Here is a 56,405-nt window from a genome sequence, read left to right as displayed (position 1 = left end):
CAGCCTTCTTGGCCGACGCCTTCTTGGCCGGCTTCTCGGAACCTTCGTCCTCGTCCTCGGCGAGCAGCTCGTCCTTGGTCACCTTCTTGTCGGTGACGGAGATCTGCGACAGCAGGTGATCGACGACCTTCTCCTCGAACAGCGGCGCGCGCAGGTTGACGAGCGCCGACGGGTTGTTGCGGTAGAAGTCGAACACTTCCTGCTGCTGGCTGGCCGGATAGCGGCGAACCGTGTCGAACAGGCCGCGCTGCAGTTCCTCGTCGGAAACCGTCACGCCGGACTTCTCGCCGATCTCGGCGAGAACCAGACCCAGGCGCACGCGGCGCTCGGCCAGACGCTGGTATTCGGCGCGAGCCTCTTCTTCCGTCGTCTCTTCGTCGGCGAAGGTGCGGCCGGCAGCCTCGAGGTCACGGCTGACCTGGTTCCAGATGTTGTTGAACTCGGCTTCGATCAGCTTCGAGGGAGCCTCGAACTTGTAGGTGCCGTCGAGCTGGTCGAGCAGCTGGCGCTTGACCTTCTGACGCGTCATTGCGCCGAACTGGTTCTCGAGCTGACCGCGGACGATCTCGCGCAGCTTATCGAGCGACTCGAGGCCGAGGTTCTTGGCCGTCTCGTCGTTGATCTCGAGCGCGCCGGGAGCTGCCACTTCCTTGACGGTGACGTCGAAGGTGGCTTCCTTGCCGGCGAGATGAGCTGCCTGATAATTCTCAGGGAAGGTCACGGTGACAAGCTTCTCGTCGCCAGCCTTGGCGCCGACCAGCTGGTCTTCGAAGCCCGGGATGAATTCCTTCGAGCCGAGCACCAGCGGCTGGTCACCGCCCGTGCCGCCGTCGAAGGCAACGCCGTCGATCTTGCCGACGTAGTCGATGGTGACGCGGTCACCGTCAGCGGCTTTGCCTGCCTTGGTCTCGAAGCTGCGTGCCGACTCGGCAATGCGCTTGACCTGCTCTTCGATCTCGTCCTCCGGCACGTCGTACACCGGACGCGACACCTTGATGTCGGTGAAGTCCTTGATCTCGATGGCGGGGATGACTTCGTAGCTCAGCGAGAATTCGAAGTCGGCGCCGCCGGCGAGGATCTTCTCGGCTTCCTTCTCGTCCTCGGTCATCGTCACGTCAGGCTGCATTGCAGCCTTCTCGCCACGATCGGAAATGATCGTGCGGGCCGAGTCGGTCAGGATCTCGTTGACGACTTCGGCCATGAAGGACTTGCCGTACATCTTGCGCATGTGCTGCATCGGCACCTTGCCGGGACGGAAGCCGTTGATGCGGACCTTGTCCTTGGCATCCGAAAGCCGCTTCGCAAGGCGGGCTTCCATGTCGCCAGCGGGGACCGTGACCTTGATCTCGCGCTTGAGGCCGGAATTGAGCGTTTCGGTGACCTGCATCATCAAACCTTTGTTTTCACGTAAGGCGCGGCTCACGGCGTCCTGCCGTTCTGCCTGCCGGAATTCGTTTGCCGGGGATGGCTTCAAGTTCGCAAATCGGCCCCGGTTTCCGCCACTTGCGGCCCGGTTGTGCCGACACTCTCCGAAGGCCCCGATAAGCTTTTGTTTTTACTACTTCTTATCGCGTCTTTCGAGAGCGGGTTTTCGCGTCCCGTCATATTCGACAGGCCTTTTGTCACAGGCGGGGTGATTTTTCAACCATCTTCGCCGTTTCTCCCGGTTCCGCTCATTTCGATGCCGAGATTGACAGAATGATGGCGACATGGGATTGGCGGGCAGATGCGGATGTGGCGGAACTGGTAGACGCCCTGGATTTAGGTTCCAGTGCCGAGAGGCGTGTAGGTTCGACTCCTATCATCCGCACCATGTCGCCCTGCCCGGCGGACTGAAAATCTCTTGTAGAGAGTTGCCAGCCGTGCACGAAGTGACACCAATGACCGCCAACGCTACCGCCGACCGCCCCTTTGACAGCGGATCGCGCAGCATCGTCATCACCGCCGACCCTGCCTGGCCGCCGATCTCGGGCGGCGACCTGCGCAACTGGCAAAATGCCCGCGCACTGGCGAGCCGTGGGGACGTGCTACTCGCTTCCATCTACGAACACGTGTCGCCGTCATCGCCTGAGATCCCGCGCATCAGGGCAATTGGGCTCGCCAGCACAACGGAAAATAAAGCCGGACCACGTATTGCCAAGCGCCGGACACCGCTAGACAGCCGGATTTCCAAGATTGCGCTGGAGCGGCTGCTCAAGGAAATCCGTGCCTTGAGACCAGAAACCATCGTGGTCGAGGGCATTTCGCTCTTCGCTCTGCTCAAACATCTTCGGCCGCTTCCGGCAAAGCTGGTGCTGGACATGCACAACATCGAATCCGATGTTTCTCGCCAGGTAACCGGCAAGACCGGTTGGCTCATGGCATTGCTGTCCAAAAAGGGGCGCAATCCGCGCCGGCTACGGGAGATGGAGCTCGACGCCCTCCCACTCGTGGACAAGGTCTGGGTCTGCTCCGATCAAGATCGCGAGCGACTGCGGGCACTGTCGAATGGCAGGACGACGGCCGACGTCGTGCCGAACGGCATTCCTCGCTTCGAGGACATTCCGGACAAGTTGCCTGAGCAGCCGCCGCGGATCGACGGCAAGCCGACGGTCCTGTTCGTAGGGCATCTCAACTATCGGCCGAATATCGATGCTGCCCAGAGGCTGGCCACCAGGATTCTCCCTGGCCTACGTGAAGCATTGGGCGGCGCGCACCTCGTCATTGCCGGCCGGGCGCCGCATCAAAGCCTCACCGACCTTGCCAAGCTGCCCGACGTCGAACTTGTCGCCAGCCCCGAAAGCCTGAACGAGTTCTACCGCAATTCCCATATGACTATTGTGCCTTTGACCAGTGGTGGCGGCACCAGGCTCAAGATCTTGGAAGCGATGGCGTGGGGACTACCGGTGGTCGCCACGCGCCTTGCTGCGGAAGGTCTCGACCTGATCGACGGCCTCGACATCGACTTTGGCGAAACAGACGACGAGCTGGTTGCCCGTGCCGTCTCCTTATGCATCGATAATGATGAGCGCCAGCGCCGCCGACTTCGGGCAAGGAAAACCGTCGAGCAGCGGTTCAGCCCCAAGGCGATCGAAATGGCCATTCGGGCGAGCCTCGGATAGCCATTCAATCCATGTCACTTGATTAGCTCTCGCTTTCGATGCCAAGTAAGCGCGAACCGTAGAGCATTGAAATTGATTGGCATTGCATGGCGATCCCCAAACTTCTTCACCAAACGTGGAAGACAGGTGCGATCCCCGATAGATTTGCAAAATGGTCGAAAAGCTGGGGCAAACATAATCCCGGATGGCAGCAAATTCTCTGGAGCGACCGGATGCTCCTGGATTTCGTGGCCCAACACTATCCGCATCTTCTTTCGACCTATTGCTCATATCCGAGCGGCGTTCAGCGGGCGGACGCCGCCCGCTACATGCTGCTGCACCACTTCGGCGGCGTGTATGCCGACCTCGATTGTGAATGCATTCGCCCTTTCGACGATCTGCTCGGCGAGGACCGCATCGTCCTCTGCAAGGAGCCCGATGTTCACGCGCAGGACCAAATCGGGTTTCGCAACCTGCCTTACCTGCTGTTCAACGGGACGATGGCCAGCCCGCCCAGGCATCCATTCTGGGCACACCTGGTCGAGCAACTGCCAGCCAATCGAGACGCGCAGGAGGTGCTTGATTCCACCGGCCCTTGCCTGCTCACCGCAGCGCAGCTCAGTTTTCCCGACCAGAGCGCTTTCGCGATCCACCCAAGCTCGCTGTTTTCGCCGCTTGATCGCGACGGCGCAGGCACGGTCGAAAGCGGAGCCATTTCACCGACGCTTTCCGTGCATCACTGGGCGGGCACCTGGTGGACTCGAGACAAGAAACCTTCGATCTGGTCGCTTGTTCGACGTAGTTTCTACAAAGGCCGGCACCTCCTGACCAAAGGAGGCCAGTTGGACGCGGCCCTGGCGCAAGCCTCCGTCGACAAGGCAGCGCTGCAGGCTACTCCGCCCACCGGCGCCAATATCGCGATCCTCGTGCCCCTGCGTGATGCCGCCGATCACATCGAACCCTTCATCGCTGCGCTGCAACGGCTCGAGCACGGCAAGGACCGGATCAAGCTCGTGTTCTGCGAAGGAGACAGCCTGGACGGAAGTTGGGAGAGGCTGGTGGCCGCCACCCTTCCCCTGAAACAGCAGTATCGGGACGTAGTTCTGTTGCGCAAATCCGTGGGAATCAAGCTCGATCGCAGCCTGCGCTGGAAGCCGAAGTTCCAACGTGCCCGCCGCGCCGGCATTGCCGCCGTTCGCAACCACCTTATCCAGCACGGCCTCGACGCCAGCGACGACTGGGCGCTGTGGATGGACATCGACGTGTGGCGCTATTCGGCGGATATCATCGAAACGCTGACAACGGCCGGCGGTCGCATCGTCGCCCCCAACTGTACAACTTCGCTCGGCAGGGGGAGCTTCGATCTCAACAGCTTCGTGTCCGTGAGAGAGCAGCATGACCATCGCTACTACCGCTCGATGCGGAATGGTCTCTATCAGCCCCGCGTCAGCGACAGCCGTCGCCTCTATCTCAGCGACCTGCGCAATGTCGACAGCGTGAAGCTCGACGGCGTCGGCGGCGCCATGCTGCTGGTCGACGCCGCGCTCCACCGCGGCGGCCTCATTTTTCCGGAGGTTCCCTACAAATTCCTCATCGAGACAGAGGGGTTTGCTGCGCTCGCCAAGGACCTTGGTATCGTCCCAATCGGCCTGCCCAAGGTCGAAGTGCTGCACGTGCCGTGGTGACCGCTAGCACAGCGCCTCGCACAGTGCCTTGTCGCCGTGCCTTAAAGTCTTGATCTGCGTACTGCCGTCGTTTGACGGCGCCGCCGTGATATCAAAGCTGTGGGTGCGCCTGTCCTGATCGATGGGGTGTCCCTCGCCTTGGGGCACGTAAAAGCGCTCGGTGCCGAGCCGGACATGGTCACCGCGCAAGAGGTAGCGGAATAGATCCGCTCGATCCATTCACAATGGGGCAGCGCCGCCTTCGCTTCGCAACGCTGAAGCATAGACGTCCAGCACGGCGTCCACCTTGCGTTCCCAATCGAACTCGGCGCGCACGCGAAGCTGTGCCGCCTGCCCCATTGAAACCCTGAGTTCGGGCGAACTGGCGAGTTTCCGCAACGCCTCCGACAGGCCGTCGATCAACGCATCGGGGGAAAGCGGCGGCACAAGTATGCCGCACTCCGCGTTGAGATAGTCCAGCGGCCCTCCCCAGGCAGTCGCGATCACCGGCTTGGAAAGCGCCATCGCTTCCAGGACCACGGCTCCTCCGCATTCATAGAGACTGGGAAGCACCAGAGCGTCTCGAGCGGCCAGAGCGTCGGCGCATTCCTTCTGGCTGAGCCATCCGGCGAAACGCACCTTGCCCACCCCCTCCTCCGAGGAAAGCAGGTCAAGCTCGCCAGCAAGCTTTTCCAGCCGCTCGCGAGCGTCCCCATCGCCCATGACCAGCAAGCTCATGGGCGCAAGCTCTTTGGCCCGCGCAAACGCCTGCAACAGGAGATCAACGGCCTTCCAGTCGACAAGACGCCCGGTGAAAACGAACCGTGTATGCGTAGGCCCCGACTGGTGATTTTGCCCAGTGGCCCCGCCCCATAGGGAAAAGTCCACGCCATTCTCGCAGATCTCGATGACCTTGCCACCGAGGCCTGCCGGCAACGCCATGCGACTACGCTTGTTGGCGACCATGACCACGCTCGCCTGGCGCTTGCCGGGGATAAGCCGGTTCATCACATTGGTCATCGCCCGCGCCGCGGCTACGGCATAGTCCTCAAGCACGGAACTGCGATCACGGAACCCCGACGGAAACTCCATGCCGCCATTCAGGGGCCCAACGACGACCGGCGCTCCCAGGCGAAAGAGCATCGACGGCTCGCGCGGAGAAACAGGAATCGGCTGGTGCACGATCTGCACGCCTTCTTCCCGAACCAGACGGCGCGCTTCCTTGACCTGACGTCGCTGCGTCAGCAACCGCATCAGGTAGCCCGTCGAAAAATTGGCCACGCGCTGCGGAAGAAAGGCCCCAAGACGCCAGAGAAGACGGATTAGCGGCGTGTCCGGTGTGAATATCACCCGCGGATCATTGCCGAAGAGACCTTCAAGCTCTTCGCGCGTCCGCTCATGAACAACAAGCCAGACGTCGTAATTTCTGTCACGCAGGATGCGGAAATACTGCAACGGCAGAATGGCCTCACCGCCGAAACGGGCCGAAGCGTGCTCTGCAACAATAGCAATCTTCATTCTATGCAGACTTCTTTGGCAAAGCTGACAGAGGCCGATTTCATCCCGTTATTTCACACATCCCCGATATCAGGAAGGGAACAAGTCAATAAAGCGGTTCCTCGAAGAGCATCTTGTCTCCGTCCATCAAGGCTTTGATCTGCGCGCTGCCGTCCTTTGACAGCGCCACCTTGATGCCGAAGCTGCGGGTGCGGATGTCCTGCTCGATGGGGCGCCCCTCGCCCTCGGGCACGTAGAAGCGCTCGATGCCGTAGTCGACGCCTATGGTCGAGCCGGGCTCGGTGCTCCAGCCGCCTGAAACCTGGCCGACTATGTCGGCTTCATCCGGGCCAACAATCGTCGAGTCGGTGCCGAACCAGGCAGATTTTACACGCCAAAAGCCGTCAGCGTCCTTTTTCAGACGCACGACGATCGGCCCTTCCGCTGTCGTCGTTTCGCCCTGCTGCAGGTTTTCGATCATTTCCACGGGGATGCGGGAAATCTCGTAGCCGAGGCGTACATAGTCTCCGCGCAGAAGGTCGCGCGGGTCGACCGGCTCTACCTTGAGTAGCACTTCCTTGCCGTCGCGCAGGATGGCGGCTCGTCCGGCTATCATCCAGGACAGGAACCCGATCTGCGCAAGCGCCAGCACCACGGCAGCGATCAAAAGTCTCGAGCGCGACATCATGCGGTCCTCCCGTCAGTGGCCGGCTTCATGCGCCTCTCGATGCGAATGATCGCATAGGCGAGCACGGCAAGCGTGATCGCCGCGGCAAAGAAAAACCCTGCGGTGCCGAGCATGGTGCCAACGGTGGCGAGGTAGACGACCGCGAGCTCGAAGGCGAAGCCGAGATAGGCGACCCAACGCAAGGCGCGGCTCTCGCGCCCCAGGAAGATGATCGTTGCCGCGATGACAGCCAATGCCACGGCGGCGGCAATGACGAAGCCGTCGCCCTCGATCAGATCGATCTGCAAGATGCCCAGACCCGTCAGGAAACCGATCAGCCCATGCAGCGGCAAGCGCCCACCAAGCTGCACCACCCGCTCGACTGGTTCAGGCGCCAGTGCCGACGCGGCCAGCACCGCGGCAGATACCAGCGCCAGAACGAGGGAAACCTCGGTGGTGTTGAAATGCATGGCCAGCATCACGGCATAGAAGATGAGCGACAGCAGGATCAGGTGTCGCGCGGCCCGGCTTTGGGTCCATAGCGACAGCACCCAAAACGCCGCCATAAACGCCGGGAAGAGGTGCGGAAACTGTTCCTTGCGGAAAAACTCGAAGCCCTTGAGGGCCAGCCAGCTGTCGGCAATGCCCACAGCCGCCACTGTCAGGGCATTCGAGCGCAACACCGCTGCGGCAATTGCCGTGCCTATGCACCAGGTGACGACTGCCGAGGCCTCGTCGCCGGAGAAGTGATACATCTGGCCGATCAGGGCGATGGACCCGCCGAATGCGGCAGCGGCCACGAGCCACAGAGCCTCGCCAATGCCGCTATGCCCCTGGCCCTTGACCCATGCACCGCCGACATAGCCGGCGAAGATGACGGCGAACAGACCTGCAACCCTGGCAATGCGCGGGATCGTCTCCCAGTTGGCAGCGACAAGAATGAGAATGGCTGCGGCGAACAGAAGTGCCGCCATGATCGCCAGGATGGAGCCGAAATTGAGCCCGTTGCGCTCGTTGGTCTCGACATCGCGGACAAGTACGTCACCTGTCGTGCGGTCGAGCAACCCGTTTTCGACCCAGCGATCGATGTCTTTCTTCACCTTGGTGGCGTAGCTCGCCATTTGGCCCCCTCTTCATTGCGCACTGCACGCTCGGCCCAAGCCGTTGTTCATCATGGCGAAATCTCGGCCACGCCACAATCATGACCAATCCGTAAATGCCCATTAATGCTGCATTGCACAAAACGCATTGCTGCCATGCGAGCATAGCGCTTCAATTTTAAGCAAGGGCATCCTATCTACGCCTCGTACACAGAAGAGCGAAAAAAGACGAACGGAAAACGAAGATGAACCTGATCCGCAATTACCGCAACTGGCGCCGCTACCGTGAGACTGTCTCCGAGCTGAGCCGCCTGTCGAACCGCGAACTGACCGACCTCGGCATCACCCGCAGCGACATCCACTTCGTCGCGCGTAAAGCCATCTAACTGAAACCGGGTCCGTGGGACCCAACTGTCCGAACCGAAAAGAGAACTAAAATGAACTTGCTCCGCACTTACCGCAACTGGCGTGCTTATCGCGAGACGGTGAACGAGCTTGGCCGTCTGTCGAACCGCCAGCTTGCCGATCTCGGCATCAATCGTGGCGAGATCCAGTCGATCGCCCGCCGCGCAATCTAATTCAGGCTTTCCGTCAGCGTCGACCTCCTCCCCGACCATGACGGATCCGGTCAGCTTCTTCCTCCCAATGAGCTGACCACCCTAACGCACCCACCGGATCCTCCTCCCCCGGTGGGTGCCGTTAACTCCAGAGAGTTTCGTCCTCTCCAATTGACGAAAAGAATTTCGCCCGAGCCGACCTCCTCCCCGGCATAGGCGAATAGGTCAGCCTCCCTCCTCCTCCCAGAGGCTGACCAACCTTAACGCGCCCGCCGGTTTTCTCCTCCCTCCGGCGGGCGTCGTTTCCCCAGAGCTTCACCCTCTGCAATTGGTGAAGAGAATTTCGCCTGAACCGTCCTCCCCGGCGATGGCGAATAGGTCAGCCCCCTCCTCCTCCCTGAGGCTGGCCACTTAAACGACGCCCGCCGGTCCTCCCCCGGCGGGCGTTGTCGTTTCTGCTCTCCGACAAATGCCTAATTCAGCGCGCCGCTTTCAAGCACGCCACGCTGTTTCCACTGGCTGAGCGGAAAGACGTCAGGCGCGCCGCCCATCGGCGCATACCAGGAATCGACCACCCATCTCGTACCATCGGCAGCGCGAATAACCGCAGTCCAGTGCGGATAGCGGCCGTCGAGCAGGAAGCCGCGCGAGGCGCGGGCATCGACCTTGTGATGCCTGAGCAGGCCTTTGCCCTGGAGGTAGCGCAGCAGCGCATCCGTATTCGTCGATTCGTCGACGCAATCCATCTGGCCACGGATCCTGGAGGCCCCGAACTCGGACCTCGGCTGATCGCGAACGCCGGTGACCTGCTGGGCACGCTTTTCGAAATAGCTGACCGCTCGCGAGACCGCTGCCCGTTCTGCCTGCGGCGAAGCTTTTCCCGTAGCCATGATGGCCGCGAACTTCCTGGCGTCGGCCGGACCGAGGTCGAGGCGCGAACGGAACGCGCAGCCATAGCCATGACAGATGTCGATGCGCGACGACGTTTGCGCTGCCGCCGGACCGACCTTCATGGGCGTGAGAAGAATGCTCACGAGAAGCAGATGAAAGATTGTGTGCCTCGTCATCGACCCATCATAGAAGTTGTCCTTTGCCGCTCGCAACCCCTATGAAATGACGGCAATCGTTGCATTCGCACAGCCAAGCGACTATTCCGGCGACCATGAGCACAAAACCCATTCACATCGTCGGCGGCGGTCTCGCCGGATCGGAAGCAGCTTGGCAGGTGGCGGAGGCCGGGGTGCCGGTCATCCTGCACGAAATGCGCGGGGTGCGCGGCACCGACGCACACAAGACCGACGGCCTGGCCGAACTGGTCTGCTCCAATTCGTTCCGTTCAGACGACGCCCAGACCAACGCCGTCGGGTTGCTGCATGCCGAAATGCGGCTTGCCAATTCGCTGATCATGTCATCAGGCGACGCCAATCAGGTTCCCGCCGGCGGCGCGCTTGCCGTCGATCGCGACGGCTTTTCCGATGCGGTCACGGCGCGCCTCGGAGCGCATCCGCTGATCACGATCGTACGCGAAGAAATCACCGGGCTGCCGCCTGAAGACTGGGACCAGGCGATCATCGCCACCGGTCCGCTGACCGCGCCTTCCCTCGCCGAAGCAATCGCAGCCGGCACGTCGTCCGATGCGCTCGCCTTCTTCGACGCGATTGCACCGATCGTGCATTTCGATTCGATCGACATGAACACCTGCTGGTTCCAGTCGCGCTACGACAAGGTCGGCCCCGGCGGCACCGGCAAGGACTACATCAACTGCCCGATGGACAAGGAGCAGTACGACGCCTTCATTCAGGCCCTGATGGACGGCCAGAAGACCGAGTTCAAGGAATGGGAAGGCACACCCTATTTCGACGGCTGCCTGCCGATCGAAGTGATGGCCGAGCGCGGGCCGGAAACGCTGCGCCATGGCCCGATGAAGCCGATGGGCCTGACCAACGCACACAACCCCGAGGTCAAAGCCTATGCTGTGGTGCAGTTGCGCCAGGACAATGCGCTGGGCACGCTCTACAACATGGTCGGCTTCCAGACGAAGCTGAAGCATGCCGAACAGGTGCGCATCTTCCGCACGATCCCAGGCATGGAAAACGCCGAATTCGCTCGCCTCGGCGGCCTGCACCGCAATACCTATCTCAATTCGCCGACGCTGCTCGACCCAACGCTGCAGCTGCGTTCGCGCCCCGGCCTGCGTTTTGCCGGCCAGATCACCGGCTGCGAAGGTTATGTCGAAAGTGCCGCCATCGGCCTGCTGGCCGGCCGCTTCGCCGCGGCCGAACGCCTTGGCCATCAGATGACGCCGCCGCCTGTGACCACGGCCTTCGGAGCGCTGCTCAACCACATCACCGGTGGCCACCTCGTCTCCCACGACGAGCCCGGCAAGCGCTCGTTCCAGCCGATGAATGTCAATTTCGGCCTCTTCCCCGAGATCGAGGCGCCGAAGGTCGACGGCAAGCGCCTGCGCGGCAAGGAAAAGACCGTTGCCAAGAAAAAGGCGATGACCGGCCGCGCTTTGGCCGATTGCCGTGCATGGCTTGGCCTCGCACCGGCTGCCCAGGCTGCCGAGTGAGCGTCGGGCCATGGCGCTCCCTGAAACGCCACGGCTGATCCTGAGAGAAATGGATCGCGGCGATGCTGCCGCGATCCTGTCGGTCTTCGCCGACGATTATGCTCGTCGCTTCTATCCTGAGATGATCAGCGAGGCGGCCGCCGTCGAATGGATCGAGCGCAACCGCGACCGCTACGAACGCGACGGCTTCGGCCTGTGGGCGATCGTCGAGCGCGCGAGCGGAGCCTTGGTCGGCGATTGCGGCCCGACCTGGCAGGATGCTGGCGGCACGCGCGTGCTCGAAATCGGCTATCACATCGCGCCGCTATGGCGCGGGCGCGGCTTTGCGCTGGAGGCGGCACGCGCCGCCATGGCCTTTGGCTTTGCCGAAACCGACGAACCGCTGATCGGTTCGATCGTCGCCACCGACAACACCTCGTCGGCAAGCGTAGCGCGGCGCCTGCATCGCGACGTCCGCAACTATGTCAATTCGCGCGGGCTGGATCGTTTTTTGTTCTTCACCACGCGTGACCAGTTCTCGGCAAACGCCTGAGCGACAGCCGAAGACCGACTGTTACACCGCGCGCTCGTGCACAGGCCGTTCGTCGCGGCGCAGGGTGAGAACCTCGACGCCGGTCGCCGTGACGGCCACCGTATGCTCGAACTGGGCAGAAAGCTTGCGGTCCTTGGTGACGACAGTCCATCCGTCGTCCTCGGTCGAGACCCTGCGAGTGCCCTGGTTGACCATCGGCTCGACCGTAAAGACCATACCCTCGCGCAGCTTCATGCCCGCACCCGGCCGCCCAAAGTTGAGTACCTGCGGCTCCTCATGCATCTCGCGGCCAATGCCATGGCCGCAATATTCTCGCACGACGGAATAGCCGTTCTTCTTGGCATGTCGTTCGATGGCCGCACCGATGTCGCCCAGATGCGCTCCGGGCCGAACCTGCCTTATGCCTTTCCACATCGCTTCCTGGGCTACCCGCACAAGCCGCTTCGCGGCGGTCGAGGCATTGCCGACCAGGTAGGTCTTGCTCGAATCGGCGATGAAGCCATCCTTTTCGAGCGTGATGTCGAAATTGATGATGTCGCCGTCACGGATGATCTCACCGGGATCGGGCACGCCATGGCAGACGACGTGATTGATCGAGCAGTGCAGGACATATTTGAAGCCATATTGGCCCTTGCTCGCAGGGCGGGCGGCGAGGTCCACTGAAATGAAGCGGTCGACCAGGTCGTTGACCTGCAATGTCGACATGCCTGCGAGTTCCTGCTCGTCCAGCATCTCGAAGACTGACGCCAACATCCTGCCCGATGTACGCATGAGCGCCAGCTCGTCCGGGGTCTTGACCATGTCAGGCGACCGCCAGATCCGGAACCTGCACTTTGGCCGCCGTGAACTGCATCTTGACGATGTCGTTGAAGGACGAAGTCGGATTGGCCTCAGCCAACATGCCGACCTTCATCCAGAACTCGGCCTGCGCATTGATGGAGCGGCACATCACCGCGCTGGCGCGGCGGGCCTCCTCATGCAGGTCGTCGTCGATTTTCACGATGCCCATGAACGCCTCTCAAAAATGAATATACGAACCATATATGCTTCGTATATTTCCGAGTCAATCGAAGGCTAGGCTGTCAGCTTTGCGACCAGATCGGCATAGTCGTCAAAAACCAGATCCGGCCCCAGGGCGCGCAAGGCGGCACCCGTGTTATAGCCGAAGGTCACCGCGCCGGCAGCGATGCCGGCGGCTCGGGCTGCTTCGACGTCGCGAACTTCGTCCCCGATAGCGATCGTGCGTCGCTGGTCGACACCCAGAGACTTGATGACGGCCTTGAACTTGGCGCTCTTGCCCCAGAGGGAAGCACCGCAGCGGAAATGGCTCACGTGAGCCGCAGCGGGGCCAAGCGTGTGGCGAATGGTGTCTTCGCCATTGGAGCTGACGATGGCGATCTTGATGTCGCTAGCGACCAGACTGGCAAGCATCGGTTCAACACCGGGAAAAAGCGCCACGGCATCGCAGCTTTCCGCGCTCAGCTTGCGCATATGCATGGCAATTGCCGGCATCCTCCACATGGGAACGCCAAGACGGGCTACGATCTCGCGCGTGCCTGCCGCACGAAGGTCGTCGATCTCGTCCTCGACAACCTCGCGGAAACCGAACTGCCGCGCAGTTTGATTGAGGACCGAACAGAACCACGGAAAGCTGTCGGCCAGCGTTCCATCATAGTCGAAGATTGCGAGAGAGAAGGACGGCATCGGGCCACAGCTGTAAATACCTGCCGTCAGTGCCTCAGTGTCGTTCTTGCGTCAATCTGCGGCCAATACCCCTATCTTGGCAGACCCGGTTTGCCCGCCTCGCCGGGATTACGCCTGACATAGGCGGCCTTCAGGCTTTCCGAGGTCTCGCGCGAACCGTCATGGCTCCAGCCTGGCGGCATGAAAAGATAGCCAAGGCGCTGGCGCAGGCTGAGCCCGGGTGCAAACGCGTCCCTGAACATGCCGATCCACTCGTGGAACGCTACCTTAACCGGATTGAAGGTGCCGATGTTGTGGACGATGCCGTAGCGCGGCAGATCCTCAGCTCGCTCCTCCACGAACGTGCCGAACATGCGGTCCCAGATGATCAGCGTGCCGGCGAAATTGGCGTCCAGATAGCGCGGGTTGGTGGCGTGATGCACCCGGTGGTGCGAGGGTGTGTTGAAGATGAATTCGAACCAGCCCCACATCCGGCCGATGGTCTCGGTGTGGATCCAGAACTGCCAGACGAGGTTGAAGCCGAAGACGAAGGCGATCACAGCCGGATGAAGCCCCAGCAGTACCAACGGCACCTGAAGCACGAACATGCCGGTGAAGAGCCCGGTCCAGCTCTGCCGCAGCGCCGTCGACAGATTGTAGTGCTGGCTCGAGTGGTGGTTGATGTGTTCGGCCCATACCCAGCGCACGCGGTGAGCAATGCGGTGGTACCAGTAGTAGCGCAGGTCATCGAGCAGGAAGGCTGCGACAAAGACCCAGATCGACAGACCGAGGTCGAAAAACCTGAATTGCCAGACCCAGAGCAGCGCCGTGTAGGAGACGACACCGAGCAGCAGGCCGGCCACGACATTGCCTGTGCCCATCATCAGGCTTGTCAGCGTATCACGCGTCTCGAAGGCGCCCTTGGCGCGGCCGGTGCGGACCAGCCACAGCTCGATCAGGATCGCGGCCACGAAGAACGGAATCGCCAGTTCCGTGACCTTGGGAAAGTCGTAGCTCTGCATCAGGCTTTCTCCCTGGCGACTGTCGCGCCTCCTGAAAGTGCGGCCATGACCGCGTCCGCTGCCTCGCTGCCGGCGAAGCGGAAATCTCCACCCTTCCAGGTGAAATCGTGCAACTGAAGCGACACCGTCCGGTCATCGGGCGCGCCCAGCGCCGCAATATCCGCCCTGGTCACAACGCGCGTGAGATATTTGTCGCCGATACTGCTGACGATGCCGACAGTGCCGTCGTCGAGCAGCAAAAGAGCCGAGGATGCGTCTTCGGTCAGGAACACCGCCTTCGCTGTCACCTCCGGATAATCGGTGGCGAAGCACTGCACCGCCTGGCTCGCTCCCGACAACGAGGCCCGGGCGCTTCCGCCGCTGAGATGCACGGCAGCGACCACGGCGGCTATGCCGACGACGACAATCACCACCAGAATTGGCAGGCTCATGATACCAAACTTCCTCCCGAAACCGCCCAAACGAGCGATTTCGCAGGCAGACTAGCATTGTTGACGTTTACGTCAACGACAGTCTAACGCCATCCGCGAGAGGCAACCGAAAACATCTGGATTTGCTTTCGGATGGACGACATGCCGTCCTTGGCGCGCTCGGCCCGCGCGAGATAGGTCGGCGTCAGGGCAAGAGGCAGGAAGGCCGGCCGCAAAGACTGCGGCAGCGCGCTGGCTTTTTGCTCGAAAGCGCCGAGATGCTCACGCGCCAGGGCAACCATCGCCTGAACCGCCACAGCCGACCTTGGGTCGTTGGCGCCAGCGATGAACTCTTCGGGTGTCATCCCGGCAGCTCCAAGAATATCGCGCGGCACATAGCACTGGCCGCGCGACCGATGGATCGGCAGCAGACGCAAGAGGCCTAAAATCGCCTGGGCGCAGCCGGCATGTCCGGCAAGTTTGGCATGTCCAGGTGCGGCCTCGCCGTCCAGAACCATCGCGGCCAGCTGGATCACGGCGGAGGCGGTTTCGCCGCAATAACCCTCGAGATCGGTGCGCGACGGCATAGGATCGTCATAGAGATCGAAGATGCGCGCTTCGAGATAGTTGTCGAAAGCACTCAGAGGCAGGCGATGCCTGACGATTGCGGCGACGAGCGCCTGGGCGACGGGATGGCCGGAACCTGCCCTCGGATCGCCTGCGGCAATCGCGTCGCGCCACCATTGCAGCCTGATCTCGCCGGGCATCGGATCGCTGATGCGATCGCGGATCGAAGCGATCTCGGCATTGAAAGCATAGAGCGCAAAAAGCGCGTCGCGCTTGTCTTCGGGCGCGTAGAGCACGGAGAGATAGCGGTCGCGGTCGGTGCCACGAACCATCTCGGCCAGTGTCTGCGTCCCCTCGCCCACCTCAGTCGACAGCGATGAAGGCGGCGGCCACGGCACGGTCTTCCGCCAGAAGCACGTTGTAGGTGCGCACCGCAGCGCCCGTGGACATCGGGTCGGCGGAGATGCGGACATCCTTGAGGGCCGTGCGCAGCTCGGCCGGAAGCGGCCTCAGGTCCTTGCCAGTGCCGACCAGCAGGATTTCCACCTGACCGGCCTCTGATATCACCCTGGCGAAGTCCGCCGGCTTCAGCGCCAGCGGATCGGCTGGTTCCCATCCATAGATGCCAGACGGCAGGCACAAGATCGAGCCGCGATGCGACATGTCCGCGAAGCGGAAGCCGCCGTCGCCATAAGCGTCGACGGGGGCTCGCCCCGGAAAATGGGCCTCGCGCATGATCAGCCCTGCCATGGCCGGTTACGACTTGGTCGGCTGGGCGCCAGCCGGCACCGCCGGCTTGCCCTTGTCATCGGCATCGGCGCCTTCGGGCCGCAGCTTGAACAGGATCAACAGCGGGCCGGCAACGAAGACCGACGAGTAGGTGCCCACGACGATACCGAAGATCATCGCCAGCGTGAACGAGCGGATAACCTCGCCACCGAACAGATACAGCGCGATCAGAGCCAGCAGCGTCGTCACGCCGGTCAAGATGGTGCGCGACAGCGTCTGGTTCATCGACAGGTTCAGAAGCTGCTCGATCGGCATCTTCTTGTACTTGCGCAGGTTTTCGCGGACACGGTCATAGACGACGACGGTATCGTTGATCGAGTAACCGACGATTGTCAGGATCGCCGCGATACTGGTCAGGTTGAACTCGATGCCTGTGACGACATAGAGGCCCACCATCATGGTCACGTCGTGCACGGTTGCGATGATCGCGCCCAAGCCGAACTGCCACTCGAAGCGGAACCAGATGTAGATCAGCATGGCGCCCATGGCGGCGAGCACGCCGAGCGTGCCGTACCAGGCAAGTTCGCTCGATACCGTCGGGCCAACCGATTCCACGCGACGGAATTCGTAGTCGTTGGCGAGTTCGCCACGCACCTTCTCGACGACGCTCTGCTCGGCATTGTCGCCGGCCTTCTGGCCTTCGACGCGGATCAGCAGGTTGCTGTCACTGCCGAACTCCTGGACCTGGACGTCGCCGATGTTGAGTTCGTTGAGCCGGCCTCGAACGTCGGCGGAACTCGCAGCACCACTCTTGGCCTGAACCTCGATGCTGGTGCCGCCGCGGAAGTCGATGCCGTAGTTCATCTCGACCGAGAAGAACAGGACGGCAGCAGCGATAGAAGCGGCCGCCGACAGGGCGAAAGCATAACGTCGCCAGCCCATAAACGGATAGTTGGTGTTGTCGGGCACGAAGCGCACGAAACCCTTGGGCAGTTCCTTGGGCTTCATGCGGCGCAGCCAGACAGCGACCAGCCAGCGCGTCAGAGTGAAGGCCGTGAAGACGGTCGTCACGATGCCGATGGCCAGTGTGACGGCAAAGCCGCGCACCGGACCGGAGCCGAGATAGAACAGGATGATCGCGGCGATGAAGGTCGTGAAGTTGGCGTCGACGATGGTTGCCAGGGCTCGCGCGAAGCCCTGGTCGAGGGACTGGACAAGCGACCGTCCCAGTTGCCGCTCTTCGCGAACGCGCTCGTAGATGATGACGTTGGAGTCGACCGCCATGCCGACGGTCAGCACGATACCGGCGATGCCAGGCATGGTCAGCGTCGCCCCGAGTAGCGACAGAATGGCGATGATCAGCGCCACGTTGGCGGCGAGTGCGATGTTGGCGATGACACCGAGCGTTCCATAGGCGATCAGCATGAAGCCGACGACGAGGATACCGGCGATCGTGGCGGCGAACTTGCCCGCGGCGATCGAGTCGGCGCCCAGGCTCGGACCGACGGTGCGTTCTTCGACGATGGTCAGGTCGGCAGGCAGTGCGCCGGCGCGGAGCAGCACGGCGAGGTCGTTGGCGCTCTGCGCCGTGAAGCTGCCCGAAATCTGGCCCGAGCCACCGAGGATCGGCTCATTGATGCGCGGCGCCGAGATCACCTGGTTGTCGAGGATGATGGCGAAGAGGCGGCCGACGCTCTGCTGGGTCGCCTGGCCGAAGCGTGAGGCGCCCTTGCCGTCGAAGCGGAAGGACACGACCGGTTCGTTGGTGCGCTGGTCGAAGGTCGCCTGCGCATCGACGAGGTTTTCACCCGAAACGATGACGCGGTTTTCGATCAGGTAGGGAACGGGCGGATCGTCCTGCGAATACATGACAGTCGAACCCGCCGGCGGACGCCCCTGCACGGCTTCCTGGGCCGACATGGTCTGGTCGACCATCTGGAAGGTCAGCTTGGCGGTCTTGCCGAGAATTTCCTTGAGGCGTGTCGGGTCCTGCAGACCCGGGACCTGGACGAGGATGCGGTCGGCGCCGGCGCGCTGGATGATCGGCTCGGTGGTGCCGAGTTCGTTGACGCGGCGGCCGACGACTTCGATCGACTGGGTCACGGCATTGCTGACGCGATAGTCGATGCCTTCGTCGGTCAGCGTGTAGCGCAGCAGGCCGGCCTCCGGCTCATCGAGCGTCAGTTCGTGCACCGCGCCGCCGCCGAACATGCCTGATGAGACCGGCTGCGTCAGTGAGGCAAGTGCGGTCTTGGCGGCTTCAAGCTCGGCTTGATCGCTGATGCGGACCTGGATCGTCTTGCCGGTGCCGGTGAGGCCCGTATAGCCGATCTTGGCATCGCGCAGCATGGTGCGGATGTCGTCGCGGGTCGCCTGCAGGCGTTCGTCGACGAGATCCTGGCGATTGACCGCAAGCAGAATATGCGAGCCGCCCTGAAGGTCGAGGCCAAGCGTCAACGAGCGCTTGGGAAACCACCCTGGAAGCGAATCGAGCTGGGATTGGGTCAGCAGGTTCGGGACAGTGAAGAGTACCCCGAGGAGCACGACGGCCCAGATCGAGAAGGTCTTCCAGCGCGAGAAGTAGAGCATTTGGCCTCGTCCGTTAAGGCGTGAAGGTGTATTCCGCCTTGAGTACGGTTACTTCTTGGCGTTCTGGTTGGCGATCGGCTCGCCCTTGACCCGAACGTCAGAGATGGTAGCGCGCAGCGCCGTCACCTTGACGCCATTGCCCAGATCGACCTCGAGTTCGTTATCGTCGATGACCTTCGTCACCTTGCCGACGAAACCGCCGCCGGTCACGACCGTGTCGCCGCGACGGATCGCAGAGAGCATCTCGCCACGCTTCTTGAGCTGGGTGCGCTGCGGGCGAATGATGAGAAAATACATGATCACGAAGATCAGCACAAATGGCAGAATGCTGACGAGAACGTCGGGCGTGGCCCCCGTGGCCTGTGCGTATGCCGGCGTTACGAACATGAATGTCTCCTGAGAAGTGTCGGGACGCCGCACATCGGCCCCCCGGAAATGTGCGCGGAATATAGTCGCTAAAGCCACCAATGCAACTGCGCTTGGCCCAAGCAGCTGCGCTTTTCCGCGCATTGCGAGCATGTTACAGCGGCGGCGCAATTGAATTACCGCAAGGGAATGACTGAAATGGACAAGACGATCGAAGCTCTGACCCAAAAGCTCGACCTTCTGATCGCAACAGTTGCCCGTCTCGCGCCGCCGACCGTGCAGCCGACGGACCTGACTGTGGCCGACTGTTTCGTCTGGGCTGCCGACCCTGGCTACCTCGAGCCGGTACAGCGCGTGAACCGCGTCGACATCGGCCTGATCAAGGGTGTCGACCGCGTCCGTGACATCCTCGTCGACAACACCGAGCGTTTCGCCGCCGGCCTACCCGCCAACAACGTGCTGCTTTGGGGCGCACGCGGCATGGGCAAGTCGTCGCTGGTGAAGGCCGCGCACGCCACCATAAACGCCTCAGGCAAATACGAGACGCCGCTGAAGCTGATCGAGATCCACCGCGAGGACATCGACACGCTGCCGAAGCTCATGAACCAGCTCAAGGCAGCGCCCTATCGCTTTGTGCTCTTCTGCGACGATCTTTCCTTCGATCACGACGACACGTCCTACAAGTCGTTGAAGGCAGCGCTAGAAGGCGGTGTCGAAGGACGGCCGGCCAACGTCATCTTCTATGCGACATCGAACCGTAGGCATCTGTTGCCCCGCGACATGATCGACAACGAACGCTCTACTGCGATCAATCCGTCCGAGGCGGTCGAAGAAAAGGTGTCCCTGTCCGACCGCTTCGGCCTGTGGCTCGGTTTCCACAAATGCTCGCAGGACGAGTATCTGGAAATGATCAACGGTTATGCCCGCTACCATGGGCTCGACGGCGATACGGACGCCTTGCGCGCCGAAGCGCTCGAATGGGCAACGACGCGCGGCAGCCGCTCGGGTCGTGTCGCCTGGCAGTTCATCCAGGATCTCGCCGGCCGCCTCGGCAAGCCACTCAAGGACTGAGCCCGTCAAAGTCAGCCACAAACGAAAACGCCCGCCCCTGGACGGGACGGGCGAATCTGGCGGGCTGCTGGAGGTCAGTGCGCCCGCATCGGCCCGCAGGCCGATGCGCAATCTGCGACCTGCTATTCGAGGTACGTGCTCGGATCGACCGGCGACGAATTCTTGCGCACTTCGAAGTGAAGCTTCGGCTGGTCGGTTGAACCGCTCATGCCGGACAACGCAATCTCGTCGCCACGCTTTACCTTCTGGCCGCGCTGCACCTTGATGGAACTTGCGTGACCGTAGACGGTGACGAGGCCATTGTCGTGGCGCACCAGAACTGTGTTGCCGAACTCCTTGAGGCCATCACCGGCATAGATGACGACGCCGTTCTCGGCAGCCTTGACCGGCGTGCCTTCCGGCACGGAGATGTCGATGCCGTCGTTCGACTTGCCGCCACCCTTGCCATAGGTCGAGACCACGCGACCGCGAACCGGCCAGCGCATGCGATCGATACCCGTCGAATTCGGCGCTGCTTCGGACGTCGCCTCGGCCTGGGCTGCGAGGCTGTCCTTCTTCGGCGGCGTGTAGGATGCAACTGTCGGCGCGTCGGCGGCAGGCTTGGCCGGAGCCACTGCCGGCTTGGCAGGTGTCGCAGCACTCGTCGTGACCGGATCCACGGCAACCGGAGCAGCCTTGGCGACCGTGGTCGTTGCAGCACTGCCGGCCGGAACCTTCAGCGTCTGGCCGATGCGGATGCGACCGTCCTGCAGGCCATTGGCCTGCTTGAGGGCTGCGGTGCTGACGCCGAGCTTGCCAGCGATGCGGTTCAGCGTGTCGCCTTCTGCCACCTTGTAGGTGCCGGCACCGGCCTTGTCGTTGTTACCGGCGGACGCGTCTAGCTGTGCGGCAGCGCCGCTCTCCTTGGCCTTCGGCGTGTTCGGCAGCACCGCGACCTTGTCCGAGGACAGCGGCAGGTTTGCCGGCTGCGGCTTCTTGCCGTTGGCGCCGGGCACCTTCAGGACGTTCTCGGCCTGGGCGACCTGGGCAGGAGCCGGCTGCACGCTGCGGTCGACGACAGGTGCAAGCGCGGGAGCCTGCGCGGCCTGGACCGGAGCCGGAGCCATGGTGGGAGCAGGCGATGCAGGTGCAGGCAGAGGCTGCGACGAAACCGGCTGCAGGCTGCCGCGGCTTACCGAACCGGAGTTCGAAGCGACGAGCGGAGCAGCGGCCTGGCGATCGCCGGGATAGACCTGCGCCTGCTGCTGATTGATGATCTGCTGCTGATTAGGCGTCGATGCAGTGAAGATGTCATCGATTCCGCCACCGCCGAATCGCGCCACCCCTGAACTGCAACCGGCAGCCATGCCGGCCACCATAAGAACGGCGCCACCACGCGCCAGTGAGCGTCCATTCGCCTTCAAAATACTGAAACGCATCGCAATGACCCGCGCTTTACCCGATACCAACTGACCATGATTAAAGCGCGTTAATGTTACTGGCCGGTTAAGGAGATCAAATAAATCAGCAGCTTCGTTAGGGAGTGCAAAAGCACTGCCGGCCGCAGGCAACGCGGACCGAGCAACGTCGGGAAAAGCTTGCGGAATAGCCTAAAGGACGGCGGCCACGCCGCGTGCCAGCGGCTGCATGCGCACCGCACCGAGATCTTCGCGCTCGAAGCGGCTGCCGACCTTGGTCAGCTTGCACAGCACCTGCTCGCCCTCTTCTGGGCCGATCGCGGCGATCATCGTGCCGCCGCTGGCGAGTTGGTCGACAAAGACGCGAGGATGGCTGTCGAAGGCTGCCCAGACGACGATTCGGTCGAACGGCCCCTCGCCCGGCAGTCCGTTCGACGCATCGGCCTGGCGCACGAAGGCGTTGGCGATGCCGAGCGTCTCGAAGCGCAGGCGCGCCTGCTCGGTCAGAGTCTTGAAACGATCGACGGTGACGACCCGCGCGGCAAGCCGGGCCATAACGGCCGCCGTGTAACCGGACCCGGTCCCCACCTCGAGCACGCGGTTGCCGGAATCGACATTCAGCGCGGCGATCACCGCCGCCTGGAGATCGGCGCCTTCGATCGCCTCGCCGCATTCGATAGGCAACATGCGGTCCGACCAGGCGAGATGCTGGAAATGACCATCGATGAAGTCGCGGCGCGGCGTCGCCTCGAAGGCGGCGATCAGGCTCTTCGGAACGATACCGCGCCCACGCAGGCGAAGAAGAAAGGCGGCGAAGCCTTCACGGTCGTCCGACATCATGTTCATGCGATTGCCTTGGCCAATTGATCGCGCAGCTCATGCGCCGTCATGTCGAGCTTGAGCGGCGTCACCGAAATCTGCTTGTTGCGGACGGCATGGAGGTCCGTGCCCGGCTTGACCTCCGGCTCGTCGCGGCCAAAGCGCAGCCAGTAGTAAGGCAGGCTGCGGCCGTCGCGGCGCTCCTCGACCCAGATGCCATAAGACAACTTGCCCTGGCTGGCGACGACGGGGCCGGTCACCTCTTCGGGTGGGCAGTTCGGGAAATTGACGTTGAGCAGGACGCCGATCGGCAGCTCGGTCGCGATCAGCTTGCGCAGCAGTGCCGGCGCCAGCGCCTCGGCCGTCTCATAGGGCACGATGCGCTCGTCGTCCTGGTAGATGTAAGCTTGGCTGAGCGCGATCGACCGGATGCCGATCAGCGCGCCTTCCATGGCACCGGCGACAGTGCCCGAATAGGTCACGTCGTCGGCAACGTTCAGCCCCGAATTGATGCCGGACAATATCAGGTCCGGCGGCTCGGGCAGAATCTTGCGCGCGCCCATGATCACGCAGTCGGTCGGCGTGCCGTTCACTGCGTAGTGCTTGTCGCTGATCTTGCGCAGCCGCAGCGGTTCCGAAATCGACAGCGAATGCGCGTAACCCGACTGGTCGGTCTCTGGCGCCACCACCCAGACGTCATCAGACAGCTGATTGGCGATGCGCTCCAGGACAGCCAGCCCCTCGGCGTGGATGCCGTCGTCGTTGGTCAGCAGAATGCGCATGTCACTTCGCTTCGATCTTGGCCAAGCCACCCATGTAAGGGCGCAGCACTTCAGGAATGGTTACGCTGCCGTCCTCGTTCTGGTAGTTTTCCATGACGGCAATCAGCGCGCGGCCGACGGCGACGCCGGAACCGTTGAGCGTATGGACGAAGCGCGTGCCCTTCTCTTCCTTGGGGCGATAGCGCGCATCCATGCGGCGGGCCTGGAAATCGCCACAGACCGAGCAGGACGAAATCTCGCGATAGGTGTTCTGGCCTGGCAGCCAAACCTCGATGTCATGGGTCTTGCGGGCGCCAAAACCCATGTCCCCGGTGCACAGCACCACGGTGCGGAACGGCAGGCCGAGGCGCTTCAGCACCTCTTCGGCGCATTCGGTCATACGCTCGTGCTCGGCCAGCGCGCTTTCAGGATCGACGATCGAAACCAGCTCGACCTTGTAGAACTGATGCTGGCGCAGCATGCCACGTGTGTCGCGGCCCGACGATCCGGCCTCAGAACGGAAGCACGGCGTCAACGCCGTCATGCGCAGCGGCAGCTGTTCGTTGCCCAGAATTTCCTCGCGCACCAGATTGGTCAGCGGCACCTCGGCGGTGGGGATCAGACCGAGACGGCTGTCGCCATGCGGCACGAAGAACAGATCTTCCTCGAATTTCGGCAGCTGGTTGGTACCGAACAGCACCTCGTCGCGCACCAGAAGCGGCGGCTGAACCTCGGTGTAACCGTGTTCTGACGTGTGCAGGTCGAGCATGAACTGGCCGAGCGCACGCTCAAGCCGCGCCAACTGGCCCTTGAGCACGGTGAAACGCGAGCCTGACAGTTTTGCCGCACGCTCGAAATCCATCAGGCCAAGGGCCTCGCCGATCTCGAAATGCTCCTTTACCCAATTCGGGCGCTGCTGCACGGTGCCGACCTTGCGCAGCTCGACATTGTCGGTTTCGTCCTTGCCGACCGGCACACCTTCGAGCGGTATGTTGGGGATCACGGCCAGCGCTTCATCAAGAGCCTTGTCGAGGTCGCGTTCTCGCCCCTCGCCATCCTGGATGAAGCCTTTGATCTCGGCAACTTCGGCTTTCAGCTTTTCGGCAAGCGCGGAATCACCATTGCGCATGGCGTTTCCGATCTCTTTCGACGCAGCATTGCGGCGCTCCTGCGCCTCCTGCAGCTTCGACACATGGGCGCGCCGCGCCTCGTCCTTCGCGACCAGGTCCTCGACCGTCGATCGTGCCGCATCCGCCGACTGATTGCGCTTCACCAGCGCTTCGATCAGAGCTTCAGGGTTCTCACGAATCCATTTGATATCAAGCATTTAAAAGGTTCCGGTCGCGGCAGTTTGTCGAAACGACCGCGACGGCGGATCGGGCTGTCAGGTGGCGTTCGTGCCGCTGCCTGTGCCTTCGAGCGAGGTTGATGCTGCTTGCGTCTGCTCGGCGGGGTTGTCGCCCGCGTCTTCAGTTTCGCTCGCCACGCGGTCTTGCTCGCGCTTCTTTTCGATCATCCGGGCGGTCCAGATGGAAATCTCGTAAAGAAGGATCGTGGGAAGGGCAAGGCCGATCTGGCTGACCGGATCGGGCGGCGTCAGCACGGCCGCCACCACGAACGCGATCACGATCGCCCATTTGCGCTTGTCGGCCAGTCCTTGCGACGAGACCATGCCGACGCGCGCCATCAGCGTCGTAACCACCGGCAACTGGAACACCAGACCGAAGGAGAAGATCAGCGTCATGATGAGGCTGAGATATTCCGACACCTTGGGCAGCAACGAAATCTGCACCTGGTCGTCGGTGCCGGCCTGCTGCATGGCCAGGAAGAACCACATCACCATCGGCGTGAAGAAGAAATAGACCAGCGACGCGCCCATCAGGAACAAGATCGGCGAGGCGATCAGGAACGGCAGGAAGGCGGCGCGCTCGTTCTTGTAGAGACCGGGTGCGATGAACTTGTAGATCTGCATCGCGATCAGCGGGAACGCGATGACAAGGCCACCGAACATGGCGAGCTTGATCTGCGTGAAGAAGAATTCCTGCGGCGCGGTGTAGATCAGTTCGACCTTGTGCACATCGAGCCCGGCCCATCTCGTCGCCCATTTGAACGGGATGACGAGCAGGTTGAACAGGTGCTTGGCAAAGAAGAAGCAGACCAGGAAGGCGACGAAGAAGCCGCCGATGGACCAGATCAGGCGCCTCCTGAGCTCGATCAGGTGCTCGATCAGCGGGGCCGATGACTTTTCGATCTCGTCGTCTTCGGCTGTCACGAGGCTCTTCCTGCTTTGGTCGTCTTCTTGGCGGCGGCCTTTGCCGCCGGTGCCTTGGCGACAGTGGCCTTTGCAGCCGCGGCCTTGGCAGCCGCAGCCTTGGGGGCCGGGGCCGACTTGGCGACCGCTGCGACGGTTTTGGTCTTGGCTGCTGGCTTCGCTTCAGCGGCGGGCTTGGCAGCAGACTTCGCCTTGGCCGGGGCCTTTGGCTTGGTCGATTTGGCAGCCTCGGCCGCAGCAGGCGCCGCCGCTGCCGGGACCGGTGTCGAGCGTGTTTCGGGCGCCGGGAACACAGGCGGTGCCGGCATGGCCTCGGGTCCGGCAACGCCCGGCATTGCGGTTGCGCCGTTCTTCAACGGCTCGGCCGCATGCACCGCGTCGTCGGCAGGAGGCGGAGGCGCGGGCTGCGTCGGCTTCATGGCCGAATCGATGCCGGCGCGCACATCGGCGGCAGCCTGCTCGAAAGGATTGAGCTGCCGCTTGATTTCGTTGACGGGATTGAGGCCCCTGAGCTCGTCGACCGACTTCTTGACGTCGTCCAGCTCGGCTTCCTTGAGCGCCTCGTTGAACTGGCGCTGAAAATCGCTCGCCATGGAGCGCGCCTTGGCCGTCATGCGGCCCATGGTGCGCAGCATGCGCGGCAAATCCTTGGGGCCGACGACCACGATCATGACGATCGCAATCACCAGCATTTCGGTCCAGCCGATTTCAAACATGTCGGTGCGATCCGGCTAGCAAGAGCCAGGCATCAGCTCTTGCTGGCCTTTTCCTTGGTCGAGTTCACGGTCTCGTCGGAGCGATGCTCGACAGTCTTGGAGTCTTCGGCATCGTCGTCCGACATGCCTTTCTTGAAGCTCTTGATGCCCTTGGCCATATCGCCCATCAGCTCAGGGATCTTACCCCGGCCGAACAGAAGCAGCACGACGACCAGAACGATCAGCCAGTGCCAGATTGAAAAGGATCCCATTGAACTCTCTTTCGAACTGTTTCCCTGCGAATGATCTAGGCTCTTTCGCTTCCGGATTCAAACACTAGAACATCGGCATTCCGAAGCGACAGCCATATATCACGAGCTTTTGCGGACAAAGCGCCGCAGCGGGTGCGTGCCCTGACCGGTGTCTCGGCGCCCGGAACAGCTAGCTCCAGCAACTCCACCACGCCGAGATAGCGCCGGGAGATGATGCGGGCCTGGATTTCGCCTTCTGTCTCGCTGACATCGATGCCGGTGAGGCGGACTGCCACGGAGACCTGGGCGCCATCGGCAATCTCGGTTTCCACCTTGCCGACAGGCGTTTCGGCAACGCCATTTCTGACGCGCGCAGAAAAGACGTTCAGCTCGGAGAAGAAGCCGGCGACGAACAGGTTGGCCGGACTGAGGTAAAGATCCTCCGCCCTGCCCGTCTGCACCAGCTTGCCGTCCTTCAAGAGCGCGATGCGGTCGCCCATGCGCATCGCCTCTTCGGCGTCGTGGGTAACGACAATCGCGGTGGCGCGGCTTTCGCGCAGGATCGCCAGAGTTTCGGCGCGCACCGAATCCTTGAGGCGCGAATCGAGGCCGGAAAAAGGTTCGTCCATCAACAGCACCGCAGGCCGCGGCGCGAGCGCGCGGGCCAGCGCCACGCGCTGCTGCTCGCCGCCCGACAGCGCATGCGGATAGTTGTCGGCATAGTGCTCGAGGCCGACGCGGGCGAGCGCGATCAGCGCTTCTTTCCTGCTCTCGTCGCGCGACAGCGCGGTCAGTCCGAAACGGACATTGTCGAGGATCGTGAGATGTGGGAAGAGCGCGAAATCCTGGAAAACTAGGCCTATCGAGCGCTGCTCCGGCGGCAGGAACACCTGGGGACCGGCGATCTCCTTGCCGTTGAGCAGCACCCTGCCCGACGATTGCGCCTCGATGCCGGCGGCGATCCTCAACAGGGTCGTCTTGCCGGAACCGGACGGGCCGAGCAGGCACAGTACCTCGCCCGGCTCGGCGGCCAGGCTGACGTCACGCAAGGTTTCCGCGCCATTGGCGAAGGAATGGCGAATGTTCTCGAACGCCAGACGCGCTGCAAAGGTCACGCCCGCCGTCACGCGAGCTGCTGTCTGGGCTTTGTCGGTCGTCACAGATGAACCTCCGGGGGCCGGTTCCTCACCGGCGCCGGTCAATCATCTGTGACACGAGGTGTCAACAGGCCAAGCTCCTCGAGGTCGATGTCCGTCAACGGATCCTCGTCCTCGGTGAGCTGGTCCGGGTCGGCTGGCGGCAGTGGCACCGAGAAGCCGGGCGGCATGCGTGACGACAGGAGCCCCGCCCCCTTGAGCTCGTCGATGCCAGGCAGATCGCGGATTTCCTCGAGGCCGAAATGGTCGAGGAACTTGTCGGTCGTGCCGTAGGTCACGGGCCGGCCCGGCGTCTTGCGGCGGCCGCGCATACGTACCCACTCTGTCTCCATCAGCGTGTCGAGTGTGCCCTTGGAGGTTTCGACGCCCCTGATGTCCTCGATCTCGGCGCGCGTCACCGGCTGATGATAGGCGATGACCGACAGAACTTCGAGCGCCGCACGTGACAACTTCTTCTGCTGGACCGTGTCGCGACTCATCAGGAAGGCGAGATCGCCTGCCGTGCGGAAGGCCCAGGAATCTGCGACACGAACGAGGTTGACGCCGCGGCGCTCGTAAATGCGCTGCAGTTCGGCCATGGCCGCCGGCACGTCGACGCCTTCAGGCAGGCGCTGCACCAGCTGGCGCTCGCTCACCGGCTGGGCGCTGGCAAAGACGATCGCCTCGGCCATGCGTACGGCCTCTGCCAGATGCATCCGGGCCGCAGGATTGCGTTCGACGGTTTCGCCGTCCTCGTTGTCGACGGCAAACGGAACAACGTTCGAGCCCTCGGTCATGACGCACCTTCGGTCTGTCGGGCCGCATGATGACGGTCGCGCAGGTAGATCGGCGCAAACGGCTCATGCTGCCGGATCTCGATATGGCCCTCGCGCACCAGCTCCAAGCTGGCGGCAAAGGAGCTGGCGATCGCCGTCGGGCGTTCCTCCGGACGGGTGGTGTAGCGGATCAGGAAATGGTCGAGCGCGGTCCAGTCGTCGAACTGGCCGATCAGGCGCGTCAGGATATCGCGCGCCTGCTTGAGCGACCACACACCACGTTTGGCGATCTGCACGTTGGTGATGGCCTGACGCTGCCGCTGGCCGGCATAGGCGCTCAGCAAGTCATAGAGCGACGCCGAATATTCGTTGCGCTTGTCGATGATGACCATCTCCGGCGCGCCGCGCTGGAAGACGTCGCGACCGAGCCGGTTACGGTTGACGAGCCGGGCGGCTGCATCGCGCATCGCTTCGAGGCGCTTCAGGCGGAACTGCAGCACGGCAGCCATTTCCTCACCGCTCTCGCCCTCTTCACCCGGTTGCTTCGGGATGAGGAGCTTGGACTTGAGGAAGGCGAGCCACGCCGCCATCACCAGATAATCGGCGGCAAGTTCAAGCCTCAGCGCCCGTGCCTGCGAGACGAAGGACAGGTACTGCTCGACAAGTGCGAGGATCGAAATGCGCGAGAGATCGACGCGTTGGCTGCGTGCCAGGTGCAAAAGCAGATCGAGCGGACCTTCGAAGCCGGCAACGTCGACAACCAGCGCCGGATCGTCCGACGTGCGGTCGTCAGGCGCCTCCGCCCACAGGCGGTCCATCGGTGCGGGCTTTGCAGCCTTGCTTTCCAATGCTTCCGCCAAGATCCGTGCCTTCTCCTTGAGAGGCTATGCAACTGCCTCGAAATAATGACCGAATTCTGCCCTGATCGATGCCTCGTCGTGGCCATCGCCCGCCGTGATCGCCTTGAGCGCCCTTTCCGCGCGTTCGAGCGGCTTGCCCATGAGCGGAATTGCACGTGAAGCGATGCCTTGCATCTCTTCCATCACCCCGTTGCAGTGAAGGACAATATCGACGCCTGCCGCAAGGATTGCCGCCGATTTTGACGGGAAATCCCCAGAAAGTGCCTTCATCGACGTGTCGTCGCTGACCAGCAGGCCGTCGAAGCCGATTTCGCCGCGCACGATCTCCTCGATCACCTTGCGTGAGGTGGTGGCCGGCGCCTCGGGATCGACGGCGTCGAAGATGACATGCGCGGTCATCGCGATCGGCAGATGATTGAGCGCCTTGAAGGGCGCGAAATCATGGGCACGCAGCTCATCGAGCGGCGTGTCGACGCGCGGCAGCTCGAAATGCGTGTCGGCAGTCGCCCGGCCATGGCCTGGAATGTGCTTCATGACAGGCAGGACACCGCCGGCCAGAAGCCCTTCGGCAGCAGCAAGCCCGAGGGCGGCCACCGTCGCCGGATCGCGTCCGTAGGCGCGCGCGCCGATCACGTCGCTCGCGCCCTCCACCGGCACGTCGAGCACAGGCAGGCAGTCGGCAGTGATGCCGTAGCGAGCAAGGTCGAAGGCATGGAGGCGCGCATGCAGCCAGGCAGCCCGCAGCCCCGCCTCGCTGTCGCTCTGATAAAGCGCGCCGAGTGCGCCACCGGCCGGATAGTTCGGCGCCAGCGGCGGACGCAGTCGCTGCACCCGGCCGCCCTCCTGGTCGATGAACACAGGCGCGTCGGGCCGGCCAACACTGTCGCGCATCTCAGCCACCAGATCGCGGATCTGCTCGCCTTCCCTGACGTTGCGGGCGAAGAGGATGAAGCCCCAGGGCCGTTCATTGCGATAGAACGCAATCTCATCCGGTGTGAGCGACAGGCCGGCGCAGCCGAGGATTATGGATTTTGATTCGGTCATGACGGCAGCTTAGCGCCTTTCTTGGTCGGATAGAATCGGCCGCAGCCGTATCGTGATTTGCGTCCGGCGCGGCGCGCCTGGCGCCAAAACGAAAACGGCGCAGCCAGGCTGCGCCGTCCAATTCGCTGGTTTGCTCAGGCCTTACTTCGAGACGAAGCAGTTGCCGCCGGCTGCCTTGTAGCTTTCGCACAGGGCGACCGCGTCGTTGCGGCTGCCTGCCGGGACGCGGACGCGCCAGAAGGTGCCCTTGCCCGCGATCTCGGCCTTGACGATGCTGGCCTGGTGGCCGTTGAGCACGCTACCGTAACGCTTCACCAGATCGGCGTAGGTCGACTTGGCTGCGTCTTCGCTCGGCTGCGAAGCGATCTGCATCGCCCAGGCGCCGGATGCCGCTGCGGTCGTTGCGGCCGGAGCGAGAGCCGCAACCTGGTCGGGCTTGACCTCGCCGACAACGTTGACCGGTTGTTCGGACGGGCGCTGCGGGGCGATCGGCGCGCTGGCCGGGGTGTTGGCCGACTGTACAGGCTTGGCTGCAGCGACAGGCGCAAGCGCCGGCTTGGCGGCAGCCGGAACGGTGCCGGTTGCCTCAGCCGAAGGCTCGGCAACACGCTGCGGGGCGGGATCGGCCGGTTCGGTGGCAGCCACCACCGGTGCAGGTGCCGGCTCTTCGCGCGCCACCAGCGTGCCGTCAGGCTTCACCACCATGGTGCGGACCTTGCGCGGAGCGACAGCTGCGGTTTCGGTGTTCGCGTCCGGCTGGTCAGCCGGCTGGACGCGCTCTTCCGACTTTGCCGTCGCCGGCGCATCGGCAACATCTTCGGCATCCAGCGGCATGTTGCTGGCGGTTTCGGCGTCCTGGGCGGTGACGTCGATCGGCTCTTCCGAATTGGTCACCAGCTTCTGCTGTTCCGGCGCACCGTTGCGGTCGCCAGCGACGCGGTCGTAGACCTTGCTGTCCTGGTTCGGCACCACAGCGCCACCGGGGTTTTCCGGCTTGACCTTGATCGGGCTCTCGTCGGCCTTGACCAGCACCGGAGCGCCAGCGCCCTCGACGCCGCCGAAAGACAGCGCCCAGGCGCCGATGCCTCCGAGGATGGCGACGGCGCCAACGGCAGCGGCGATCATCATGCCGCGACGGGCAGGACGCTTCTCGGCCGGCATGCCCGCAAGGTCGGACGCTTCCATGGCCTCATCGAAATCAGGATCATAGGCGAACTCGTCGGCCTGTGCCTGATGGCGCGGCTGCTGCGGCGACCCAAAGTCGAAGCCGGCATTTCGGTCAGAACCCTGTGCGCCACGGCCGGCATAGGTGGCAGCAGCGCCTGCGGCGACACCGGCGACCGCGGCTGCAGCCGGCATGTCGATCGGATGGGACGCCACATCGCCATCGCGCAGCGTCTTGCGATCGAAGCCGGTGGCATAGGGGTTGGTCTGATAGTTCGAAGGCGTCGCCTGCGAAGCTGTGTCGCCAGCGTTCATCTCGTTCATCAGGTTCGAGAACTCGCCATCGAGATCGTCGAAGACGGGCGCCGGCGGCGTGTCGTCCTCAAACGACAACTCGGGGATGTCGAGGTCGTCGGCAAGCGCAACAGCCTTTTCCGGCACGTCGACAGTTTCGATATCGGGAGCGTCATCATAGGACGATACGGCTGCAAACAGCTCGGCCTCGAGATCGTCGGCAACATCGACGACAGGCTCGGGCTCGGAGAGCTCGACCACAGGCTCGGCGTGCGACACGTAGGTCTCGGCGACGGGCTCATAGGTCGCGGCAGCTGGCTCATAGGCAGGAGCAACCGGCTCATAGGTCGGAGCGGCCGATATATAGGCGTCGGGCTTCTGGATCGGCTGAATCTCGGCAGTTGCTGCGCGCGGAGCGAGCGGCGTGGTCAATCCCCAGCTGCGGGCCTGCTCATAACGCGATGCCGCCAGCGGACGATCCGCAGCAGGCTGCACCGGTGCGGCCGCAACGGCTGCCGGCTCGTCTGCTGCGCTGCGCTCGAAGGCCATGTCGAATGCATCGTCGTCGAAGCTGACGTCGTCATCGGCCTGATGGTCGTAGCTAGGCGCAGCGTAGCTAGCCTCGACTGGTGCCGGGGCAACCTCCCGCGCTGGCGCATAGGACTGGGCAGGCACGTAGGGCTGATAAGGTGTCTCGCGCGGCTGCGGGGCTACCCACGACGCATAGGACGTCGCAGGCTGGGCAGCGACAGGCGCCGGCGCCGCAACCGGCTCGGACAGCGCCTTTGCCTGACTGCTCATGACGCCCAGCAGGGCATTGAGCTCGTCTTCAAGGCTGTTGTCTTCTGAAGCAGCTACCGGTGCTTCAGCCACGGGCTTAGCTTCCGGCTCATAGGCAGCGGCCGGCACATAGGTAAGGACGGGTTCGGCCTCGAAAGCCGGCTCGTCGTCGCTCAGCGCGTTCTGAAGGCTGCGCTCGAACTCGTCATAGTCCTGCGCGTGAGCGACCGGAGCAAAGGCTACCGCTTCGACCGGCTCGTGATGGGCAAACGCAGCTTCAGGCTCTGACGGCTGATAGTCGCCCAGCGTCAGTTGGTCGTCAGCAACCAATTCGGGCTCGGCGTAAGTTGCTTCCGCAGCATCGTCGTGAGCGGCGAAATCCATATCAACATCGGCAAGCGCGACATCGAAATCAGCGTCGACATCTTGCACTTCATTCGCCACAGGCGCTTCGTAGGCGACCGGTGCCAGCGGGGCCTCGAAGGCCATCGGCGCTTCAGCTTCGTAGGCCACGTGGCTCGCTGCCTGCCCGACGGTCTCGTCAACTGGCAGCAGCTCGTTCTCGAGGCTGAAATGCTGCTCGAAAGAGGCATCCAGGGCGTCGTCGAACGCCTGGTCGGCGTCGGACGAAACTGTCGGCTGCTGCACATAGCTTGCTTCGGGCGCAGCCTCGTAGACCGGCTCGGCGATCAGCTCGTTTTCGAGCGCGAGGCCCTGCTCGAAGGAATCGGCCACGGCGTCGTCGAACGCGCCGGCATCGAAGGACGGCTCCTGCGAGCGCGCGTAGGACACCGAGGTCTCCACGGGCGCATAGGCTACGGGCGCATCGACCGACATGTAGGAAGCCTGCGCAGCGGGCTCCGCGTAGGGCACGGCAGGCTCAGGCACCGCCGTCAGATCCTCGCCGGCGAGATCGCCCAGCAGTTCCTTTTCCAGGTCGATGCCGAAATCGTCCATAGCCGGCTCAGCGCGGCCGGCGGGCCCGCCGACGTCCTGACGCACCACGGGCTGACGCGGGTCGAAACCCATAATCCTCGTCAGCTCGGCGAACGGATCTTCGTCGGCGAAATCGTTCTTATCTGCGATCTTCAGCTGGGTTCTGTCTGCCATTCTTTTTCCCGAACTCTCGCACTTTTTTCGGACGTCATGAACGTCGCGTAAGGTTGGCCCTTACCAGCGCAATGTGGGCAAAAGGTGACAGGAAATCCCTTGAAACCTAGCGCATTTCGGTCGGCGCATCCGCTCCGATCAACGCCAGGCCTGACGTCAAAACGTCCGAAACAGCCTGCACCAGCCCGAGTCTGGCATAGGTCAATTCTGGATCGTTAACCTTAACAAACCGTAAGTCAGGGTTGTCAGTGCCCCTATTCCAATGTCCGTGGAAGGTACTTGCGAGATCATACAGATAGAAAGCCAGCCTGTGCGGCTCCATCGACTGCGCGGCTGACTCGATCAGGCGCGGATACTCGGCGAGTTTCTTGACAAGTGCGATCTCGCCTTCGTCGGTCAGGCGTTCGACGGCAGCAACGAGCTTGGCACGCTCGAAGCCGACATCGCCCAATTGCTCCTTGGCCTGACGGAACACCGAATGGCAGCGTGCCGAGGCATACTGCACATAGAACACCGGATTGTCCTTGGACTGCTCGGTGACCTTGGCGAAGTCGAAGTCCAGCGGCGCGTCGCTCTTGCGGTAGAGCATCATGAAGCGGATGGCATCGCGGCCGACTTCCTCGACCACCTCGCGCAGGGTGATGAACTCCCCTGCCCGCTTCGACATGCGCACCGGCTCGCCGTCGCGGAACAGCTTGACCAACTGGCACAGCAAGACGTCGAGCTTGACCGCACCGTCGGTGACCGCACGCGCCAGCGCCTCCATGCGCTTGACGTAGCCGCCATGGTCCGCGCCCAGCACGAACACCAGCTCCTCGAAGCCGCGGTCGACCTTGTCCTTGAGATAGGCGACGTCGGCGGCGAAATAGGTGAAGGCGCCGTCGGACTTGACCAGCGGCCGATCCATGTCGTCGCCGACCTCGGTCGAGCGGAACAGGGTCTGCTCGCGGTCTTCCCAATCTTCAGGCTTCTCGCCTTTGGGCGGCGGCAGCTTGCCCTTGTAGATGTGGCCCTTGAGCGTCAGGTCGCTGATCGCCGAACGGATCGCCTTGGCGTTGTCAGCATGCAGCGTGCGCTCGGAGAAGAACACCTCGTGGCGGACGTTGAGCAGCGCCAGATCTTCGCGGATCATCTCCATCATCGCCGCGATGGTGCGCTCCTTGACGATCGCCAGCGCTTCGTCCTCGGGCTTCTCCAGCAGGTCGCGGCCGAATTCCTTGGCCAGAGCCTGGCCAACCGGCACGAGATAATCGCCCGGGTAGAGCCCGGCCGGGATCTCACCGATCGCATCGCCCAGCGCCTCGCGATATCTCAGCATCACCGAACGGCCGAGCACGTCGATCTGCACTCCGGCGTCGTTGATGTAATATTCCTTGGTCACGTCATAACCGGCGAAACCGAGGATGTTGGCGAGCGCATCGCCCACCACAGCGCCCCGGCAATGGCCGACATGCATCGGCCCGGTCGGATTGGCCGAGACATATTCGACGTTGACGCGCTTCTTCTTGCCGAAGCCCGAGCGGCCGTAATCGGCACCGCGATCAAGCAGGCCAGCCAGATGCTTGTGCCAGAATGCGTCCTTGAGCCGGAGATTGACGAAGCCGGGCCCGGCCACTTCGGCCGTGACGACATCGGCGTCCTTGGCGAGCTCAGCCACCAACCTCTCGGCCAACGCACGCGGGTTCTGGCCCGTCGGCTTTGCCAGCACCATCGCAGCGTTCGTCGCCAGGTCGCCATGGGTGGCGTCTCGCGGCGGCTCCACAGCAATGCGTGTCAGGTCGAGCACCCCACCATCTTTGGGAGTCAAATCAAGCGCTTCGACGGCCTTGGTGATCCGCTCGTTGAAATCGGCGAAAATGTTCATCTGCTTGGCTCTGGGTGGCATTGCGTGTCGGCCGGCAAAAATGCCGGAAATTGAGCCCGGCCTAAACCAAATCGGGCGTATGGTCAAACAAGCGTCGGTGCTCCTTGACCGCATAGGTGTCGGTCATGCCCGCCAGGAAGTCGGCGACATGGCGTGCCTTGATGCGGTCCTCCGCCCTGTCGAGCCCTTCGCGCCAGCCCTCGGGCATGGCACGCGGGTCGGCGAAATAGGCGTCGAACAGCTCCCGCACGATGCGGTCGGCGTTGGCACGCACCCGCATGACTTCGGAATGCCGGTACATGTTGCGATAGAGGAAAGCCTTGAGCTCCTTCTCCATCGCCGTCATCTCGGCCGAGAATGTCACCATTGCCTCGCCGGCCGCCCTCACCGCGTCGGCGCTGTCAGGATTATGGCTGGCGAGCCGTGCGGCGGCAGCAGCGATCACGTCCTCGACGAAGATGGTGATCTGGCGGCGCATCAGCTCATGCCCTGTTCGTACCGGATCGAGCGCCGGGTAGCGCTCGCGCACGCCGCGCAGAATTTCGGCCGGCAGCGCGACTTCGTCCAGCATGTCGAGCGTCAGCAACCCGGCGCGCAGGCCATCGTCGATGTCATGGGTGTTGTAGGCGATGTCGTCGGCAATCGCCGCGCACTGCGCCTCCAGGCTGGCGAAACGGTTGAGCTCGAGATCGTGCAGCTCGGAATAGTCGCGGATCGCCTGCGGCACCGGCCCCTTCAACCCGTTGCCGGCAGCATCGGTCAGCGGGCCGTTGTGCTTGACCAGACCTTCCAGTGTCTCCCAGGTCAGGTTGAGGCCGTCGAACTCGGCATAGCGACGCTCGAGCTTGGTCACAACGCGCAGCGATTGGGCATTGTGGTCGAAGCCGCCCCAGGGCTCCATCTTCTCGTTGAGCGCGTCCTCTCCGGTGTGGCCGAAGGGCGTGTGGCCGAAATCGTGGACGAGCGCGATAGCCTCGGCCAGATCCTCGTCGCAGCGCAGGGCGCGCGCCAATGCACGGGCGATTTGCGCCACCTCGATGGTGTGGGTCAGCCGCGTGCGGAAATGATCGCCCTCATGCGCCACGAACACCTGGGTCTTGTGCTTGAGGCGGCGGAAGGCGGTCGAATGAATGATGCGGTCGCGGTCGCGCTGGAACGGCGTGCGCGTCGGGCTCTCGATCTCGTCGAACAGGCGACCGCGCGACCGCTGGGGATCGCAGGCATAGGCCGCGCGCGGCCGGTAGCCGAAGCCAATGTCGCCAAGTTGCCGCTCGCCTGCCATGCTCCCACCTGTTGACTTGCTACAGGTCGCTTCATACCTATCATAAGAAACCGAAAGCAAGGTGACGCCGATGGGCGCTGATGCCAAGACTGCCATGAAGGTCGAAATGACCGATGCCGCTGCGAAGCGCATAGCCAAGATCGTCGCCGGCGATCCGGGCAAGATCGCCTTGCGTATTTCGGTCGAAGGCGGTGGTTGCTCCGGCTTTTCCTACAAATTCGATCTGGTCGACGCCCGCAATGACGACGACGTCGCCATCGAGCGCGACGGTGCCACGCTTCTCGTCGACGACCTGTCGCTGGTCTACATGGGCGGCTCGGTGGTCGATTTCGTCGACGACCTGATGGGCCAGTCGTTCCAGATCAAAAATCCCAACGCGGTCGCCGGCTGCGGCTGCGGCACCAGCTTCTCCATCTGAGATGAAAGAGGTCTTCGATGGAAGCGAAGACCTCTTAACCGTCCTGGTGGCTCGCGAAATCGAGGCGATTTCCGATTCGGACATCATTGCCTGGGCAAATACCCACGTCGCCTCGGCCATCTATGCTGACGACCTCGACTATCTGCTGTTGGTCCGTTCCAATCGACGCAACGCCTATGACGTTGCGTGGGCCAGCGAGCGATTGCGGGCGCTCGTCGTACGAAAATTTCCAGACTTCACTCTCAAATCCAAGGTAGCAGAGGCGAAAGCTCGCCTCGTCTTCTTGCGCAGTATTCGGGCGTATCTCGACAGCGAACAGCAGCCGTTTCTCGTCTGCCGCATGTTGGCTCCGACAGAAGCTCTTTTTGGCGTCACGGATTGGATGCATGGATACTATGACGCATGCGACTACATCGACGAGCAGACACCGCGTCGGCAGGCAGGTCATCTAACCGAGGGCATCGCGCATATTCTCGCGACCAGTGAGCAGCATACCGAGGGACTCGATTGATGCGGCGTCCAAAAGCGCTCAGGCAGGTTGCGCTCTCGGCCGGCCGGGACATCGACACGACGCTCGCCTTCTGGCGCGACGTGTTCGGGCTGCCGGTGCATGCGCGCTACGATCCCCCCGGCATAGCCTTCATCATCGTCGGCGGCATCAGGCTGTTCTTCACCGGCGGCGTGCCGCAGGGCACCGTCTATCTCGACATCGACGATCTCGACACATTCCACGAACAGGCATCCGAGCGTGGCGTTGCCTTCACCACTGCGCCGACGCTCGTGCACCGCGACACCGAGGGCGAGTTCGGCCCGCCCGGCGAGAGTGAGTGGATGGCCTTCCTGAAGGACCCGGCCGGCAACACGATCGGCCTTGTCGAACGCAAGTAGCCTTGCGTGGCTGCGCCAACCTCTGCATGTATCCATGACAAGATGCGCCGTTGCCCGTTCGCCTAGCCACCTCCGACCAGCAGGGAAGCAGTATGCAGATCCGTCGTTTCGAGCCCGATGACCTCGACGATGTCGTGAACGTCATCCTGCCGATCCAGCGAGACGAGTTCGGCTTTGACGTCACCATCGACGACCAACCCGACCTCAAGATCATCCCGGAATTCTACCAGCGTGGCCTGGGTGAGTTCTGGGTGGCGGAGGTCGATGGCAGGATCGTCGGAACGATTGGCCTGGTCGACATCGGTGGCGGCCTGGCCGCGCTGCGCAAGATGTTCGTCGCCGCAGAATGGCGCGGCCGCGAGCATGGCGTCGCAGCACAGCTGCTCGGCCTCCTGCTTGCGACCGCAAACCAGCGCGGCATCACCGCCGTCTATCTCGGCACCACCGACAGGTTCCTCGCTGCCCATCGCTTCTATGAGAAGAATGGCTTCGTCGAGGTCGCCAGGGCCGACCTGCCGGAGAGTTTTCCGGTCGTGTTCGTGGACACCAAATTCTACGTCCACCGGCTGGGTGGCTGATAAGCAAGGGGCCCCACGCGGGCCCCTCTATTTGTTTCATGCAGCAGCGTCAGGCTTCCGACGCCAGTGCAGCCTCGCGAATTTCGGCCTCGTCGACTTTGGTGCCGTTGAAGAAGGCGTTGAGCACGACAGCGGAGATCGACGCCAGCAGGATGCCGGACTCGATCAACGGATGGATGCCATGCGGCATCCACATCTTGAAGTCGGGGGCGACGAGCGGGATCATGCCGAAGCCGATCGACACGGCCACCACAAACAGGTTGTTGCGATTGGTCTTGAAGTCGACATTGGACAGAATGCGGATGCCGGTCGCTGCGACCATGCCGAACATGACGAGCCCCGCCCCACCCAGCACCACGGTCGGCAATGCCTCGACCAGCGCGCCCATCTTGGGCACGAGGCCGAGGATGATGAGGATTACACCGCCGGCGACGCAGACGAAGCGACTCTTGACGCCAGTAACGCCCACCAGGCCGACATTCTGCGAGAAGCTGGTGTAGGGGAAGGTGTTGAACAGGCCGCCGATGATGGTGCCCAGGCCATCTGTCCGCAGGCCGGCCGAGAGCATCGGCTGGGTGATCTTCTTACCGGTCATGTCGCCGAGCGCCAGGAACATGCCCGTCGATTCGATCATCACCACGATCATGACCAGCACCATGGTGACGATCAGGATCGGATCGAATATCGGCATGCCGAAATGCAGCGGCGTGATCAGCTCGAACCATCCGGCGGACGCGACCTTGTCGAAATTCATCATGCCGAGCGATGCGGTGAGCACGCCGCCGATGACGATGCCGAGAAGCACGGCGATATTGGACATAAAGCCCTTGCCGAACCTGGCGATCGCCAGGATGGACAGAAGCACGACAGCCGAGATGCCAACATTGGTGAGCGGCGCATAGGCCGGGTTGGGAACGGTTGCCGCCAACGCCAGCTTCTGGGGTATCACGGGGATGGTCGAACCGGTCGCCGCTGCCATGTCGGTCATGGCCTTCAGCCATTCGGCGTGTTCGGGCGCAATCAGGCGCGGTGCGGTCGGGCCGACCGGATTGCCGAAGATCCAGTTGATGCCGATGCGCATCAGCGACGCGCCGATGACAACGATGATGGTGCCGGTGACAACTGGCGGAAAGAACCTGAGCATTCGACTGACCAGCGGCGCGATCAGCATCGCAACCACGCCGGCGCCAATAATGGCACCGAAGATCATGCGCGCGCCGTCGAGCCCCTGGTTGGCGTTGGCCATGGCGACCATCGGGCCGACGGCCGCGAAGGTGACGCCCATCATAACCGGGAGCTTGATGCCGAACCATTGCGTTGCGCCAAAGGACTGGATGATGGTGACGACGCCACAGACGAACAGGTCGGCGGAGATCAGGAAGGCCACCTGCTCGGGATCGAGCTTGAGGGCCCGGCCGACGATGAGCGGCACGGCGATGGCACCGGCATACATGACCAGGACATGCTGGATGCCGAGCGCAGCTAGACGAGGCGCAGGTAGCACCTCGTCCACAGGAAGTGGACTGTTGGACATGGCATTTTTTCCCCTTTTGCTAGCCGGTCCGAAGAATGCCGAAGAGGACCGGTTCCCTTCTCCTGAGGGATGGTGCAGGATCGTTCGGAATAGTCATGACGACTATCTAGATTTGTTTGAAATTGTAGTGTGATTTTCATGAAGATCGTGACCTGGAACATTAACGGCGTCCGAGCCCGCATCGAAAACCTGGTGCATTGGCTGAAGGAAAGCGATCCGGACATCGTCTGCCTGCAGGAAATCAAGACGGTCGACGAAGGCTTTCCGCGTTTCGAGATCGAGGCGCTGGGCTACAATGTCGAAACTCACGGCCAGAAGGGTTTCAACGGCGTCGCCATCCTGTCCAAGCTGCGCTTTGACGAGGTCAATCGCGGCCTGCCCGGCGATGACTCCGACGAGCAGGCACGCTTCATCGAAGGCGTGTTCTCGACCGACAAGGGCGCGCTGCGCGTGGTTTCGCTCTACCTGCCCAATGGCAATCCCGTCGGCACCGAAAAATTCCCCTACAAACTGTCGTGGATGGCGCGGCTGGAGCGCTGGGCGGCCGAGCGGCTGGTGCTGGAAGAAGCGCTGGTGCTCGCCGGCGACTACAACGTCATCCCTGAAGCAAAGGACGCCCGCAACATCGAGCAGTGGCTTGGCGATGCGCTTTACCAGCCGGAAACGCGCCGGGCGTTCAGGCGGCTTGAGAATCTCGGTTTCACCGAAGCTGTGCGCGCCGTCACCGACCAGCCCGATGTCTACACTTTCTGGGATTACCAAGCCGGCGCCTGGCAGAAAAACAACGGCATCCGCATCGACCATCTGCTCTTGTCGCCCGAGGCAGCAAGCCGGTTCACCTCGGCCTCGATCGAAAAGCACGTGCGCGCCTGGGAAAAGCCGTCGGACCACGTGCCGGTGGCGATAGACCTCACCCTTCAGGCGGCGTGAGGCGTCGCCTGACTCTAGATGCCTAGGCGAGATGGGTGCCGACCGACTTGAGGCCATTTATGTCGGGTCGGATTCGGCAGTCCAACCTGCCAACAGCCGTTCGACCAGAAGTGCATCGTTCCAGACGCCGCGGGTTGGCATCTGACGTTGCTCTGTGGTGATCTCGCCGACCGCCCATTCGATCGTTCCGTCCCAGAACCACCATACCCGAACCTTGCCCGTTGCCGGATCAACAACGCCCGTACGAAAGGCAGGGAAAGTTGCGAGCTCGGCTGGCAACGGCACTGTCCCAACGACTGATACGATCTTTCTGGCAACAGCAGCGCCAAGTGGAAAGAAACACGAGAACTGGACGTCATGCGCCAAAATCTCGGAGGCATCTTTGGGGCGATCTTCATGAATTTTCCCCAGAACCCGAATGAGCGCGCCATATTGAGCATGCTTATGGGTAAGAACGGCATAGGCCATTCCCTGAGGCGTTCCAATTTCTACTATGTCGCCAATCTTCACCCGCCCCATCGATCGACCTGTGGAAGCCCACCCAGTCGTGATGTGAGACGATCTTAACCTCGCCGGAAAGGCAAGCTACTCGTTGCCCTTGGTCAGGATATCCTGCGCAAGCGAAATGGCGGTGCGGCGGTCGGATTCGTCGGCAAGCGCAAATGCCTCTTCCTGCATGCCGCGAATCCAGGGCTGATCGGACGGGGTGGCGCGCTCAAGAGCCGCCGTCATCATGGCCAGGCCGCGCACGACCTTGCCGCTCTGGAACAGCAGGTTGCCAAGCGTCGCCTGCGCACCGGCATGGCCCTTCTCGGCGGCCAACTGCAGCCAGCGGCCTGCCTGGGTGACACTGGCCTTTACGCCGCCATCGCCCTTGAGGAACATCTTGCCCATCTCGAACTGGGCATCCGGGTTACGGTAGTTGGCGGCGGCGCGCATGTAATATTCCTGCGCGGCGATCGAATTGGGCGAGACCGGGCTGCCCGGAATGCCGGCCTTCAAATAGCCGCCCAGCGCCACCAGCGCGTCGGACACATAGCTTTCCTCAGGCGAGCCGGGCTCGACGTCCTGCTCGGCGATCTCCGAGAAGAACTTGAAGGCTTCATAGTCGTTGCGGGTGACGCCGTCGCCTTCCGCATACATGCGGGCAAGCTTCCAGGTGGCGCCGATCTGGCCGTTTTCGGCGGCATAACGATAGGCTTCGACAGCCTGGTCCTTGTGGCCGTTCTTGTAGGCGGAGAAGCCGAACTGGAACACCGCCCAAGGGTTCGACTGCGGCTTTACGCCGGTCTTGTCGTCGAACACCTTGTCGTCGAAGGCAAGCGCCTGTCCGGCCGCACCGAGCAGGGCGGCCGCCACAAGCGCCGAAAACGCAGATGCTCTCACAAACTCGGAAACCCGCATGGCAGTTCGTTTCTTCCGCCCGACCTGACGGGGTGCCGCGCCATGGCGCACCCCGACTGCCCGGGCACATTTCCGGTTCGCGGCCGACCGTTCGGTCGAACGCGGCGTACAGTCTTTCGCCCTCTCCGCAAATTCCGCTTCGGACTGCGCCATGCCGATTTCTTCGGCCCGGCGCATGATGTCTTCAGCGTCATGCAAACGAACATGGCTGGCGTTTTCGGCCAAAGTACGGCCAAGCTTGCCTTCAAGACCTTCGCGCAAGCAATTATGATCGACGGAAGTCGCGGCAGAGAATGCGTCGGCGCCAAGCATTGTCGGGTTGCTTTCGGACGCGCCTGGAAACCTCGCCGGCAAAGACGAAAACGCCTGAGCGGCCGTCATGCGACGGCGCTGCTGCTTGGCCTTGAAGATCGCCTTGGCGTCCATTCTGTCCCTGCCGCGCGAAGCGGCCCTGTTTACCAATCTCACGCCATGTTCCGAGCGCGGTCCGAAGACCTATCCGGGGTGCGCCGGGTTTATGGCGGGAAATTGGCAATGTCCCCGTCATGTTCCTTAGACGAAAGCTTGCCTGAAAACTGTTGCTGAATCGTCACAACTGTTGCGCGCTTGCAGCGCCATGGTTTCCAAATGGCAAACGCACGCGGGAGTGCGGCAGGGACAAAAAAGCCGGGCACGAGGCCCGGCTTCTTCTGGATCAGATAGTGGCGCTTACCACTTCACGCTGTAGCCAGCAGAGAGGGCAAAGCCCCAATCGGCCTGAACCGTACGGTTCAGGACTGGAACATACTTTGTTTCAGAAACTTCGCCCATATAGATCGCGGCGCCGCCCAGGCGGAGTTCTCCCCCGAGAGCATCCTTCATCGAAGCGCCGACCCCGATCGAGTAGGTGTCTGCAGTGAGATCCCAACCGGTGCCGACACCACGGTCCCACGAAACAAATGCAGTTCCCGAAATCTTGTCGGTGAAGGCATGACCAACGCCGCCAGTAATCGTCCAGCCATCTTGCCAATAATATTCATTTCGGCTCGACAGGCCCAACGCTGGGACATTCAAGACAAGTTCCTTGGTCACCGACCAATCAGTCCACTTGACATTACCGTAGGCCAGCCAGCCGGGAGCGACACCCGTCTGGAACTTCAATTCAACGCTTTGCGGCAGTTCCGCAGTGCCATTGGCCGGCAATGTCGCGGCACCTAGATAGAGCGCGCTTCCCGTTGCTTCAACGTTGAAGCCCGAACGGTAGAGAAGCTGTGCCCGAAGGGCGATTTCTGGAATTTCGTACGCAATCCCTGCTCGCCAGCCGACATTATTGTCTTTCAGCGTACCGTCAATAGCGCCAGCACCCGCAACGAGATTGTATTCGAGGCTCTCCACGAAGGCGCCACCGATGAGCCAAATGCGCCCCTTGCTCAAATCTACCTTGTATCCACAGGTCGCGGCAAACTCATTGACGTGGAAATCCTCATCAAGCTTCGCCACCGGGCCACTAGGTGTCGGCCAAGTAGCACCACCGCCGAATGACTGTGTGAAGGTTCCTGCGCATCTGAGGTCCTCAAGAATATTGAACTTCACCGCCGCAGACGGAATAGCGTAGCTATCGGCATAGTCGACGCCAACCAACTGAGGATTCAGAAGGTTCTTCGAGTACTTCCTCGTTGGATTAACATAAGTGACGCCGGTACGAATGTTGAAATTGCCTTCCTCGAACAGAATGTCCGTATCGGCCGTGCCGCGCGAGAAACCGCCGGCCTGGGCTGCGCCTGCCGCAACGATCGTCAGCGCCGTTGCCCCCAGCAGCGCTTTGAGACGCGAAATGTTCATTGAGTCCTCTCCCGAAATGCTCGTGCTGAGAATTGAACGATTTCATCCTGCTCACGCAACATTGATTTTTTCCAAACGATGGCAGCGCTGCGGCAGTACAACCGCCGGGTTGCCGAGCTTCCGCTTACGCAAACGTCAATTTTAGTGAAATTGGTGCTACCTGCCCCTGATTTCGTGGGAAAATTCGGAACCAGAAAACAAAAACAGCCCGAAATCGGGCCATTCTCGACGTTTGTTACATTATGGCAACAATCGGGCGTAAAATGGTTACATTAGCCACAATTTACGCATGGTCATGCCCATCGGCCGAGCAAAACCAACCCCTGCCGCAGCGTCATTCCGCGGCAGGGTTTTGCTGTAATCCGGTCAGCCGGCTTCGCGCACGCGGGCGAGCGCGGTGTCGAGTTTCTGCTGGGCAAGGCGATATTCTTCCAGCTTCTCGCGCTCGGCCGCTACGATCTCTTCCGGGGCCGACGCCACGAACTTCTCGTTCGACAGCTTCTTGTGCAGACGGGCGATTTCTTCGGTCGTCTTCGCCAGTTCCTTTTGCAGACGTGCAGCCTCGGCAGAGAGGTCGATCAGGCTGCCCAGCGGCAGGCAGGCGGTCGCTTCGCCGGCAACGATCTGTGCCGAGCCCTTGGGGGCCGCAGGCGCATGGGTAATGTCACCGACCCGGGCCAGACGGGCAATCGCCGACTGGTGGCGCTTGAGGCGCTCCAGCGTCACGTCGTTGGCGCCGACGAAGACCAGCGGTGCGATCGCGGCCGGCGGCACGTTCATCTCGGAACGGACCGAGCGGATGCCCGAGACGAGATCGACCAGCCAGTTGATCTCGGCTGCAGCCGCCGCATCTTCGAAATCGGGCGCCGGCCAGGCAGCATGGCACAGCAGCGACGACCGCTCCTTGCCCTCGCCCGCCGTATGCGCCCACAGCTCTTCCGTCATGAACGGCATCATCGGGTGCAGCAGCTTGTAGATCTCGTCGAGCACGAAGGCGGCCACGGCCTGGGTCTCGGCCTTGGCGGCTTCGTCCTCGCCCATGAAGATCGGCTTGAGCAACTCGAGATACCAGTCGCAGAAGGTGTTCCAGACGAACCGGTAGGCGCTGCCTGCCGCCTCGTTGAAACGATAAGCAGTGATCGCATCGGTGATCTCGCGCGAAGCCCGTGTGAGTTCCGTCAGGATCCAGCGGTTGACAGTCAGCTTGGCGTCGTTGAGCCAGAACGCGTCATCGCGCGCGACACCGTTCATCTCGGCAAATCGCGTGGCGTTCCACAGCTTTGTACCGAAGTTGCGGTAGCCGGCGATGCGCGCCGGATCGAGCTTCACATCGCGCCCCTGCGCCGCCATGATGGCAAGCGTGAAGCGCAGCGCGTCGGCACCGTACTCGTCGATCAGCTCCAGCGGGTCGATGACGTTGCCCTTGGACTTCGACATCTTCTGGCCGTTCTTGTCGCGAACCAGCGCATGGACGTAGACCGTGTGGAACGGCTCCTCCTCCATGAAGTGCAGGCCCATCATCATCATGCGGGCAACCCAGAAGAAGATGATGTCGAAGCCGGTCACCAGCACGTCGGTCTGGTAATAGGTGTCGAGCTCCGGCGTCTTGTCGGGCCAGCCAAGCGTCGAGAACGGCCAAAGCGCCGACGAGAACCAGGTGTCGAGCACGTCCTCGTCGCGGGTCAGAATCTTGCCCGGCTCGAAATTCTCGAGCTGTTCCTCGACCCAGGCCTTCCACGGGCCTTCGAGCGCCAGATAGTGCTGGACGGCTGCATCCAGCGCCTCTTCTTCGGTGCGCGCGACAAAGACCTGGCCGTCCGGGCCATACCAGGCCGGGATCTGATGTCCCCACCACAGCTGGCGCGACACGCACCAGGGCTGGATGTTCTCCATCCAGTCGAAATAGGTCTTTTCCCAGTTCTTGGGCACGAAGTTGGTGCGGCCCTCGCGCACGCTTTTGATCGCCGGTTTGGCGAGCTCGGCGGCATTGACATACCACTGGTCGGTCAGGAACGGCTCGATCGGGACGCCGCCTCGGTCGCCATGCGGCACCATGTGCTTGTGCGGCTCGATCTTGTCGAGGAAACCGCCCTCTTCCATGATCTGGACAACGAGCTTGCGCGCGGCAAAACGGTCGAGGCCCTGCAGCTGCGCCCAGACGCGCTCTCGCATCTCGGTGCGCTCGACGCCCTCGAGGAACTCGTCATTGTCGACGATGTTGATGCTCGCCTCGACGGTGAGAATGCTGATCTGCGGCAGGTTGTGGCGCTTGCCGACCTCGAAATCGTTGAAGTCGTGCGCCGGCGTGATCTTGACCGCGCCCGAACCCTTTTCCGGATCGGAATATTCATCGGCGACGATTGGAATCTTGCGGCCGACGATAGGCAGCACGACGTTCTTGCCGACCAGAGTCGCATAACGCGTGTCGTCGGGATGGACGGCAACGGCGGTATCGCCAAGCATCGTCTCGGGCCGCGTGGTCGCAACCGTGATGTAGGTGGCCGGGTTCTCGGGATCGTAGACCTCGCCTTCGACCGGATAGCGGAAGTGCCAAAGGTTGCCGTTGACCTCGTGCTGCTCGACTTCGAGATCGGAGATCGCGGTCAAAAGCTTGGGGTCCCAGTTCACAAGGCGCTTGTCCTTGTAGATCAGGCCCTGCTGGTGCAGCGTGACGAAGACTTCGATGACGGCCTTCGAAAGACCTTCATCCATGGTGAAGCGTTCACGCGACCAGTCGCAGGAGGCACCCAGCCGCTTCAGCTGGTTGAAGATCATGCCGCCGGACTCGTCTTTCCACTCCCAGACCTTTTCGACGAACTGTTCGCGCGTCAGGTCGCGGCGATGGACCTGTTTTTCCATCAGCTTGCGTTCGACGACCATCTGGGTGGCGATACCTGCATGGTCCATGCCCGGCTGCCACAACACATTCTTGCCGCGCATGCGCTCGAAGCGCACGAGGATGTCCTGCAGCGTGTTGTTGAGCGCGTGGCCCATATGGAGCGAGCCGGTAACGTTGGGCGGCGGGATCACGATGGTGAACGGCTCGGCACCCTCAGGCGCGCCGGCGCCAGCCTTGAAGGCATCGGCCTCTTCCCACGTCTTGGCGATCTTCGGTTCGACTGATTTGGCGTCGTAAGTCTTCTCAAGCATCGGAATTTGTTCCGTTCGGTCCGGATTTTCTGGTCCGGTGTAAATCGGATGGGTGGGATCGAGTCAACAGCATCGCCAGTGCGGCGACCGGGGCCGAAACGAAAACGCCGCCCGTAGGCGGCGCGTTCCAACCAATCTGGGTAGAATTTACTGTGAGCCGCGGGCGATACGCTCGATCTCTTCGCGTACCAGACGCTCGACCAGCGTCGGCAGGTTGTTGTCGAGCCAGTCCTGCAGCATCGGCCGCATCATCTCGGCAGCAATATCGTCAAAGGACTTGCGGCTGCGCGCGGCGTAAGCCTCGTTGAGCTCGCCAAAGGCAGCAGACACCTGCTTGCCAGCCTGCTCAGAGATGATCGCCGGCCGAGCCGAGGATACTTCCTCCTGGACAGAGGCATCGACAGCGGGCTGCAGCACCGGAGCTGGCTCAGAGACGACCGAAGCCGGACCAGCAAGACGCTCCATGTCCTCGACAGCGGCAGTCGAAGACGGCGTCCAGGTGGCCGTAGTGATTGGCCGAGCCGTAGCAATGGCCTCGGCCACAGGCGCGGCAGGCTCGATGGCGACAGGCTTCCGCGGCTCGATCGTCGGCCAGGCCGGGACGACAACCTCTTCGCGCTCGACATGCTCGAATTTCACCGGTGCGGCCTCAGGCTTGGCTTCCAGCGGCGCTGCCTTGGCTGTCTGCAACTCGGCCCTGAAGGCTTCGACCTCGATGACGTTGCGCTCGGCCCGATCGTCTTCGGGCTCCGGACGGACCTGGCCAAAATCGACTGCGGGGCGTCGCCCGGTGTCGTTGTCCTCGATAATCCTGCGGATGGAAGCGAGTATCTCTTCCATCGAGGGTTCGCGCTGAACGCTGTTTGCCTGGGCCATCGTCACATCCGCCGCCTTTGTGACAGTACACAAAACCCGCCCACAATCACGGGCTTCGAATCAGGCTTTCAGCGTAGCCTACTGATTCCCCGGAGAGAATCCCCAATCGGGAGGCTCCGGCGATTTCAACAGATACATGAATTTGACCGCCAAATGACAACGGGCGCCCGCTCGGAAGAGCGGACGCCCGTTCAAATCGTGATGCGGTGGAATCAGCGACCGTCTGGCGTCCTCAGGCCGGTCCACTTGTCCTTGACGGCATTGTAGTGCTCTTCAGGATTGTACTTTACGACCTTGAGGCCGAGCCTGTCGACAGACAGGGCACCGGTTGCCTGCAGGATGCCATAGCTTGCCACAACGACGTCGCGCTCCGACGAAGCGAGATTGATCTGCGCCGTGATGACGTCGGCCTGGGCATTCAGCACGTCCAGCGTCGTACGCTGGCCGACATTGCGCTCCTCGATGACGCCATTCAGTGCGAGCTGCGCGGCAGCCACCATGGCGCGGTTGGCCGAAACACCCTCGCCGGCTGCCTGATACTGCGTCCAGGCAGCAACCACGGCCGCACGAACCTGGTCGCGGCTGACGTCGACCTGGATACGCGCCTGGCCGAGCGATTCTTTATTCTGGCGAACGATGGCCGGGGTGCGGCCGCCGGAATAGATCGGCACGGTCAGGGTCGCGCCAATGCTGGCGGAGGTTGAATTGCCGTCAGCGGCAGCGTCAGGCGACGTGTTGCGATAGGCCTGGGAAATGCCAGCAGAAGCCGATAGCTGCGGCAGCAGCGCGCCTTCGGCCGACTTGACCGAGAAGCCGGCAGCATCGACCAGATGCTGCGTGGCCAGGATTGCCGGATGCTGCCCCTGGGCAACCCCCAGCGCTCCATCCAGGTTCTTCGGCAGGAGCTTGCCCAGCGGCGACGCCGACTTCAGGCTCTTGGGTTCGTCGCCGACGATCTGGCGATAGATGGCAGCACTGGAAAGTGCCTGCGCACGGGCGGCACTGAGCTGGGCCACCGCAGCGGAGCGCGAGGCATCTGCCTGCGCCACGTCGGTGCGCGTACCTTCACCGACATCGAAGCGCGAGCGCGCAGCGCGCGCCTGCTCGGTCAGGAACTGCAGATTGCGCTCGGTGAGAGCGGCGACCTGGCGATCATGAATGACGTTCATATAGGCCTGGGCAGCGGTGAACAGGATGTTCTGCTCGGTGTTGCGCAGGCTTTCAAAGGAGGCGCGCACATTGGCCTCGGCCGCGGCCACGTTGTTCTTGGTCTGGAAACCGTCGAACAGCGTCTGGTTGATCGTCACACCGAAAGAAGCAGAGCTCAGGTTCGTCGTCGAACCGGCCCTGCGGGTGGCGGAATAGTCAACGCCGGCATTGCCGGCGATCGTGGGGCGCCAGCCGGACTTGGCAATCGCCACGCCTTCGTCGGTGACGCGCGCACCGGCGCGGGCCGAGTTGAGCTGCGAGTTGTTCTCGTAAGCCTTGGCCAAGGCGCCGAGGATCGTTTCTGCCGAAGCCGACAACGGCGACAGCGCCGTGGCGGAAACCAAGGCTACGGCAAACAAGCTCTTTCGGAAAAACGAAACCACGCGTCCCTCATTCATTCTGCGGCGCGCTGCCCGAAGGCAGCTGAAATGCCCCTCGCCGGTATCCGGCCCAAGGCGCTGATTCCAAACCGGTTCCGTCCAGAATCAGTCGCAATCGTCCGGTGCTTAGATCATCATGACGAAGGGTGCGCTGCAAGAAAAAGGCGCTTAGAACTCAAATTCGCGTGTGCGATTGAAGCCGGGTAGTGGCTTAACTGCCGCATTAAAGGCATTTCGCGAGGTCACGGCACCGCCTGATTTCAGGAAAACGCGGGCCACGCCGGCATTGCCATGCCCTTCCACGACCACCAGACGCCCCTCTTCCTTGAGCTGGGCGAGCAGTGCATCCGGCACCTGTTCGGCGCTGCCGCCGACGAAAATGACGTCGTAGGGCGCCTCGGAAGCATAACCCGCGGGAAGCGCGCCGCTGACGACCACGACATTGTCGTAGCCGAGCGAGGACAGCGTCTCGGTTGCCTTCGCTGCCAAGGCAGCATCGGATTCGAGCGCGATCACGGAACCGGCAAGCTTCGACAGCACGGCAGCCGAGTAGCCCGTGCCGCAGCCGACATCGAGGACGACGTCGCTCGCGGCGACTTCGGCAAGCTGCAAGAGCTTGGCGAAAGGCGACGGCTCCATCAGGTAGCGCGGCTGGTCCCCGTCGGCGGTCGATGCGTAACGCAGGTCTTCGTCGATATAGGCAAGCTCGCGCTGGCCGTTGTCGACGAATGCCTCGCGCGGCACCGAAAGCATCGCGGAGAGGATGGCGGCATCGGTCACATCGGTGGTGCGGACCTGGCCGTCCACCATCTTCACGCGACGTTCGGAAAAATCAGCGTTCATATTGTAACTGGCCCGCCTTCGGCGCGTAGTGCGCAAGTACTTTTACACCCGAACGTCTTCCCGGCGGCGGTTGCCGAGGAAGCTGGAGGCCTCGCCCGGAATCGAACCGGGGTGCAAGGATTTGCAGTCCTCTGCGTAACCACTCCGCCACGAGGCCTCGCCGCTTCAGGCGTCTACACGGCTCCAATAGGTTGCCAGGATTCCGCCGTCAAGCGGGCAAGACTTTTTCTCGCCGGTTTTGGACAGGCGCGTAGGGCACCATCTCCCATGCGACGCCGCTCTGCCTTCCGCGATCCGTCCTGCCTGATGTCAGGTCGTCGGCCGCTTGCGGCGTTCCCACCACACGATCAGCTTGCGGCGAACGCGGCGCACGACATGGAACTCGTGCGACAGAATCAGCAGGCCGAGCGGAATCATCCAGAAGCCCAGCACCGGCAGGAAGCCGAACAGGCCAAGGATACACAGCGCCACGCCCAGGCCGATCCGGACGCCGCGCGACCGTGGCATCGAAAACTCGCGACCGAGGATCGTGATCTTGCGGGTGGGCGGCTGAGTAGGTCTGTAGCTTTTCATCGTCCCTGCATGCGCTCGACGGCCGTGCCCGAATGTCGCAGCGACCGGGCCGCAATCCCTTGCGAAGCCGTCATATGAGCGCCATGGGCGGCAATTACCAGAAACGTTGCGGTGAAAAACTTCGAAAAAATTCGAGATTACCGCTTTGCAAATCGGAAAGCCGTTGCTATACGCCGCCTCGTTCACACCAGAGCGCTGTTCCCCGGTAGCTCAGTGGTAGAGCAACCGGCTGTTAACCGGTTGGTCGCTGGTTCGAATCCGGCCCGGGGAGCCATCATTGCAATCACACATACAGGATTGTTGGCTTAGCGTTCAGCGCGCGATCAAGCGGCCTTGCTCCTATTTACCTTGTATACCTGTGGTTCCAGGCTGATCCGGTAGCTGGCCAATTCACCATGGCAGCGCGGCCTTTCTCTTTGCCGAATTCAGGTCGATTCTGCCCGCATGACATCGCCCTCGTCCCACTCCCGACAGATACACGTGCGCCATTGGGGCGCACCAACTGCCGTCGGAGACGGAAATGCATCACAAGCGAAAGCGCCCGCGTGTTTCGGCCTGCGGCCTCTGTAAGCCGCAGAAGACGAATGAGGCGTGTCCTGCACACAGAAACATGAGATTCGGCGACCGTCGACGATTCGAGTCCTGTACCGAGCAATTGCACTGCGAGGGCGTAAAGATGCCACCGATTGCCGTCCGCAGCACCTGAATGTCCGCCGGTCCTGCCCTTCAGCGCGCGGCGAAGATCGACCAGTTCATGCGCTTGGTGAGCTTTTCCAGCGCGATCGAGCCAAGCTGAGAATTGCCGCGCTCGTTCAGGCCCGGCGACCAGACGGCGATCGAGGCGATTCCCGGCACGACGGCCAGGATGCCGCCGCCGACGCCGCTCTTGCCAGGAATGCCGACGCGGAAGGCAAATTCTCCCGAGCCGTCATAGTGGCCGCAGGTCAGCATCAGCGCATTGATGCGGCGCGCCCGCTCGGCCGACACCACCGTATGGCCCAACGATTCTATTCGACCGGCGTTGGCGAGGAAGCGTCCGGCATTCGCCAGTTGCAGGCAGCTCATGGCGACTGCGCAGTGATGGAAATAGACCCCGAGCGTCAGCTCCGGCGCATGATTGAGATTGCCGAAACCCTTGAGGTAATTGGCCAGCGCGAAATTTCGGAAGCCGGTGGCGCGCTCGGAGTTGGCGACATCGCGGTCGATGAGGACGGAATCGTCGTCAGCGACGGTGCGCATGAAGCTCAGCACCTCGCCGATGGCCTCGCGCGGCTGATGTCCCGACAACAACACGTCCGAGATGACGATGGCGCCGGCATTGATGAACGGATTGCGCGGGATGCCGTGCTCGAGTTCGAGCTGGACGATGGAATTGAAGGCCGAGCCCGACGGCTCGCGGCCGACGCGATTCCACAATTGGTCGCCCACCCGCCCGAGCGCGAGGGCCAATGTGAACACCTTGGAGATGCTCTGGATCGAGAACGGTTCTTCAGCATCGCCCGCCGTCGCCACCTCGCCGTCATTCATGACGACCGCTATGCCGAACTTGGCCGGGTCGATCTTGCCGAGCTCGGGAATGTAGGACGCAACCGCGCCGCGCTCACTGTAGCCGGTCATCTCGGCGACGATCTCGTTGATGACGTCTTTCACGCTGGGCATGGCATCCGCTGGCTCTTCGGCCGGAATCGAACCGGTCGCCCGTTCTACATGAAGTCGAGCGGTGCCCGCCACCTGCACGCCAGTTCATATTGGTCTGGCTCACGCCGCCGCCAGGCATTTCCGGTGAATGATCCAGAAGTCGACTGCGACAGGGCCAAACGCTTACCCAGAGTTGTTCGGAGCAACTTCAACAAGCATCTTTGAGACACAGATATTAGCGATCGCTCAGAATGACTGAGCCATACTCGGCAGATTTCTGCGCATATTTTCCTATTTTCAGCCTTCGGCAAGAATATTCTTGCGGACACCTGCCGCAGCGGCAATCATTCAAGCTGCCGCTGCGTAAGGTGGTAGAAAAAATGCATTCCCTTGGTCAGCGGCGATTGTCGATCAATGGGAGATTTTCATGAAGTGCGTTTCACGAATTGCCCTGGCCGCGTTGCTTGCGGCATCCGCGTCGACCCTAGCCCTGGCGGAAGGGCAAAAGCCAATGGACGCCGCTGCGGTTGCCGACCTCAAGAAACGCGCCGTCGAAGGCGTCGAGGCTCGCGCCAAGATGGCGCAGGAGATGACGGATTCCATCTTCAGCTTCGGCGAACTGGCGTTCCAGGAGGTCGAAACCTCCAGATACATCACCGATATCCTGGAGAAGAACGGCTTCACCGTCGAACGCGGCATCGCCGGCATGCCGACCGGCTGGGTCGCCAAATGGGGCTCGGGCAAGCCGGTGATCGCGCTGGGCAGTGACATAGACGGGCTGCCGAAGACCTCGCAGATGCCTGGCGTTGCCTACCAGAAGCCGATGATCGATGGCGCGCCCGGCCATGGCGAAGGCCACAATTCGGGTCAGGCGGTCAATGTCGTGGCGGCACTCGCACTCAGGGAGCAGATGGAAAAGGACAAGCTGCCGGGTACCATCATGCTGTGGCCCGGCGTCGCCGAGGAGCTTCTCGCCGGCAAGGCCTACATGGTGCGTGACGGCGTGTTCAAGGACGTCGACGCCGTGCTGTTCACCCATGTTGGCAACAACCTGACCACCACCTGGGGCCAGCCGAACGGCACCGGCATGGTCTCGGTCGAATACACATTCAAGGGCGAGTCGGCGCATTCGGCCGGTGCACCGTGGCGCGGACGCAGCGCGCTGGACGGGGTCGAGCTGATGAACATCGGCTGGAACATGAAGCGCGAGCACCTGCGACCCGAGCAGCGCTCGCACTATGTCATCCCGGACGGCGGCGACCAGCCGAACGTCGTGCCGTCGGCAGCGACGGTCTGGTACTTCATCCGCGAGCTCGACTTCGAGAACATCTCCAAGAATTTCGAGACGGCCAACACCATGGCCGAAGCGGCGGCGAAGATGTCCGACACGACGGTGACGCGCCAGATCGTCGGCACCGCAGCACCTCGTCACTTCAACAAGCCGATCGCGGAAGCTGCCTATGCCAACATCAAAGCGGTTGGACTGCCGAGCTGGACCGAGGACGAACAGGCCTTCGCCAAGGCCGTACAGAAGACCGTCAAAGCCAAGGAAGAAGGGCTCGCCACCAAGCTCCGCGAACTCCAGCCTCCACTTGAGAAGCCGGAGAGCGGCGGCTCAGACGACATCGGTGACATCTCCTGGGTGGTGCCGACGATCACGCTGAACTATCCCTCGAACATTCCGGGACTGCCTGGCCATCACTGGTCGAATGCCATGTCTATGGCGACGCCGATTGCCCATAAGGGCGTGGTCGCGGGCTCCAAGGTCGTCGCAATGACCTCTATCGACCTCTTCACCAACCCGGAGCTGCTGGCCAAGGCGGCCGACTATTTCAACAATGAGCAGCAGAAGGGCCAGAAGTACGTGCCGATGCTGACGGCCGACGACAAACCGCAGATCCAGAAGAACGTGGAGATCATGGCGACCTTCCGGCCAGAAATGAAGAAGTTCTACTACGATCCGGCGAAATACCCGACTTACCTCGACCAGCTCGGGATCAAGTTCCCGGTGCTTGAGAACAAGTAGTCGGCACTTTGAGCTTGGCGGCGCATCGGTCTGGTCCTGACAGCCGGTGTGCCGCCATCACCTCCCCTGCCTCTTTCGTAACGGGGCCGTTTCCTGCCCGAAACTTGTTCCACACCTCGCTCGTAACGGTGACGTTGCGTGCAACATGGGGCTGTTACAAGCGGCCACTAACATAGGTCCAACTCGCATCAGGAGCAGTGGCCATGCGATTTTCAGAGGTTCGCGAAACACTCCGGACCATGGGAGTGGTGATGAGCAAACGCGGCGAAACAATCCGCCTCAACCACTTCGGCGGGCTCGAGGACACGGCACGATACACCAACGACCTCCAGGACGCGCTGGCGCTCGGGCGCGAACTGGCCCAGCCGCGCAGGCGCGCGGTGTTTTACCTGGGCTGAAGCGCAAGCGGGCCCTGCCTGAGACGATTGTGCTCAGCGCAGCCAGCGCTCCAGCCGGTTCATCGCCTCGATCATCTCGTCATGGCTGCCTGCATAGGAAAAGCGCATGGTGCGGTGACCGGCACGGGTATCGAAGTCGCGGCCCGGCGTCGCTGCCACATGTGCCTCTGCCAGCATGCGCTTGGCAAACTCCATGCTGTCGTTGGTCAGCCTCGTGACATCGCAGAAGGCATAGAAGGCGCCGTCCATAGGTGCTGCAAAGCTGAAACCCAGCTGCGGCAGCCGCTCGACCAGAAGCTCGCGGTTCCAGGCGTAGCGCGCCTTCACAACCTCCAGCTCGGCGGTGGCGTTGAACGCCTCGATGGCCGCCACCTGCGACAGCTCCGGCGCGGAAATGTAGAGAGACTGGGCAATGCGCTCGACCGGGCGCACCAGCCGCTCCGGCAGCACCATCCAGCCGATGCGCCAGCCGGTCATGCAATAATATTTCGAGAAAGAATTGATGACGGTCACATCCTCATCGAAGGCGAGCGCGGTCAGGTCGGGCGCGCCATAGGCGAGCCGGTGGTAGATCTCGTCGGAGATGACGGCGATTCCGAGTTCGCGCGCGGTGTCGACCAGCGCCTTCAGTTCGCTTGCCGGCACCACGGCCCCGGTGGGATTGGCCGGGCTTGCAAACAACACGCCCTTCAGCGGCTTGTCGGCATGCGCCTGCCTCAAATGGGCGGCATCCAGATATGGCGCTCCGTCGAGTTCGATCTCGACCACGTCGAGGCCGAGCGCGCCCATGATGTTGCGATAGGCAGGATAGCCGGGAGCAGCGATCGCCACGCGGTCGCCGGCATCGAACATGGCAAGGAATGCCAGATTAAAGGCCGCCGACGAGCCGGTGGTGACGGCGATTCGCGAGGCGGGCACATCGAGACGGTAGTGCTCGGCATAATGCCCCGAGATCGCCTGGCGCAGCTCGGCGAGGCCGAGTGAATCTGTGTAGCCGATGCGGCCAAGCTTGAGAGCGGCCGCCGCCGCGTCTCGGACGCGCTGCGGTGCGGGGTCGGAGGGTTGACCCACGGCCATCGAAATGACCGGTGTTCCCAAAGCCTTGAGCCTGTTGGCTTCGGCCAGTAC

General features: G+C 62.4%; 53 protein-coding genes and 3 tRNA genes (2 of these 56 running past the window's edge). 16 read left to right on the top strand and 40 right to left on the bottom strand.

The features are described from left to right. Positions 1–1,387, bottom strand: the 5' portion of a protein-coding gene (tig, locus tag B015_RS0110785) for a trigger factor (protein ID WP_026227139.1). 74 nt of this gene lie to the left of the window's left edge; the window shows 1,387 of its 1,461 coding nt (coding positions 1–1,387); it begins with the start codon at positions 1,385–1,387; its stop codon lies off the left edge, out of view. A gap of 341 nt (positions 1,388–1,728) precedes the next feature. Here tig and B015_RS0110780 point away from each other — a divergent pair. The 3 genes from B015_RS0110780 to B015_RS0110770 all read left to right on the top strand — a co-directional run bounded on the left by B015_RS0110780 (position 1,729) and on the right by B015_RS0110770 (position 4,765). Beyond that, positions 1,729–1,813, top strand: a tRNA-Leu gene (locus tag B015_RS0110780). A gap of 67 nt (positions 1,814–1,880) precedes the next feature. After that, a complete protein-coding gene (locus B015_RS0110775; protein WP_018427702.1) occupies positions 1,881–3,101 on the top strand; it encodes a glycosyltransferase family 4 protein in 1,221 nt (406 codons plus the stop codon). 86 nt (positions 3,102–3,187) lie between these two features. Next, positions 3,188–4,765 (top strand): glycosyltransferase, encoded by a 1,578-nt coding sequence (locus tag B015_RS0110770; protein ID WP_026227137.1) that lies wholly within the window; start codon positions 3,188–3,190, stop codon positions 4,763–4,765. Between the two features lie 219 nt (positions 4,766–4,984). Here the strand turns inward: B015_RS0110770 and B015_RS30750 are convergent, their stop codons facing one another. The 3 genes from B015_RS30750 to B015_RS0110750 form a co-directional block, all read right to left on the bottom strand. Next, the gene (locus B015_RS30750) at positions 4,985–6,262 is read right to left on the bottom strand and encodes a glycosyltransferase family 4 protein (RefSeq protein WP_018427699.1); all 1,278 of its coding nucleotides are present in this window, start codon (positions 6,260–6,262) and stop codon (positions 4,985–4,987) included. 85 nt (positions 6,263–6,347) lie between these two features. Further along, complete coding sequence (locus B015_RS0110755; protein WP_018427698.1) at positions 6,348–6,929, bottom strand: GDYXXLXY domain-containing protein; 582 nt, start codon at positions 6,927–6,929, stop codon at positions 6,348–6,350. Then, a complete protein-coding gene (locus tag B015_RS0110750; RefSeq protein ID WP_018427697.1) occupies positions 6,926–8,029 on the bottom strand; it encodes a DUF2157 domain-containing protein in 1,104 nt (367 codons plus the stop codon). The genes B015_RS0110755 and B015_RS0110750 overlap by 4 nt, the downstream gene beginning before the upstream one ends. A 224-nt stretch (positions 8,030–8,253) precedes the next feature. Here B015_RS0110750 and B015_RS32520 point away from each other — a divergent pair, with 224 nt between their 5' ends. Next, complete coding sequence (locus B015_RS32520) at positions 8,254–8,394, top strand: DUF1127 domain-containing protein (protein WP_018427696.1); 141 nt, start codon at positions 8,254–8,256, stop codon at positions 8,392–8,394. Between the two features lie 51 nt (positions 8,395–8,445). Further along, positions 8,446–8,586, top strand: a complete 141-nt coding sequence (locus B015_RS32515; protein ID WP_018427695.1) for a DUF1127 domain-containing protein — start codon at positions 8,446–8,448, stop codon at positions 8,584–8,586. A gap of 452 nt (positions 8,587–9,038) precedes the next feature. On the opposite strand, the gene B015_RS0110735 is transcribed toward B015_RS32515, so the two are convergent. Further along, the gene (locus tag B015_RS0110735; RefSeq protein ID WP_040456668.1) at positions 9,039–9,599 is read right to left on the bottom strand and encodes a hypothetical protein; all 561 of its coding nucleotides are present in this window, start codon (positions 9,597–9,599) and stop codon (positions 9,039–9,041) included. A gap of 128 nt (positions 9,600–9,727) precedes the next feature. Between B015_RS0110735 and trmFO the strand changes: the two genes are divergently transcribed. Both trmFO and B015_RS32170 read left to right on the top strand, forming a co-directional pair. Further along, complete coding sequence (trmFO, locus tag B015_RS0110730; protein ID WP_018427693.1) at positions 9,728–11,137, top strand: methylenetetrahydrofolate--tRNA-(uracil(54)-C(5))-methyltransferase (FADH(2)-oxidizing) TrmFO; 1,410 nt, start codon at positions 9,728–9,730, stop codon at positions 11,135–11,137. Positions 11,138–11,147: 10 nt separating this feature from the next. Next, a complete protein-coding gene (locus B015_RS32170; RefSeq protein ID WP_081623459.1) occupies positions 11,148–11,669 on the top strand; it encodes a GNAT family N-acetyltransferase in 522 nt (173 codons plus the stop codon). 21 nt (positions 11,670–11,690) lie between these two features. Here B015_RS32170 and map read toward each other — a convergent pair whose 3' ends face one another. From map to yajC, 9 genes are all read right to left on the bottom strand, one after another. Beyond that, positions 11,691–12,470, bottom strand: coding sequence for a type I methionyl aminopeptidase (map, locus tag B015_RS0110720; protein ID WP_018427691.1), 780 nt, complete (start codon positions 12,468–12,470; stop codon positions 11,691–11,693). Between the two features lies 1 nt (position 12,471). Continuing rightward, the gene (locus B015_RS0110715; RefSeq protein WP_018427690.1) at positions 12,472–12,678 is read right to left on the bottom strand and encodes a ParD-like family protein; all 207 of its coding nucleotides are present in this window, start codon (positions 12,676–12,678) and stop codon (positions 12,472–12,474) included. 65 nt (positions 12,679–12,743) lie between these two features. After that, positions 12,744–13,373 carry an HAD-IA family hydrolase gene (locus tag B015_RS0110710; RefSeq protein ID WP_018427689.1) on the bottom strand — a complete coding sequence of 210 codons (630 nt, stop codon included), beginning with the start codon at positions 13,371–13,373 and terminating at the stop codon, positions 12,744–12,746. 71 nt (positions 13,374–13,444) lie between these two features. Further along, positions 13,445–14,374: a sterol desaturase family protein gene (locus tag B015_RS0110705; protein ID WP_018427688.1), complete on the bottom strand. Its 930-nt coding sequence runs from the start codon at positions 14,372–14,374 to the stop codon at positions 13,445–13,447. Beyond that, positions 14,374–14,805 (bottom strand): hypothetical protein, encoded by a 432-nt coding sequence (locus tag B015_RS0110700; RefSeq protein WP_018427687.1) that lies wholly within the window; start codon positions 14,803–14,805, stop codon positions 14,374–14,376. The genes B015_RS0110705 and B015_RS0110700 overlap by 1 nt, the downstream gene beginning before the upstream one ends. A gap of 83 nt (positions 14,806–14,888) precedes the next feature. After that, the gene (locus B015_RS0110695) at positions 14,889–15,683 is read right to left on the bottom strand and encodes a phytoene/squalene synthase family protein (protein WP_157632870.1); all 795 of its coding nucleotides are present in this window, start codon (positions 15,681–15,683) and stop codon (positions 14,889–14,891) included. A 31-nt stretch (positions 15,684–15,714) separates the two neighbouring features. Continuing rightward, positions 15,715–16,101 carry an Mth938-like domain-containing protein gene (locus B015_RS0110690; protein ID WP_018427685.1) on the bottom strand — a complete coding sequence of 129 codons (387 nt, stop codon included), beginning with the start codon at positions 16,099–16,101 and terminating at the stop codon, positions 15,715–15,717. A gap of 6 nt (positions 16,102–16,107) precedes the next feature. After that, positions 16,108–18,669: a protein translocase subunit SecDF gene (gene secDF / locus B015_RS0110685; RefSeq protein ID WP_018427684.1), complete on the bottom strand. Its 2,562-nt coding sequence runs from the start codon at positions 18,667–18,669 to the stop codon at positions 16,108–16,110. 48 nt (positions 18,670–18,717) lie between these two features. Beyond that, positions 18,718–19,056, bottom strand: coding sequence for a preprotein translocase subunit YajC (gene yajC / locus B015_RS0110680; RefSeq protein ID WP_018427683.1), 339 nt, complete (start codon positions 19,054–19,056; stop codon positions 18,718–18,720). Positions 19,057–19,224: 168 nt separating this feature from the next. Between yajC and B015_RS0110675 the strand changes: the two genes are divergently transcribed. Beyond that, positions 19,225–20,106: an ATP-binding protein gene (locus B015_RS0110675; RefSeq protein ID WP_026227135.1), complete on the top strand. Its 882-nt coding sequence runs from the start codon at positions 19,225–19,227 to the stop codon at positions 20,104–20,106. A gap of 122 nt (positions 20,107–20,228) precedes the next feature. On the opposite strand, the gene B015_RS0110670 is transcribed toward B015_RS0110675, so the two are convergent. The 14 genes from B015_RS0110670 to B015_RS0110605 form a co-directional block, all read right to left on the bottom strand. Beyond that, the gene (locus B015_RS0110670; protein WP_026227134.1) at positions 20,229–21,524 is read right to left on the bottom strand and encodes a M23 family metallopeptidase; all 1,296 of its coding nucleotides are present in this window, start codon (positions 21,522–21,524) and stop codon (positions 20,229–20,231) included. A 171-nt stretch (positions 21,525–21,695) separates the two neighbouring features. Next, the gene (locus B015_RS0110665) at positions 21,696–22,349 is read right to left on the bottom strand and encodes a protein-L-isoaspartate(D-aspartate) O-methyltransferase (RefSeq protein WP_018427680.1); all 654 of its coding nucleotides are present in this window, start codon (positions 22,347–22,349) and stop codon (positions 21,696–21,698) included. Further along, positions 22,346–23,104 (bottom strand): 5'/3'-nucleotidase SurE, encoded by a 759-nt coding sequence (gene surE / locus B015_RS0110660; protein ID WP_018427679.1) that lies wholly within the window; start codon positions 23,102–23,104, stop codon positions 22,346–22,348. Before surE ends, B015_RS0110665 begins: the two co-directional genes overlap by 4 nt. A 1-nt stretch (position 23,105) precedes the next feature. Beyond that, entirely contained in the window at positions 23,106–24,410 is a 1,305-nt protein-coding gene (gene serS, locus B015_RS0110655; protein WP_018427678.1) for a serine--tRNA ligase, read from the bottom strand. A 57-nt stretch (positions 24,411–24,467) separates the two neighbouring features. Continuing rightward, complete coding sequence (tatC, locus tag B015_RS30740) at positions 24,468–25,355, bottom strand: twin-arginine translocase subunit TatC (RefSeq protein WP_018427677.1); 888 nt, start codon at positions 25,353–25,355, stop codon at positions 24,468–24,470. Further along, entirely contained in the window at positions 25,352–26,071 is a 720-nt protein-coding gene (tatB, locus tag B015_RS0110645; RefSeq protein WP_018427676.1) for a Sec-independent protein translocase protein TatB, read from the bottom strand. Before tatB ends, tatC begins: the two co-directional genes overlap by 4 nt. A 32-nt stretch (positions 26,072–26,103) precedes the next feature. After that, complete coding sequence (locus B015_RS0110640; RefSeq protein ID WP_018427675.1) at positions 26,104–26,322, bottom strand: twin-arginine translocase TatA/TatE family subunit; 219 nt, start codon at positions 26,320–26,322, stop codon at positions 26,104–26,106. A gap of 35 nt (positions 26,323–26,357) precedes the next feature. Continuing rightward, positions 26,358–27,461, bottom strand: a complete 1,104-nt coding sequence (locus B015_RS0110635; protein WP_018427674.1) for an ABC transporter ATP-binding protein — start codon at positions 27,459–27,461, stop codon at positions 26,358–26,360. A 38-nt stretch (positions 27,462–27,499) separates the two neighbouring features. Beyond that, positions 27,500–28,234, bottom strand: coding sequence for an SMC-Scp complex subunit ScpB (scpB, locus tag B015_RS0110630; protein ID WP_018427673.1), 735 nt, complete (start codon positions 28,232–28,234; stop codon positions 27,500–27,502). Then, positions 28,231–29,031: a ScpA family protein gene (locus B015_RS0110625; protein ID WP_018427672.1), complete on the bottom strand. Its 801-nt coding sequence runs from the start codon at positions 29,029–29,031 to the stop codon at positions 28,231–28,233. The genes scpB and B015_RS0110625 overlap by 4 nt, the downstream gene beginning before the upstream one ends. A 66-nt stretch (positions 29,032–29,097) precedes the next feature. Then, positions 29,098–30,117 (bottom strand): beta-N-acetylhexosaminidase, encoded by a 1,020-nt coding sequence (gene nagZ, locus B015_RS0110620; RefSeq protein ID WP_018427671.1) that lies wholly within the window; start codon positions 30,115–30,117, stop codon positions 29,098–29,100. 141 nt (positions 30,118–30,258) lie between these two features. Continuing rightward, positions 30,259–33,465, bottom strand: coding sequence for an SPOR domain-containing protein (locus B015_RS0110615; RefSeq protein WP_018427670.1), 3,207 nt, complete (start codon positions 33,463–33,465; stop codon positions 30,259–30,261). Positions 33,466–33,571: 106 nt separating this feature from the next. Continuing rightward, positions 33,572–35,329, bottom strand: a complete 1,758-nt coding sequence (gene argS, locus B015_RS0110610) for an arginine--tRNA ligase (RefSeq protein WP_018427669.1) — start codon at positions 35,327–35,329, stop codon at positions 33,572–33,574. Positions 35,330–35,390: 61 nt separating this feature from the next. Next, positions 35,391–36,611, bottom strand: a complete 1,221-nt coding sequence (locus B015_RS0110605) for a deoxyguanosinetriphosphate triphosphohydrolase (protein ID WP_018427668.1) — start codon at positions 36,609–36,611, stop codon at positions 35,391–35,393. Positions 36,612–36,681: 70 nt separating this feature from the next. On the opposite strand from B015_RS0110605, the gene erpA reads away from it, so the two are divergent. From erpA to B015_RS0110585, 4 genes are all read left to right on the top strand, one after another. Then, entirely contained in the window at positions 36,682–37,029 is a 348-nt protein-coding gene (gene erpA / locus B015_RS0110600; RefSeq protein WP_018427667.1) for an iron-sulfur cluster insertion protein ErpA, read from the top strand. Position 37,030: 1 nt separating this feature from the next. Continuing rightward, the gene (locus B015_RS0110595) at positions 37,031–37,540 is read left to right on the top strand and encodes a hypothetical protein (RefSeq protein WP_018427666.1); all 510 of its coding nucleotides are present in this window, start codon (positions 37,031–37,033) and stop codon (positions 37,538–37,540) included. Next, on the top strand, positions 37,540–37,917 hold the full coding sequence (locus B015_RS0110590; protein ID WP_018427665.1) for a VOC family protein: 378 nt from the start codon (positions 37,540–37,542) through the stop codon (positions 37,915–37,917). The genes B015_RS0110595 and B015_RS0110590 overlap by 1 nt, the downstream gene beginning before the upstream one ends. A gap of 92 nt (positions 37,918–38,009) precedes the next feature. Then, a complete protein-coding gene (locus B015_RS0110585; RefSeq protein ID WP_018427664.1) occupies positions 38,010–38,495 on the top strand; it encodes a GNAT family N-acetyltransferase in 486 nt (161 codons plus the stop codon). Positions 38,496–38,544: 49 nt separating this feature from the next. Here B015_RS0110585 and B015_RS0110580 read toward each other — a convergent pair whose 3' ends face one another. Then, positions 38,545–40,029 carry a nucleobase:cation symporter-2 family protein gene (locus tag B015_RS0110580; protein ID WP_026227132.1) on the bottom strand — a complete coding sequence of 495 codons (1,485 nt, stop codon included), beginning with the start codon at positions 40,027–40,029 and terminating at the stop codon, positions 38,545–38,547. A 138-nt stretch (positions 40,030–40,167) separates the two neighbouring features. Between B015_RS0110580 and xth the strand changes: the two genes are divergently transcribed. After that, complete coding sequence (xth, locus tag B015_RS0110575; protein WP_018427662.1) at positions 40,168–40,959, top strand: exodeoxyribonuclease III; 792 nt, start codon at positions 40,168–40,170, stop codon at positions 40,957–40,959. A 57-nt stretch (positions 40,960–41,016) separates the two neighbouring features. Here the strand turns inward: xth and B015_RS0110570 are convergent, their stop codons facing one another. The 9 genes from B015_RS0110570 to B015_RS0110530 form a co-directional block, all read right to left on the bottom strand. Then, complete coding sequence (locus B015_RS0110570) at positions 41,017–41,427, bottom strand: hypothetical protein (RefSeq protein WP_157632711.1); 411 nt, start codon at positions 41,425–41,427, stop codon at positions 41,017–41,019. Positions 41,428–41,544: 117 nt separating this feature from the next. Continuing rightward, positions 41,545–42,363 (bottom strand): tetratricopeptide repeat protein, encoded by an 819-nt coding sequence (locus B015_RS0110565; RefSeq protein ID WP_026227131.1) that lies wholly within the window; start codon positions 42,361–42,363, stop codon positions 41,545–41,547. A 708-nt stretch (positions 42,364–43,071) separates the two neighbouring features. Beyond that, positions 43,072–44,184 carry an outer membrane protein transport protein gene (locus B015_RS0110560; RefSeq protein ID WP_018427659.1) on the bottom strand — a complete coding sequence of 371 codons (1,113 nt, stop codon included), beginning with the start codon at positions 44,182–44,184 and terminating at the stop codon, positions 43,072–43,074. 366 nt (positions 44,185–44,550) lie between these two features. Beyond that, the gene (locus B015_RS0110555; protein ID WP_018427658.1) at positions 44,551–47,334 is read right to left on the bottom strand and encodes a valine--tRNA ligase; all 2,784 of its coding nucleotides are present in this window, start codon (positions 47,332–47,334) and stop codon (positions 44,551–44,553) included. Between the two features lie 147 nt (positions 47,335–47,481). Continuing rightward, a complete protein-coding gene (locus B015_RS0110550) occupies positions 47,482–48,210 on the bottom strand; it encodes a PopZ family protein (RefSeq protein ID WP_018427657.1) in 729 nt (242 codons plus the stop codon). A gap of 212 nt (positions 48,211–48,422) precedes the next feature. Beyond that, positions 48,423–49,802: a TolC family outer membrane protein gene (locus B015_RS0110545; RefSeq protein ID WP_280657457.1), complete on the bottom strand. Its 1,380-nt coding sequence runs from the start codon at positions 49,800–49,802 to the stop codon at positions 48,423–48,425. A 165-nt stretch (positions 49,803–49,967) separates the two neighbouring features. Beyond that, positions 49,968–50,642: a protein-L-isoaspartate O-methyltransferase gene (locus B015_RS0110540; RefSeq protein WP_018427655.1), complete on the bottom strand. Its 675-nt coding sequence runs from the start codon at positions 50,640–50,642 to the stop codon at positions 49,968–49,970. 83 nt (positions 50,643–50,725) lie between these two features. Continuing rightward, positions 50,726–50,799: transfer RNA gene (locus B015_RS0110535), tRNA-Cys, on the bottom strand. Positions 50,800–50,951: 152 nt separating this feature from the next. Beyond that, the gene (locus B015_RS0110530; RefSeq protein WP_018427654.1) at positions 50,952–51,215 is read right to left on the bottom strand and encodes a PGPGW domain-containing protein; all 264 of its coding nucleotides are present in this window, start codon (positions 51,213–51,215) and stop codon (positions 50,952–50,954) included. A 199-nt stretch (positions 51,216–51,414) separates the two neighbouring features. Between B015_RS0110530 and B015_RS0110525 the strand changes: the two genes are divergently transcribed. Beyond that, positions 51,415–51,489 (top strand) — tRNA-Asn (locus B015_RS0110525). A 452-nt stretch (positions 51,490–51,941) separates the two neighbouring features. On the opposite strand, the gene B015_RS0110520 is transcribed toward B015_RS0110525, so the two are convergent. Then, positions 51,942–52,874 (bottom strand): glutaminase, encoded by a 933-nt coding sequence (locus B015_RS0110520; RefSeq protein WP_018427653.1) that lies wholly within the window; start codon positions 52,872–52,874, stop codon positions 51,942–51,944. A 406-nt stretch (positions 52,875–53,280) separates the two neighbouring features. Here B015_RS0110520 and B015_RS0110515 point away from each other — a divergent pair, with 406 nt between their 5' ends. Then, positions 53,281–54,879, top strand: coding sequence for an amidohydrolase (locus tag B015_RS0110515; RefSeq protein ID WP_026227130.1), 1,599 nt, complete (start codon positions 53,281–53,283; stop codon positions 54,877–54,879). Positions 54,880–55,130: 251 nt separating this feature from the next. Beyond that, positions 55,131–55,277 (top strand): hypothetical protein, encoded by a 147-nt coding sequence (locus B015_RS0110510; protein ID WP_245262152.1) that lies wholly within the window; start codon positions 55,131–55,133, stop codon positions 55,275–55,277. A 33-nt stretch (positions 55,278–55,310) separates the two neighbouring features. Here the strand turns inward: B015_RS0110510 and B015_RS0110505 are convergent, their stop codons facing one another. Further along, positions 55,311–56,405, bottom strand: the 3' portion of a protein-coding gene (locus B015_RS0110505; RefSeq protein WP_026227128.1) for an aminotransferase class I/II-fold pyridoxal phosphate-dependent enzyme. 54 nt of this gene lie beyond the right edge of the window; 1,095 of the gene's 1,149 nt are visible here — the last part of the coding sequence; its start codon lies off the right edge, out of view; it ends in the stop codon at positions 55,311–55,313.

This window comes from Hoeflea sp. 108 (assembly GCF_000372965.1).
GTDB lineage: Bacteria > Pseudomonadota > Alphaproteobacteria > Rhizobiales > Rhizobiaceae > Aminobacter.
The sequence above is the reverse complement of the archived record's forward strand: the minus strand, read 5'-3'. Positions and strand labels throughout refer to the sequence as shown.

Bases quoted from the DNA above. Each gene is read 5' to 3' on its own strand.
- B015_RS0110775 (WP_018427702.1), top strand. From the start codon at position 1,881: ATGACCGCCAACGCTACCGCCGACCGCCCCTTTGACAGCGGATCGCGC.
- B015_RS0110770 (WP_026227137.1), top strand. From the start codon at position 3,188: ATGGCGATCCCCAAACTTCTTCACCAAACGTGGAAGACAGGTGCGATC.
- B015_RS30750 (WP_018427699.1), bottom strand. From the start codon at position 6,262: ATGAAGATTGCTATTGTTGCAGAGCACGCTTCGGCCCGTTTCGGCGGT.
- B015_RS0110755 (WP_018427698.1), bottom strand. From the start codon at position 6,929: ATGATGTCGCGCTCGAGACTTTTGATCGCTGCCGTGGTGCTGGCGCTT.
- B015_RS0110750 (WP_018427697.1), bottom strand. From the start codon at position 8,029: ATGGCGAGCTACGCCACCAAGGTGAAGAAAGACATCGATCGCTGGGTC.
- B015_RS32520 (WP_018427696.1), top strand. From the start codon at position 8,254: ATGAACCTGATCCGCAATTACCGCAACTGGCGCCGCTACCGTGAGACT.
- B015_RS32515 (WP_018427695.1), top strand. From the start codon at position 8,446: ATGAACTTGCTCCGCACTTACCGCAACTGGCGTGCTTATCGCGAGACG.
- trmFO (WP_018427693.1), top strand. From the start codon at position 9,728: ATGAGCACAAAACCCATTCACATCGTCGGCGGCGGTCTCGCCGGATCG.
- B015_RS32170 (WP_081623459.1), top strand. From the start codon at position 11,148: ATGGCGCTCCCTGAAACGCCACGGCTGATCCTGAGAGAAATGGATCGC.
- map (WP_018427691.1), bottom strand. From the start codon at position 12,470: ATGGTCAAGACCCCGGACGAGCTGGCGCTCATGCGTACATCGGGCAGG.
- B015_RS0110715 (WP_018427690.1), bottom strand. From the start codon at position 12,678: ATGGGCATCGTGAAAATCGACGACGACCTGCATGAGGAGGCCCGCCGC.
- B015_RS0110710 (WP_018427689.1), bottom strand. From the start codon at position 13,373: ATGCCGTCCTTCTCTCTCGCAATCTTCGACTATGATGGAACGCTGGCC.
- B015_RS0110705 (WP_018427688.1), bottom strand. From the start codon at position 14,374: ATGCAGAGCTACGACTTTCCCAAGGTCACGGAACTGGCGATTCCGTTC.
- B015_RS0110700 (WP_018427687.1), bottom strand. From the start codon at position 14,805: ATGAGCCTGCCAATTCTGGTGGTGATTGTCGTCGTCGGCATAGCCGCC.
- B015_RS0110695 (WP_157632870.1), bottom strand. From the start codon at position 15,683: ATGGTTCGTGGCACCGACCGCGACCGCTATCTCTCCGTGCTCTACGCG.
- B015_RS0110690 (WP_018427685.1), bottom strand. From the start codon at position 16,101: ATGGCAGGGCTGATCATGCGCGAGGCCCATTTTCCGGGGCGAGCCCCC.
- secDF (WP_018427684.1), bottom strand. From the start codon at position 18,669: ATGCTCTACTTCTCGCGCTGGAAGACCTTCTCGATCTGGGCCGTCGTG.
- yajC (WP_018427683.1), bottom strand. From the start codon at position 19,056: ATGTTCGTAACGCCGGCATACGCACAGGCCACGGGGGCCACGCCCGAC.
- B015_RS0110675 (WP_026227135.1), top strand. From the start codon at position 19,225: ATGACTGAAATGGACAAGACGATCGAAGCTCTGACCCAAAAGCTCGAC.
- B015_RS0110670 (WP_026227134.1), bottom strand. From the start codon at position 21,524: ATGCGTTTCAGTATTTTGAAGGCGAATGGACGCTCACTGGCGCGTGGT.
- B015_RS0110665 (WP_018427680.1), bottom strand. From the start codon at position 22,349: ATGAACATGATGTCGGACGACCGTGAAGGCTTCGCCGCCTTTCTTCTT.
- surE (WP_018427679.1), bottom strand. From the start codon at position 23,104: ATGCGCATTCTGCTGACCAACGACGACGGCATCCACGCCGAGGGGCTG.
- serS (WP_018427678.1), bottom strand. From the start codon at position 24,410: ATGCTTGATATCAAATGGATTCGTGAGAACCCTGAAGCTCTGATCGAA.
- tatB (WP_018427676.1), bottom strand. From the start codon at position 26,071: ATGTTTGAAATCGGCTGGACCGAAATGCTGGTGATTGCGATCGTCATG.
- B015_RS0110640 (WP_018427675.1), bottom strand. From the start codon at position 26,322: ATGGGATCCTTTTCAATCTGGCACTGGCTGATCGTTCTGGTCGTCGTG.
- scpB (WP_018427673.1), bottom strand. From the start codon at position 28,234: ATGACCGAGGGCTCGAACGTTGTTCCGTTTGCCGTCGACAACGAGGAC.
- B015_RS0110625 (WP_018427672.1), bottom strand. From the start codon at position 29,031: ATGGACCGCCTGTGGGCGGAGGCGCCTGACGACCGCACGTCGGACGAT.
- nagZ (WP_018427671.1), bottom strand. From the start codon at position 30,117: ATGACCGAATCAAAATCCATAATCCTCGGCTGCGCCGGCCTGTCGCTC.
- B015_RS0110615 (WP_018427670.1), bottom strand. From the start codon at position 33,465: ATGGCAGACAGAACCCAGCTGAAGATCGCAGATAAGAACGATTTCGCC.
- argS (WP_018427669.1), bottom strand. From the start codon at position 35,329: ATGAACATTTTCGCCGATTTCAACGAGCGGATCACCAAGGCCGTCGAA.
- B015_RS0110605 (WP_018427668.1), bottom strand. From the start codon at position 36,611: ATGGCAGGCGAGCGGCAACTTGGCGACATTGGCTTCGGCTACCGGCCG.
- erpA (WP_018427667.1), top strand. From the start codon at position 36,682: ATGGGCGCTGATGCCAAGACTGCCATGAAGGTCGAAATGACCGATGCC.
- B015_RS0110595 (WP_018427666.1), top strand. From the start codon at position 37,031: ATGAAAGAGGTCTTCGATGGAAGCGAAGACCTCTTAACCGTCCTGGTG.
- B015_RS0110590 (WP_018427665.1), top strand. From the start codon at position 37,540: ATGCGGCGTCCAAAAGCGCTCAGGCAGGTTGCGCTCTCGGCCGGCCGG.
- B015_RS0110585 (WP_018427664.1), top strand. From the start codon at position 38,010: ATGCAGATCCGTCGTTTCGAGCCCGATGACCTCGACGATGTCGTGAAC.
- B015_RS0110580 (WP_026227132.1), bottom strand. From the start codon at position 40,029: ATGTCCAACAGTCCACTTCCTGTGGACGAGGTGCTACCTGCGCCTCGT.
- xth (WP_018427662.1), top strand. From the start codon at position 40,168: ATGAAGATCGTGACCTGGAACATTAACGGCGTCCGAGCCCGCATCGAA.
- B015_RS0110570 (WP_157632711.1), bottom strand. From the start codon at position 41,427: ATGGCCTATGCCGTTCTTACCCATAAGCATGCTCAATATGGCGCGCTC.
- B015_RS0110565 (WP_026227131.1), bottom strand. From the start codon at position 42,363: ATGCGGGTTTCCGAGTTTGTGAGAGCATCTGCGTTTTCGGCGCTTGTG.
- B015_RS0110560 (WP_018427659.1), bottom strand. From the start codon at position 44,184: ATGAACATTTCGCGTCTCAAAGCGCTGCTGGGGGCAACGGCGCTGACG.
- B015_RS0110555 (WP_018427658.1), bottom strand. From the start codon at position 47,334: ATGCTTGAGAAGACTTACGACGCCAAATCAGTCGAACCGAAGATCGCC.
- B015_RS0110550 (WP_018427657.1), bottom strand. From the start codon at position 48,210: ATGGCCCAGGCAAACAGCGTTCAGCGCGAACCCTCGATGGAAGAGATA.
- B015_RS0110540 (WP_018427655.1), bottom strand. From the start codon at position 50,642: ATGAACGCTGATTTTTCCGAACGTCGCGTGAAGATGGTGGACGGCCAG.
- B015_RS0110530 (WP_018427654.1), bottom strand. From the start codon at position 51,215: ATGAAAAGCTACAGACCTACTCAGCCGCCCACCCGCAAGATCACGATC.
- B015_RS0110520 (WP_018427653.1), bottom strand. From the start codon at position 52,874: ATGCCCAGCGTGAAAGACGTCATCAACGAGATCGTCGCCGAGATGACC.
- B015_RS0110515 (WP_026227130.1), top strand. From the start codon at position 53,281: ATGAAGTGCGTTTCACGAATTGCCCTGGCCGCGTTGCTTGCGGCATCC.
- B015_RS0110510 (WP_245262152.1), top strand. From the start codon at position 55,131: ATGAGCAAACGCGGCGAAACAATCCGCCTCAACCACTTCGGCGGGCTC.